The 57,028-nt window shown below is 73.2% G+C and carries 54 protein-coding genes and 1 tRNA gene (2 of these 55 running past the window's edge); 23 read left to right on the plus strand and 32 right to left on the minus strand.

Annotated features, from left to right (window positions below; all coding sequences use genetic code 11):
- Positions 1-2,391, minus strand: the 5' portion of a protein-coding gene (locus E8D37_RS08535; protein ID WP_240770288.1) for a DEAD/DEAH box helicase. Its footprint begins 579 nt before the window's first position; 2,391 of the gene's 2,970 nt are visible here — the first part of the coding sequence; its start codon is at positions 2,389-2,391; its stop codon lies beyond the left edge, outside the window.
- 190 nt (positions 2,392-2,581) lie between these two features.
- Here E8D37_RS08535 and E8D37_RS08540 point away from each other — a divergent pair, with 190 nt between their 5' ends.
- Positions 2,582-3,067 carry a glutathione peroxidase gene (locus E8D37_RS08540; RefSeq protein ID WP_136569337.1) on the plus strand — a complete coding sequence of 162 codons (486 nt, stop codon included), beginning with the start codon at positions 2,582-2,584 and terminating at the stop codon, positions 3,065-3,067.
- Between the two features lie 193 nt (positions 3,068-3,260).
- Here the strand turns inward: E8D37_RS08540 and E8D37_RS08545 are convergent, their stop codons facing one another.
- Entirely contained in the window at positions 3,261-5,321 is a 2,061-nt protein-coding gene (locus E8D37_RS08545) for a DEAD/DEAH box helicase (RefSeq protein ID WP_240770325.1), read from the minus strand.
- 269 nt (positions 5,322-5,590) lie between these two features.
- On the opposite strand from E8D37_RS08545, the gene E8D37_RS08550 reads away from it, so the two are divergent.
- Positions 5,591-6,127, plus strand: coding sequence for a hypothetical protein (locus E8D37_RS08550; protein WP_136569339.1), 537 nt, complete (start codon positions 5,591-5,593; stop codon positions 6,125-6,127).
- A 68-nt stretch (positions 6,128-6,195) separates the two neighbouring features.
- Here E8D37_RS08550 and E8D37_RS08555 read toward each other — a convergent pair whose 3' ends face one another.
- The 5 genes from E8D37_RS08555 to E8D37_RS08575 form a co-directional block, all read right to left on the minus strand.
- Entirely contained in the window at positions 6,196-7,422 is a 1,227-nt protein-coding gene (locus E8D37_RS08555; RefSeq protein ID WP_136569340.1) for an ATP-binding protein, read from the minus strand.
- On the minus strand, positions 7,419-8,114 hold the full coding sequence (locus E8D37_RS08560) for a response regulator transcription factor (protein ID WP_206055673.1): 696 nt from the start codon (positions 8,112-8,114) through the stop codon (positions 7,419-7,421). The genes E8D37_RS08555 and E8D37_RS08560 overlap by 4 nt, the downstream gene beginning before the upstream one ends.
- 392 nt (positions 8,115-8,506) lie before the next feature.
- Positions 8,507-9,328 (minus strand): 2-phosphosulfolactate phosphatase, encoded by an 822-nt coding sequence (locus E8D37_RS08565; RefSeq protein WP_136569342.1) that lies wholly within the window; start codon positions 9,326-9,328, stop codon positions 8,507-8,509.
- A gap of 13 nt (positions 9,329-9,341) precedes the next feature.
- Positions 9,342-11,294 (minus strand): M13-type metalloendopeptidase, encoded by a 1,953-nt coding sequence (locus E8D37_RS08570; protein ID WP_136569343.1) that lies wholly within the window; start codon positions 11,292-11,294, stop codon positions 9,342-9,344.
- A gap of 117 nt (positions 11,295-11,411) precedes the next feature.
- Positions 11,412-11,774 carry a hypothetical protein gene (locus tag E8D37_RS08575; RefSeq protein ID WP_136569344.1) on the minus strand — a complete coding sequence of 121 codons (363 nt, stop codon included), beginning with the start codon at positions 11,772-11,774 and terminating at the stop codon, positions 11,412-11,414.
- Positions 11,775-11,830: 56 nt separating this feature from the next.
- Between E8D37_RS08575 and E8D37_RS08580 the strand changes: the two genes are divergently transcribed.
- Positions 11,831-12,214 carry a DCC1-like thiol-disulfide oxidoreductase family protein gene (locus E8D37_RS08580; protein ID WP_136569345.1) on the plus strand — a complete coding sequence of 128 codons (384 nt, stop codon included), beginning with the start codon at positions 11,831-11,833 and terminating at the stop codon, positions 12,212-12,214.
- A 20-nt stretch (positions 12,215-12,234) separates the two neighbouring features.
- Here E8D37_RS08580 and E8D37_RS08585 read toward each other — a convergent pair whose 3' ends face one another.
- Positions 12,235-13,542, minus strand: a complete 1,308-nt coding sequence (locus E8D37_RS08585; protein ID WP_136569346.1) for a M15 family metallopeptidase — start codon at positions 13,540-13,542, stop codon at positions 12,235-12,237.
- Positions 13,543-13,728: 186 nt separating this feature from the next.
- Here E8D37_RS08585 and E8D37_RS08590 point away from each other — a divergent pair, with 186 nt between their 5' ends.
- Positions 13,729-14,592 (plus strand): GTP-binding protein LepA, encoded by an 864-nt coding sequence (locus E8D37_RS08590; protein WP_136569347.1) that lies wholly within the window; start codon positions 13,729-13,731, stop codon positions 14,590-14,592.
- Between the two features lie 225 nt (positions 14,593-14,817).
- On the opposite strand, the gene E8D37_RS08595 is transcribed toward E8D37_RS08590, so the two are convergent.
- The gene (locus tag E8D37_RS08595; protein WP_136569348.1) at positions 14,818-15,207 is read right to left on the minus strand and encodes a hypothetical protein; all 390 of its coding nucleotides are present in this window, start codon (positions 15,205-15,207) and stop codon (positions 14,818-14,820) included.
- A gap of 200 nt (positions 15,208-15,407) precedes the next feature.
- On the minus strand, positions 15,408-15,788 hold the full coding sequence (locus E8D37_RS08600; RefSeq protein ID WP_136569349.1) for a hypothetical protein: 381 nt from the start codon (positions 15,786-15,788) through the stop codon (positions 15,408-15,410).
- Between the two features lie 194 nt (positions 15,789-15,982).
- Between E8D37_RS08600 and ppgK the strand changes: the two genes are divergently transcribed.
- Positions 15,983-16,726 carry a polyphosphate--glucose phosphotransferase gene (gene ppgK / locus E8D37_RS08605; protein WP_136569350.1) on the plus strand — a complete coding sequence of 248 codons (744 nt, stop codon included), beginning with the start codon at positions 15,983-15,985 and terminating at the stop codon, positions 16,724-16,726.
- 52 nt (positions 16,727-16,778) lie between these two features.
- On the opposite strand, the gene E8D37_RS08610 is transcribed toward ppgK, so the two are convergent.
- The 5 genes from E8D37_RS08610 to E8D37_RS08630 all read right to left on the minus strand — a co-directional run bounded on the left by E8D37_RS08610 (position 16,779) and on the right by E8D37_RS08630 (position 21,193).
- Complete coding sequence (locus E8D37_RS08610) at positions 16,779-18,128, minus strand: NAD-dependent malic enzyme (RefSeq protein ID WP_136569613.1); 1,350 nt, start codon at positions 18,126-18,128, stop codon at positions 16,779-16,781.
- A 189-nt stretch (positions 18,129-18,317) separates the two neighbouring features.
- A complete protein-coding gene (locus E8D37_RS08615; protein WP_168929686.1) occupies positions 18,318-18,809 on the minus strand; it encodes an SRPBCC family protein in 492 nt (163 codons plus the stop codon).
- Positions 18,806-19,318, minus strand: a complete 513-nt coding sequence (locus E8D37_RS08620; protein ID WP_136569352.1) for a glutathione peroxidase — start codon at positions 19,316-19,318, stop codon at positions 18,806-18,808. The genes E8D37_RS08615 and E8D37_RS08620 overlap by 4 nt, the downstream gene beginning before the upstream one ends.
- 85 nt (positions 19,319-19,403) lie before the next feature.
- A complete protein-coding gene (locus tag E8D37_RS08625) occupies positions 19,404-20,111 on the minus strand; it encodes a hypothetical protein (protein ID WP_136569353.1) in 708 nt (235 codons plus the stop codon).
- A gap of 35 nt (positions 20,112-20,146) precedes the next feature.
- Positions 20,147-21,193 carry an SDR family NAD(P)-dependent oxidoreductase gene (locus E8D37_RS08630; protein ID WP_136569354.1) on the minus strand — a complete coding sequence of 349 codons (1,047 nt, stop codon included), beginning with the start codon at positions 21,191-21,193 and terminating at the stop codon, positions 20,147-20,149.
- A 998-nt stretch (positions 21,194-22,191) separates the two neighbouring features.
- Here E8D37_RS08630 and E8D37_RS08635 point away from each other — a divergent pair.
- The 3 genes from E8D37_RS08635 to E8D37_RS08645 all read left to right on the plus strand — a co-directional run bounded on the left by E8D37_RS08635 (position 22,192) and on the right by E8D37_RS08645 (position 24,359).
- Entirely contained in the window at positions 22,192-23,067 is an 876-nt protein-coding gene (locus E8D37_RS08635) for an LLM class flavin-dependent oxidoreductase (protein WP_136569355.1), read from the plus strand.
- A 165-nt stretch (positions 23,068-23,232) separates the two neighbouring features.
- The gene (locus E8D37_RS08640; RefSeq protein ID WP_136569356.1) at positions 23,233-23,664 is read left to right on the plus strand and encodes a universal stress protein; all 432 of its coding nucleotides are present in this window, start codon (positions 23,233-23,235) and stop codon (positions 23,662-23,664) included.
- A 140-nt stretch (positions 23,665-23,804) separates the two neighbouring features.
- A complete protein-coding gene (locus E8D37_RS08645) occupies positions 23,805-24,359 on the plus strand; it encodes a hypothetical protein (RefSeq protein ID WP_206055654.1) in 555 nt (184 codons plus the stop codon).
- 6 nt (positions 24,360-24,365) lie between these two features.
- Here E8D37_RS08645 and E8D37_RS08650 read toward each other — a convergent pair whose 3' ends face one another.
- Complete coding sequence (locus E8D37_RS08650) at positions 24,366-25,250, minus strand: aldo/keto reductase (protein ID WP_136569357.1); 885 nt, start codon at positions 25,248-25,250, stop codon at positions 24,366-24,368.
- 502 nt (positions 25,251-25,752) lie between these two features.
- Here E8D37_RS08650 and E8D37_RS08655 point away from each other — a divergent pair.
- Positions 25,753-26,064 (plus strand): hypothetical protein, encoded by a 312-nt coding sequence (locus tag E8D37_RS08655; RefSeq protein WP_136569358.1) that lies wholly within the window; start codon positions 25,753-25,755, stop codon positions 26,062-26,064.
- Positions 26,065-26,210: 146 nt separating this feature from the next.
- Here the strand turns inward: E8D37_RS08655 and adhP are convergent, their stop codons facing one another.
- The 8 genes from adhP to E8D37_RS08695 all read right to left on the minus strand — a co-directional run bounded on the left by adhP (position 26,211) and on the right by E8D37_RS08695 (position 34,883).
- Positions 26,211-27,227, minus strand: coding sequence for an alcohol dehydrogenase AdhP (gene adhP, locus E8D37_RS08660; RefSeq protein ID WP_136569359.1), 1,017 nt, complete (start codon positions 27,225-27,227; stop codon positions 26,211-26,213).
- A gap of 230 nt (positions 27,228-27,457) precedes the next feature.
- Positions 27,458-28,699: a multidrug effflux MFS transporter gene (locus E8D37_RS08665; protein WP_136569360.1), complete on the minus strand. Its 1,242-nt coding sequence runs from the start codon at positions 28,697-28,699 to the stop codon at positions 27,458-27,460.
- Positions 28,696-29,961, minus strand: coding sequence for a hypothetical protein (locus E8D37_RS08670; RefSeq protein ID WP_136569361.1), 1,266 nt, complete (start codon positions 29,959-29,961; stop codon positions 28,696-28,698). The genes E8D37_RS08665 and E8D37_RS08670 overlap by 4 nt, the downstream gene beginning before the upstream one ends.
- Positions 29,958-30,863 carry a carbohydrate ABC transporter permease gene (locus E8D37_RS08675; protein ID WP_136569362.1) on the minus strand — a complete coding sequence of 302 codons (906 nt, stop codon included), beginning with the start codon at positions 30,861-30,863 and terminating at the stop codon, positions 29,958-29,960. Before E8D37_RS08675 ends, E8D37_RS08670 begins: the two co-directional genes overlap by 4 nt.
- Complete coding sequence (locus tag E8D37_RS08680) at positions 30,860-31,810, minus strand: sugar ABC transporter permease (RefSeq protein ID WP_136569363.1); 951 nt, start codon at positions 31,808-31,810, stop codon at positions 30,860-30,862. Before E8D37_RS08680 ends, E8D37_RS08675 begins: the two co-directional genes overlap by 4 nt.
- 40 nt (positions 31,811-31,850) lie before the next feature.
- The gene (locus E8D37_RS08685; RefSeq protein WP_136569364.1) at positions 31,851-33,164 is read right to left on the minus strand and encodes an ABC transporter substrate-binding protein; all 1,314 of its coding nucleotides are present in this window, start codon (positions 33,162-33,164) and stop codon (positions 31,851-31,853) included.
- Between the two features lie 312 nt (positions 33,165-33,476).
- Positions 33,477-33,977: a hypothetical protein gene (locus tag E8D37_RS08690; RefSeq protein WP_136569365.1), complete on the minus strand. Its 501-nt coding sequence runs from the start codon at positions 33,975-33,977 to the stop codon at positions 33,477-33,479.
- Positions 33,978-34,010: 33 nt separating this feature from the next.
- On the minus strand, positions 34,011-34,883 hold the full coding sequence (locus tag E8D37_RS08695) for a hypothetical protein (protein WP_168929687.1): 873 nt from the start codon (positions 34,881-34,883) through the stop codon (positions 34,011-34,013).
- Positions 34,884-35,070: 187 nt separating this feature from the next.
- Here E8D37_RS08695 and E8D37_RS19815 point away from each other — a divergent pair, with 187 nt between their 5' ends.
- Together E8D37_RS19815 and E8D37_RS08705 are read left to right on the plus strand one after the other, a co-directional pair.
- A complete protein-coding gene (locus E8D37_RS19815; protein WP_168929688.1) occupies positions 35,071-35,649 on the plus strand; it encodes a MarR family transcriptional regulator in 579 nt (192 codons plus the stop codon).
- Positions 35,646-36,278, plus strand: coding sequence for a hypothetical protein (locus E8D37_RS08705; RefSeq protein WP_136569368.1), 633 nt, complete (start codon positions 35,646-35,648; stop codon positions 36,276-36,278). Before E8D37_RS19815 ends, E8D37_RS08705 begins: the two co-directional genes overlap by 4 nt.
- A 19-nt stretch (positions 36,279-36,297) precedes the next feature.
- On the opposite strand, the gene E8D37_RS08710 is transcribed toward E8D37_RS08705, so the two are convergent.
- Positions 36,298-37,083, minus strand: a complete 786-nt coding sequence (locus E8D37_RS08710) for a GntR family transcriptional regulator (RefSeq protein WP_168929689.1) — start codon at positions 37,081-37,083, stop codon at positions 36,298-36,300.
- Between the two features lie 123 nt (positions 37,084-37,206).
- Between E8D37_RS08710 and E8D37_RS08715 the strand changes: the two genes are divergently transcribed.
- From E8D37_RS08715 to E8D37_RS08740, 6 genes are all read left to right on the plus strand, one after another.
- Positions 37,207-37,983, plus strand: coding sequence for an SDR family NAD(P)-dependent oxidoreductase (locus E8D37_RS08715; protein ID WP_136569370.1), 777 nt, complete (start codon positions 37,207-37,209; stop codon positions 37,981-37,983).
- Positions 37,983-39,440 (plus strand): amidase, encoded by a 1,458-nt coding sequence (locus E8D37_RS08720; protein ID WP_136569371.1) that lies wholly within the window; start codon positions 37,983-37,985, stop codon positions 39,438-39,440. Before E8D37_RS08715 ends, E8D37_RS08720 begins: the two co-directional genes overlap by 1 nt.
- The gene (locus E8D37_RS08725; protein WP_136569372.1) at positions 39,440-40,339 is read left to right on the plus strand and encodes a phosphotransferase; all 900 of its coding nucleotides are present in this window, start codon (positions 39,440-39,442) and stop codon (positions 40,337-40,339) included. The genes E8D37_RS08720 and E8D37_RS08725 overlap by 1 nt, the downstream gene beginning before the upstream one ends.
- Entirely contained in the window at positions 40,336-41,298 is a 963-nt protein-coding gene (locus E8D37_RS08730) for a choline kinase family protein (RefSeq protein ID WP_136569373.1), read from the plus strand. The genes E8D37_RS08725 and E8D37_RS08730 overlap by 4 nt, the downstream gene beginning before the upstream one ends.
- Before the next feature lie 133 nt (positions 41,299-41,431).
- Positions 41,432-42,091 (plus strand): HAD family phosphatase, encoded by a 660-nt coding sequence (locus E8D37_RS08735; protein WP_136569374.1) that lies wholly within the window; start codon positions 41,432-41,434, stop codon positions 42,089-42,091.
- A 90-nt stretch (positions 42,092-42,181) separates the two neighbouring features.
- A complete protein-coding gene (locus E8D37_RS08740; RefSeq protein ID WP_136569375.1) occupies positions 42,182-43,222 on the plus strand; it encodes an NAD(P)-dependent alcohol dehydrogenase in 1,041 nt (346 codons plus the stop codon).
- Between the two features lie 115 nt (positions 43,223-43,337).
- Here the strand turns inward: E8D37_RS08740 and E8D37_RS08745 are convergent, their stop codons facing one another.
- From E8D37_RS08745 to E8D37_RS08770, 6 genes are all read right to left on the minus strand, one after another.
- Positions 43,338-44,762: an amidase family protein gene (locus tag E8D37_RS08745; RefSeq protein WP_136569376.1), complete on the minus strand. Its 1,425-nt coding sequence runs from the start codon at positions 44,760-44,762 to the stop codon at positions 43,338-43,340.
- A gap of 170 nt (positions 44,763-44,932) precedes the next feature.
- The gene (locus E8D37_RS08750; protein ID WP_136569377.1) at positions 44,933-46,450 is read right to left on the minus strand and encodes a sodium:solute symporter family protein; all 1,518 of its coding nucleotides are present in this window, start codon (positions 46,448-46,450) and stop codon (positions 44,933-44,935) included.
- Positions 46,447-46,701: a hypothetical protein gene (locus E8D37_RS08755; protein ID WP_136569378.1), complete on the minus strand. Its 255-nt coding sequence runs from the start codon at positions 46,699-46,701 to the stop codon at positions 46,447-46,449. The genes E8D37_RS08750 and E8D37_RS08755 overlap by 4 nt, the downstream gene beginning before the upstream one ends.
- 169 nt (positions 46,702-46,870) lie before the next feature.
- Positions 46,871-47,653, minus strand: coding sequence for a carbon-nitrogen hydrolase family protein (locus E8D37_RS08760; RefSeq protein ID WP_168929690.1), 783 nt, complete (start codon positions 47,651-47,653; stop codon positions 46,871-46,873).
- Between the two features lie 11 nt (positions 47,654-47,664).
- Positions 47,665-49,026, minus strand: a complete 1,362-nt coding sequence (locus E8D37_RS08765) for an APC family permease (RefSeq protein WP_240770289.1) — start codon at positions 49,024-49,026, stop codon at positions 47,665-47,667.
- Entirely contained in the window at positions 49,023-49,958 is a 936-nt protein-coding gene (locus tag E8D37_RS08770) for a carbon-nitrogen hydrolase family protein (protein WP_240770290.1), read from the minus strand. The genes E8D37_RS08765 and E8D37_RS08770 overlap by 4 nt, the downstream gene beginning before the upstream one ends.
- Before the next feature lie 193 nt (positions 49,959-50,151).
- Here E8D37_RS08770 and E8D37_RS08775 point away from each other — a divergent pair, with 193 nt between their 5' ends.
- On the plus strand, positions 50,152-50,898 hold the full coding sequence (locus E8D37_RS08775) for an FCD domain-containing protein (RefSeq protein ID WP_240770291.1): 747 nt from the start codon (positions 50,152-50,154) through the stop codon (positions 50,896-50,898).
- Between the two features lie 166 nt (positions 50,899-51,064).
- On the opposite strand, the gene E8D37_RS08780 is transcribed toward E8D37_RS08775, so the two are convergent.
- Positions 51,065-51,148 (minus strand) — tRNA-Leu (locus E8D37_RS08780).
- A gap of 615 nt (positions 51,149-51,763) precedes the next feature.
- On the opposite strand from E8D37_RS08780, the gene E8D37_RS08785 reads away from it, so the two are divergent.
- The 5 genes in view from E8D37_RS08785 to E8D37_RS08805 are tightly spaced (at most 8 nt apart) and all read left to right on the plus strand, a layout consistent with a single transcriptional unit that may run on beyond the window.
- Positions 51,764-52,489: a DUF3662 and FHA domain-containing protein gene (locus tag E8D37_RS08785; RefSeq protein WP_136569380.1), complete on the plus strand. Its 726-nt coding sequence runs from the start codon at positions 51,764-51,766 to the stop codon at positions 52,487-52,489.
- Entirely contained in the window at positions 52,482-52,958 is a 477-nt protein-coding gene (locus E8D37_RS08790; RefSeq protein WP_136569381.1) for an FHA domain-containing protein, read from the plus strand. Before E8D37_RS08785 ends, E8D37_RS08790 begins: the two co-directional genes overlap by 8 nt.
- Positions 52,955-54,427 carry a protein phosphatase 2C domain-containing protein gene (locus E8D37_RS08795; protein WP_240770292.1) on the plus strand — a complete coding sequence of 491 codons (1,473 nt, stop codon included), beginning with the start codon at positions 52,955-52,957 and terminating at the stop codon, positions 54,425-54,427. The genes E8D37_RS08790 and E8D37_RS08795 overlap by 4 nt, the downstream gene beginning before the upstream one ends.
- 8 nt (positions 54,428-54,435) lie before the next feature.
- Positions 54,436-55,833, plus strand: a complete 1,398-nt coding sequence (locus tag E8D37_RS08800; protein ID WP_240770293.1) for an FtsW/RodA/SpoVE family cell cycle protein — start codon at positions 54,436-54,438, stop codon at positions 55,831-55,833.
- Positions 55,830-57,028, plus strand: partial view of a penicillin-binding protein 2 gene (locus tag E8D37_RS08805; RefSeq protein WP_136569383.1) — the 5' portion only. It continues 301 nt past the right edge of the window; the window shows 1,199 of its 1,500 coding nt (coding positions 1-1,199); it begins with the start codon at positions 55,830-55,832; its stop codon lies beyond the right edge, outside the window. Before E8D37_RS08800 ends, E8D37_RS08805 begins: the two co-directional genes overlap by 4 nt.

Consider the following 57,028-nt stretch of genomic DNA (forward strand, 5'->3'; position numbering starts at 1 on the left):
GATCTGCTTGCACCCGGTGAGGAGCGCCAGGACCAGGCCGCGGCGGGTCTCCTCGTCGGCCCGCTCGATGCGGTCCATCGTCTCGCGCACGAAGGTCTCGTAGAGCACGGCCTGCTCGCGGGTGAGCGTGAGCGGGTGGTCCGTCTCGGTCTTGGGCGGCAGCTCCGGGGCGATGCCCGGGTCCGACTTGCGGCGCCGCAGCAGGAACGGCCGCACGAGCTCGGCGAACTGGACGGCCTTGGCTGGCTCCTCGCCGGACTCGATCGGCGCCGCCCACACCCGACGGAAGGCCAGCCTGCTGCCCAGGAGGCCGGGCACGAGCCAGTCGAGGATCGACCACAGCTCGGTGAGGTCGTTCTCCACCGGGGTGCCCGTGAGCGCGACCCGGGCGGAGGCGGGCAGGGCCCGCAGCGCGCGGGCGGTCGCGGACCGCGAGTTCTTCACGTGCTGCGCCTCGTCGGCGACCACGAGCCCCCAGGGCACGTCCGCCAGCAGCCGCGCGGGCTCGGCGGCGTCCTTGCCGCCCGCGGCGACCAGGTCGGCGCGCATGGTGCCGTACGTGGTGAGGACGAAGCCGGGGTCGGTGCCCGCGTCTGTCTGGTCGGCGTCCAGCAGCGTGCCCTGGTCGGCACCGCCCGCCCCGAGGCCGACGAGGGAGCGCTGCGAGCCGTGGAACCGGCGCACCGGGACGCCCGGCGCGAACCGCCGGATCTCGGACTCCCAGTTGCCGAGCAGGCTCGTGGGGCAGACGACGAGGGTGGGGCCGGCGTGGCAGGAACGGGCCTGCGCCGTGCGGTGCAGGTGGAGCGCGATGAGGGTGACGGTCTTGCCCAGACCCATGTCGTCGGCGAGGCAGGCGCCCAGCCCGAGGCCGGTGAGGTGCGCGAGCCAGGAGAGGCCCTGGCGCTGGTAGCCGCGCAGGGTCGCGTCCAGGCCCGCGGGCTCGGCGAGCTCCTCCCCCGCCCCGGCGGCGGCGAGCCGCTCGCGGACCCGCAGCAGGCTCGCGCCGAGCACCACCGTGGGCGCGGCACCCCACTCGTCCTGCCCTGCGCGTCCGGGCGGGCCCGGGTCGGGCTCGGGCTCCAGCGCGGCCCCGTCGGTGAGGGCCGCGGCGATCGCCTCGGCCGGGCGCACGGTGCGCACGAGCCGCTTGCGGGCCTTGCGGGCGACGGAGGGGTCGACGACGGTCCAGGCGCCGCGCAGCCGCACGACCGGCGAGGCCGCCTTGGCCAGGGCGTCCATCTCCTCCTCGGTGAGCGGGTCCTCCCCGAGGGCGACCTGCCAGGAGAAGGCGAAGACGGTGTCGGGGCTGAGCAGGCCCGTCTGGAGCTGGCCCTCGCGGCCGGCCGCCGGTGCGCGGCGCTCGTCGAGCACCAGGGAGGTGGTGAGGTCGCGGCCCAGGGCCCGAGGCCACAGGACGTCGACGCCCCGGGCGGCCAGCGCGGACACCCCGTGCTCCAGCAGGTCCGCCAGCTCGTCGGGCTCGAGGACGAGCTGGGTCGGCACCCGCTCGTCCAGCAGGCGCTCCAGCACCGGCCAGGCCGCCGCGGCGCCGCGCAGGGCGGCGGTGGCGTGCACGCGGGCGCGGTCCCCGAAGCCGTGCTCGTCGGGGTCGTCGAGCCAGAGCGCGGAGGCGTCCGCGAGGTGCAGCGGGTCCTGCTCGTCGGCGACCTGCGGCACGAGCCGCACCGACCCCGCGCCCAGGTCCTCCTCGTCGGCCTCGACCCGCAGCGACAGCGTCACCAGCGTCGGCAGCGATCCCGCGTGCCGGTGGCGGGCCAGGCGGTCTGCCAGGCGACGCTGGAAGTCCGGGGACGGCCCCGGCACGGCGCGCCCCAGCGGGAGCGGGTCGTCCTGGTCGTCGTGGTCGTGAGTGCCGGGGTCCCGGCCGGTCGGCGGCCGACCCGGCAGCCCGCGGCTCGTGCCGGGGCGCGCGCCCGACCGCGTGCCTGCGCGCCCGCCGGTGCTCGCCGGGCCGGGTGCCGCCTTGGGCATGGCGTCCACCACGGCGTCCAGGACCTCGCGGACGACCTCGAGCGCCTTGGCCTCGTCCAGCGCGTCGTGGGCCTGGGCGGCGGCGAGCATGCGCGCCCTGTCCTCGTCGGCCGGGTCGAGGGTGCCGACCTGCCACGCCGGCGGCTCGCCCTCGCGGCTCGGTGCGGGCTCGAAGGCGCCCGCGGCCACGAGCCGCATGCCGAGCAGCGCCGCGCCGGACAGCAGCCGCGTCGAGGGGTGGAGGTCGCTGCGTCCGTGCGCTTTGGTCAGCACCGGCAGCGCCGCCCGCATCGGGAGCACCACCGTGCGCCGCTCGTCGACGAACTCCACGACCGACTCCCGCGGCGGCCGGGCCGCGCGGAACGTCGCGGTGCCGGTGACGGGGACGAAGCTCACGGGCCGACCGTAGCCGCGCCCGCCGACAACCTCGTCGCCCCCCGCTGCTGGTGCGGCTGCTGCGCCCGGCGGCGGCGATAGTCCCTGACGAACGGACCCCATTTCGGGACGATTCGGGGTCCGTTGGTCAGGGACTGTCCCCACTTCGGGGGCGTGGGAGCGGGTGGGGCCGCGGCGCTACGTTGAGCGCATGACGCTCCTCGACACCCCGATCGCCCGCCTCGACGGCACCCCGGGCACCCTTGCCGACCTCACCGGACGCAAGCCGGCCCTCCTCGTCAACGTCGCCTCGAAGTGCGGCCTGACCCCGCAGTACGCCGGCCTCGAGGCCCTCGCCGAGGAGCTGGGCGGCCAGTTCACCGTCGTCGGCCTCCCCTGCAACCAGTTCGGCGGCCAGGAGCCCGGCACGTCCGAGGAGATCGCCGAGTTCTGCTCGGCCACCTACGGCGTCACCTTCCCGATGAGCGAGAAGATCGAGGTGAACGGGGACGACCGACACCCGCTCTACACCGCGCTGGTCACGACGCCCGACGAGCACGGCAACGCCGGCGACATCTCGTGGAACTTCGAGAAGTTCGTCATCGACGCGGACGGCGGTGTGGTCGCCCGGTTCTCCCCGCGCGTGGAGCCCACCGACGACCGGCTGCGGTCGGTCATCGCGCAGCAGCTCGGCTGAGCTGCTCCGGTCGCAGCCCGGCCGCCCGGGACGTCATACGTCTGAGGGACTGTGCGTCCCGCCCGTATGACGTCCCCGAGCCGCCGGGTGCGACGTCATACGTCTGAGGGACAGTGCGTCCCGCCCGTATGACGTCCCCGAGCCGCGCGACGAAGCGGCCGGCAAGCAGCAGGCCGCGACGAGGGGGCGGGACTCAGCCGGAGACCCCGAGGACCAGCGGGTGCACGGACGCGGCGCCGGCGCGGAGGATCGCGCGGGCGGCGAGGGTGGTGCACCAGCCGGTGTCGAGCAGGTCGTCCACGAGGAGGACCCGGGCGCCGGCGAGCGCGCCCGGCTCCCGCTCGACCAGGTCGAACCGGCGCCCGACGGCCGCCACCCGCTGGGCCGAGTTGGCCCGGCCGGCGGCCGGCGGGACGTCGGGGTCGACGACCGCCCAGCGGCCCAGCACCGGGAACCCGGACTGGCGGGAGAGCCCGTCGGCGAGGTCGGCGACGAGGGTCGGGCGCGTGACGGAGTCGGTCGCGACGATCGCGTCGACGTCGGGCCGCCAGTCGCGCAGCACCTCCAGCACGGCCCGCACCAGGGGCACGGGGACGGGGCCGTCCTCCGCGCCCTCGCGGAACAGCGCCCGCAGCGCCTGGCCGTGGCCGAGGTCGGTGAGGCGGGCGACGGCCCGCCCCTCCTGGGCCTGCTCGGCCACCTTGCCCTTGAGGGACAGCCCGATCCGGTCCAGGCCCGTCGGCCACATCTTGCGCGGCGGCAGCGGCACCCCGGGGCGGTCGAGCCGCTCCCGGGCGGAGGCCACCGCGTCCTCCGACACCGCCGTCGAGGGGGCGAAGCCGCCGCAGTTGTCGCAGCGTCCGCAGTCGACGGCCTCGGGGTCGTCGAGCTGCTCGCGCAGGTAGCGCATCCGGCACACGTCGGTGCGCAGGTACTCCAGCATCGCGGCCTGCTCGCGCTCGCGGGCCTCGCGGACCCGGTCGTAGCGCGCCTGGTCGTAGACCCACGGCTGCCCCGTGGACTCCCAGCCGCCGCGCACCCGGCGCACCGCGCCGTCCACGTCGAGGACCTTGAGCATCGTCTCCAGCCGGGTGCGGTTGAGCTCGACGCGGGTCTCCAGGGCCGCCGTGCTCATCGGCCGCCCCTCCTCGGCCAGGACCGCGAGCGTCTCACGCACCAGCTCCTCGCGGGGGAACGCCAGGGAGGCGAAGTACGCCCAGATGTCGCGGTCCTCCACCGCCGGCAGCAGGACGACGGTCGCCGACTCGCTCCGCGCGTCCAGCCCGCGCCCCGCGCGACCCACCTGCTGGTAGTACGCCACCGGTGAGCTGGGCGCCCCAAGGTTCACGACGAAGCCGAGGCTGGCGTCGAAGCCCATCCCCAGGGCGCTGGTGGCGACGAGCGCCTTGACCCGGCCGGCCGCCAGGTCGGCCTCGAGCGCCTGCCGCTCGGTGGCCTCGGTCTGCCCCGAGTACGCGGCGACCTCATGGCCCCGCGAGCGCAGGTAGTCGGCGACCTCCTGGGTCGCGGCGACCGTGAGGCAGTAGACGATGCCCGAGCCGGGCTGCTCCGCCAGGTGGTCGGCCAGCCAGGCGAGCCGCTGGTCGGGCGTCTTGAGGTGGACCACGCCGAGTCGCAGCGACTCGCGGTCCAGCGAGCCGCGCAGCACCAGCACCTGGCCCGAGCGCACCGAGCCGAGCTGCTGCTCGACGTCCGCGGTGACCCGCTCGTTGGCGGTGGCGGTGGTGGCGAGGACGGGGATGCCGTCGGGCAGGTCCTCCAGGAGGGTCGCGATGCGCCGGTAGTCGGGGCGGAAGTCGTGGCCCCAGTCGGAGATGCAGTGGGCCTCGTCGACGACGAGCAGGCCGCAGGTGGCGGCCAGGCGCGGCAGCACCTCGTCGCGGAAGCCGGGGTTGTTGAGCCGCTCGGGGCTCACCAGCAGCACGTCGACCTCGCCGGCGCGGATCTGCTCGTGGATCGGCTCCCAGTCGCCCGCGTTGGTCGAGTTGATCGTCACCGCGCGGATGCCGGCGCGGGTGGCGGCCTCGATCTGGTTGCGCATGAGCGCGAGCAGCGGGCTGACGATCACGGTCGGGCCGGCCCCCGCCTCACGGCGCAGGAGCGTGGCGACGAAGTAGACGGCCGACTTGCCCCAGCCGGTGCGCTGGACGACGAGGGCCCGGCGGTGGTCCACCGCCAGCGCCTCGATGGCCGTCCACTGGTCCTCCCGGAGCCTCGCCTCGTCCTTGCCCACCAGGGCGCGGAGGTGCTCCTCGGCGCGCGCCCGGGCGGCGGCGCGGGCGGCGGGGTCGACGGCGGGATCGGCGACGCGTGGGGCGGAGGAGGAGTCGGCAGGCACGTCCCGATGTCTACCAGCGCGTGCCGACGCCCTGGCAGACCCGGGCGCCCGGGCTGGGGACCAGCACGCGGGAGGAGCGCCCTGTGGACGGTTCCCGGCTCTCACAGCCACCGCCTCGCAGGCGCTCAGGCCCACTCCAGCAGCGAGGCGCAGGATCGGCCCCCGTGACCGTCCAGCCGTTCTCCCTCCCTCATCCGCACGTCCCCCACCGGCTGGTCCACCGTGCCCGAGCCTCGCTCTCCCGCGTGCTGCGTCCTGTCCTCGACAGCGACACGACGCGACGGGTGACGAGGGCGGTGGCCTCCTCGCTGGCGTTGCCTGCGGTGCGGCTGGCGGTCGCCCCTCTTCTCCTGCTGCCGTTCGTGCCGTGGCTGGTCCGGCTCTCCGGCCCCACCGCCCTCTCCGACCTGAGCGGCGGCCTGGGCTCGGTCCCCGTCGTCCTGTGGTGGCTGGACGTGGCCCTCGCCGTCGGCGTCTCGGTCCAGGCGTTCGTCTCCGACCTGCTGGACCTGCGCGCGGACCGGACGCTGCCCACCGACCGCGCCACCCGCAGGATGGTCGTCATCGCGCTGCTCACCAGCCCGTGGGGCTACCTGGCCGCGCGCGCGGAGGCCACGCGCGAGTGGGGCCCGTTCTACGCCGCGAGCATCGTCGGGCTGGGCGGGACGCTCGTGTTCGGCGTCGCCCTCATGACCTCCTGACACCCCCGCGGACGCCCGCGGACGCCCGCGGTCACCCGCGCGCGGCCACCCGCGCGCCCGGCACGGGCTCAGACCGCGACGGCCGGCACGACACCCTCGACCCGGGTGCCGCGGCCCGGCGCGCTCTCGACCCGCAGGACGCCGCCGAGCGCCTCGACCCGCGCCTCCAGGCCCGCCAGGCCGCCCTCGGCGCCGACCGCAGCGGGGTCGAACCCCCGCCCGTCGTCCGCGACCACGAACGCCGGGCCCGCCTCGTCCCGCAGCTCGACCCGCACCTCCTGGGCCGCCGCGTGCTTGGTGGCGTTGGTCAGCGCCTCCATCACGGTGAAGTAGACGGCCGCCTCGACGGCCTCGGGGTAGCGCGGCACGCCCGCGTCCAGGACGACGCAGCTCACCGGCGCCTGCAGCGCGGCCGCCCGCAGCGCCGCCACCAGCCCGCGCTCGGTGAGCACGGCCGGGTAGATGCCGCGCGCCAGCTCGCGCAGCTCGCGGACGGCCTCCAGGTTCTGCTGGACCGCCTCGTCGAGGGCCGCCTGGACGACGTGGCAGTCGGACGTCTCGGTGAGGCGACGGATCTGCCCCAGCCGCAGGCTCAGGCCCACCAGGCGCTGCTGGGCACCGTCGTGCAGGTCCCGCTCCAGGGTCCGGCGGGCGGCGTCTGCTGCCCGGACCACGCGCTCGTTGGCCACCCGGAGCGCGGCCGCCTGCGACTCCAGGCGCCGGTAGGTGTCGAGCACGACCCACGCCACCACGGCGACGATGATCGGCGAGAAGATCACGACGGAGACGACGGGGCCGATGGAGTCGACCTCCGGCAGGGCCACGCGGCGGTGCTCCGCGACACCCGCGGCGACGCCCGAGGAGACCACGACGGTCACGGTCGTGATGAGCAGCAGCCGGCGGTCCAGCAGCGGGATCGTCACCATGAGCGGCACGAGCAGCGCGAGCACCGCCAGCGGCGAGAGGAACGGGGTGACCCACACGGCGCCGAGGGAGAACACCACCGTGGAGGCGAGCACGGAGAACCCGGCCACGCGACCCTCGGCGCGGTGCAGCCACGGCGCCGACACCAGCAGGACGCCGAGCGCCAACCCCATCACCACGAGGTCCTGCGCGATCGAGACCGACCTCGCTCCCGCCACGTAGGCGGCCGCCAGGGCGAGCGTGGAGGAGCCGACCGCGGCCGCGTTCACCCACCAGTACTGGCGGGCTCGCGCCGCCGAGGCGGCCGAGTGGAGGTCCCCCTGCAGGGGCACGTGGCCGGTCGCGGAGCCGCCGGCCCGGGAGGGGCTCACCGCCGCGGACCGGGCGTGGCGGCCCGGCTCGGCGCCCCGATCTCGCTCAGGTAGACCAGCGCCGCCGCGACCCTGCGGTGCGTCTGCGTGTCCTGCGGCAGCTCGAGCTTGGTGAGCACCGAGCTCACGTGCTTCTCCACGGCCCGGTCGGTGACCACGAGCTGCTCGGCGATCGCCTGGTTGCTCAGCCCGCCGGCGACCAGGCCCAGCACCTCCAGCTCGCGGGGGGTCAGCCGGCTCAGGGGGGAGCCGGGACGCTTGCGGCCCGCCGACACCAGCATCTCCACGACGGTCTCGTCGACCACCGAGCCGCCCGCGGCCACCGTCCGCAGGCTCTCCACCAGCTGCGCGGCGTCCCCGACCCGCTCCTTGAGCAGGTAGCCCCGCCCGTCCGACCCGTCGTCGACGAGGTCCAGCGCGTACTGGGCGTCGGCGTACTGGGTGAGCACGAGGACGCCGAGGTCCGGGTGGCTGCGGCGCAGCGTGCGGGCCGCGCGGATGCCCTCGTCGCCGTGGCCGGGCGGCATCCGGACATCGGTGAGCACCACGTCGGGCGCGTGCGCCTCGACCGCGGCCAGCAGACCGGGCAGGTCCGCCGCCACGCCGACCACCTCGACGTCCTCGAAGCCCTCGAGCAACGCCAGCAGGCCGGCCCGGATGAGGTCACCGTCCTCGGCCACGACCACCCTCAGCACCTGGTTCACGAAGGTGATGCTAACCACCCCGGGCACGGTCGGGACCTCGCCACCGACCGCCCCGACCCGGACCGCCACGGGCCGGTGACGTGACGGTGCGTCACCTGCAACGACGCCGCGTGCACCCGCGGCGTCGGGCCCCGGTCGCCAAACCTTTGCCGAAGGGTGGTGCTGGCACCACCGACCCCGTCGGAGCCCGCGACCAGAATCAGTGCCGAGCCTTGATCACACATCGCTCGCGAGCGGGCGCCGGTCTCGGCGCCCGCTCAATACATTTCTGGTGCCCCTTCCCCGCACGCGGCCGCGGGGCGCCCACGCGGGCCCGCCCGAACGGGCGCAGCCCCTGCCCGGTTCGCCGGTCCTGTCGTGCCCGGAGGCGCAGGCACCGCTCAGCCCGCGACCAGGCGCCCGTCGCGCAGCACGGGCACCACGTCGTCGGCGTCCACCTCGGCCGCGAGGTCGACGTCCGCGTCGAAGCCCCGCGCCACCAGCTCGCCGCCGGAGGCGCAGCCGCGCAGCAGCCGACCCGCGTGGCCGGCGTGGTCGGTCCGACCGCCCAGCGCCACCCAGGTGACGCGCGCCGAGAGCGCCTCGGGGGAGAACCGCGAGGTGCCGAGCTCGACCGCGAGGGCCGCCAGCACGGCGCCGGCGCCCCAGAGGTCCTCCTCCGCGGGGCGCAGCGAGCCGTCGTGCCACCGCTCGCCGGCGGCCACGACGACCACCGGCCGGCCGGCCAGCACGGGCTCGACCAGCGCGGACGCCACGGCCCGCGCCGAGCGCAGGGCGGCGACCCACACCTCGACGCCCGCCGCGGCCAGGCCGGTGACGATCGTGGAGCCGTTGGGGCTGGGCAGGACGAGCCGGGGCGGGAGGTCGCCGCGGCCGTGCGCCGTCACCACGGACGCCGGGGAGAGCGACACGGTGCCGGCCCCCGACTCGCTCCGGCCGACCGCCACGGCGGCGTCGTGGCAGCGGGCCAGCTCCGCGGCGCGCTCGTCGCGCCACGGGCACGGCACGACCTGCGTGCCGTGGGCGAGCGCGACCGAGACGGTCGTGGAGAAGCTGAGGACGTCGACGACCACGGCCAGCGGCACGGCGTCCTGCCCTGCGTCCTGCTCGGCGGCCGTGACGCAGGCGAGAGCCCCCTGCAGCCCCCAGGCCAGGCGGACCTGCGAGGAGTGCTGGCCGTGGGCGTGAGCGACGCTGCTCATCCCGGGGCTCCCGTCACCAGATCCGGACCCGGTCCTCGGGGTCGAGCCACAGGCCGTCGCCCGGCTGCGTCCCGAAGACCTCGTGGAACTCGGCGAGGTTGCGCACGATGTTGGCGCGGAACTCCGGCGGGCTGTGCGGGTCGATCGTGAGGAACTGCTGCTCCTGCTCCTTGCGGCGCTTCGTGCGCCACACGTAGGCCCAGTTCGTGAAGAGCGCGCGGCGGTCCTCGACGCTCGCCTCCCCGTCGCAGGCGATGACGTAGGCGCGGTGGGCGATGGTGAGGCCCCCCAGGTCGCCGATGTTCTCGCCGACGGTGAGCGCGCCGTTGACGTGCTCGCCGGGCAGGCTGCGGGGCTCGAAGCCGTCGTACTGGCTGATCAGCTTCTTCGACTTCAGCTCGAAGGCGGCCTTGTCGTCGCTGGTCCACCAGTCGTTGAGGTTGCCGGCGCCGTCGTACTGGGCGCCCTGGTCGTCGAAGCCGTGGCCGATCTCGTGGCCGATGACCGCGCCGATCCCGCCGTAGTTCTCGGCCGGGTGGGCGTCGGGGCTGAAGAACGGCTTCTGCAGGATGCCCGCGGGGAAGCAGATCTCGTTCGTGCCCGGGTTGTAGTAGGCGTTGACGGTCTGCGGGAGCATGAACCACTCGTCGCGGTCGACCGGGGCGCCGATCTTCGCCAGCTGGCGGTCGGTCTCGAAGGCGGAGGAGGCCGCCACGTTGGCCAGCAGGTCGGTGGTGATCGTGAGCGCGGAGTAGTCGCGGAACGTGTCCGGGTAGCCGATCTTCGGCCGGAAGGTGTCCAGCTTGGCGTAGGCCCGCTGCTTGGTCTCCTCCGTCATCCAGTCCAGCTCCGAGATGGACTGGCGGTAGGCGGCCAGCAGGTTGGCCACCAGGTCGTCCATGAGGGCCTTGGACGTCGGCGGGAAGTGCCGGGCCACGTACTCCCTGCCCACGGCCTCGCCGAGCGCCCGCTCGACCATCGCGACGCCGCGCTTCCAGCGGGCCCGCAGCTCCGGGGTGCCGTTGAGCGTGCGGCCGTAGAAGTCGAAGTTCGTCTCCACCAGGTCGTCGGTGAGGTAGGGCGCGCCGTTGCGGATGACGTGGCTGGTCAACCAGGCCTGCCAGTCGGCGAGCGGGACCTCCTCGAGCACCGTGGAGAGGTGGGAGAAGAAGGACGGCTGGCGCACGCAGACCTCGCCCATGACCTCCTCGGCGCTGCGGTGCGAGCCCGACAGGTTGGTCACGTAGACCTCCCAGTCGAACGCCGGGCACAGCTCCACGACCTCGGCGAGCGTCCTCAGGTTGTACGTCTTCTGGACGTCGCGGGTCTCCGCGCGCTCCCAGTGCCCGGCCGCGAGGCGGGTGTCCAGCGCGAGGATCGTGGCGGCCTTGCCCGCCGGGTCCTCGACGCCGCCCTGGGTCAGCAGCCGGGTCAGGTAGGCCACGTAGGCCTCGCGCACCTCGGCGAACTTCTCGTCGCGGTAGTAGGACTCGTCCGGCAGCCCCAGCCCGCCCTGCCCGAGGTGGAACAGGTAGCGGTCGGAGTTGCGGTCGTCGGTGTCGATGTAGGAGCCGAAGAGGCCGTGGCCGCCCAGGCGCTCGAACTCGCCGAGGAACGCGGCGAGGTCGCGGACGTCGCGCAGGCCGGCGACCGCCGCGAGCTGCGGCTGGAGGGGCTGCAGGCCGCGCGCCTCGATGGCGTCGGTGTCCATGAAGGAGGCGAACAGGTCGCCGATCTTGCGGGCCTCGTCGCTCATGGTCGCGGAGTCGCCGGCCGCCAGGTCGGTGATGATCTCGCGGACCTGCGCCTCGGCCGCGTCGGCGAGCTGGACGAAGGGGCCCCAGCTCGAACGGTCGGAGGGGATGTCCACCTCGGCCAGCCAGCGGCCGTTGACGTGGCCGAACAGGTCGTCGACCGGGCGGACGGAGGGGTCCATGCCCTCGCGGGCGTCGTCCAGGATGCTCACGAGCCCGACCCTAGCCCCCACCCGGTCCCGCCGGGCAGGGTCAGCGCCCCGCGCGGGTGGGCCGGGGGTGGGCCGGGCCGGTGGGCCGGGCCGGTGGGCCGGGCCGGTGGCGCAGCCTCAGCCGGCGGCCTCGTCGAGCGCGGCGCGCACCGACATGACGACGGTCTCGGGGTCGACGCCGTCGCGGGCGGCGAGCTCGGCGACGAGGCGACGGATCACCAGCAGGGTGCCGCCCATGAGCGGGGAGATGTCGAGCTCGAGCTCGTCGGTGTCCTCGTCGAGCAGCAGCTCGATCGCCTCGATCTCGAGGAGGTGGCCGAACACGAGCTCCATCTGGTCGCTCTCGGCCTCGCCGGTGAGGCCCTCGGAGGCCACCACGCCGTCCAGGATGATGTGGCCGGCCCGCCGGATGCGCTCCTCGTCGCTCATCTCGGGGGCGCCGTGCTCGTGGTCGTGGCCGTGGTCGTGGTCGTGGCTCATGCCGCCCATCCTGCCGGACCTGCCGGAGCCGTCCACGCCCCTGCCACGATGGTGGCGTGTCCGCACCCCTGCTCGTCTTCGACGGCGACTGCGCCTTCTGCTCGCGCTGCGCCGCCTGGCTGGCCGCCCGGGGCGCGTGCCGGGTGGAGTCCTGGCAGCGACTGGCGCTCGCCGGGGACCTGGGCGACCTGGGCCTCACCGAGGAGCAGGTGCGGACGGCGGCCTGGTGGGTGTCCGACGGGGCGCACCCGCTCGGTGGCGCCCGCGCGGTGGCGGCGGCCCTGCGGTCCTGCGCGGGCACGCCGCTGGCCGGGGCCTACCGCGCGCTCGGCGTCCTCGTCGACGCGCGGCCGGTGCGCCCGCTCGCGGCGGCGGTCTACGCGATCGTCGCCCGGTACCGGCACCGGATGCCCGGGGGCTCGCCGGCCTGCCGGCTCTGAGGCGCCCCGAGGCGGACAGGTCACCCGGGGGTGACGATCCGGTTCATCTCGAAGTGCATGGGGTCGGTGTAGGCCCAGTCCCCGCCCCAGGTGAAGCCCCACTTCTGGAAGACGGCCACCACGGTGCGGTTCATCTCCCCCACCGTCCCGCGCTGGTTGCCGGGCACGTTGAGGTCGAGCGCCAGGCCGAAGGAGTGGTTGGAGAGGGACGTCGTGCCGGCGATGAACCGGGGGTAGTAGCAGCCGGCGTACTCGCCGGGGTGGATCGCGGAGGACAGCCCCAGGTCGACGACCTCGTCGAGGGCGGCCCTCAGCTGCGGGAACAGCGCCTTGTTGCAGGTGACCCGCCCGAGGATCGGGACGGCCTCGGTGGCGATGTGCGCCGAGACCCAGGCGGGATCGGGGGCGATCCGGCCGCCGCCGAGCACGGTGTAGCTGAACTGCCCGACGGCCTCGCCGACGGTGCCGACCACGACGGCGGTCTGCGCGGCACCCACGGGCAGGTCGGGCCCGAGCACCTCGACGGCGGCTCCCGTGCCGGCCGCCCGGCCCACGGCGTCCTGCACCGACTGCGGCGAGGTGCGCGGGGCGACCGCCACCAGCAGCGCGTTGCCCCGCGTGAGCCCCAGCTCGGCGGCCCACTTCTCGTTGACCACCGCGTCGACCCCGGCCACCTGCGGGGCGTAGGCGCCGACGTGGGCGCGGGGGCTGTCCGCGGCGTTGCCGAGGGCGAGCCAGCCGTCGGCGTCCACCGGGAGCGTGGCGCGCAGCCCGGGCCGCACCGCGACCTCGCCGTCGGCCACCCGGTTCCACACCGCCTGGGTCTGGGCGCTGGCGGCGGGGGCGAACCGGCGGTACCGGGCGGGGTCGACGGCGAGCAGGTCCAGCGTCCTGTCCTCGACCAGCACCTGCGCCCGCGACACCTGCTCGACGAAGCGGACGCCGGTCAGCGACCGCACGCGCGCCACCGCGGCCGGCGTGAGCCGCCGCTGGGAGGTGACCAGGAGGTCCGCGCCGACCAGCGAGGCGGTGAGGGCGGCCGGACGCGCGACCGCCAGCGCGGGGTCCAGCCCGCTGGGCTCGGCGTCGCTGGACGGGTCGGCTGACGAGGCTGTCGACGAGGCGGCTGACGAGGGGGCTGACGAGGGGGTGCGGCCGGCCCTGCCCGTGGAGGCGCTCGAGGTCGGGTCCGACGCCGTGCCCCCTGAGCCCGAGGCGCTGGCGCTCGGCTCCGCGCCCGCGTCGGTGGTGCCCCCGGCGCAGCCGGTGGCGGCGAGGCAGAGAACCGCGACGAGCGCGGCGACGGCGGCGCGCACGCGGGTGCTCACCGACCGATCACGCCCCGCCTGCCGCACCGGCGCCTCCCGTCGTCCTGCCCCACCTCGGTGACGCGGGCCACGGCCCGCTCGCGTCATGGTAGGCGCGACGACCTGGCCGTTCAGGTGAGGGATGTGGTCAGGGTCACCTCGGCGGGGGCCTCACGATCCTGAGGAACACCTGAATACAGTGACGGGGTGTCCCGCCCCCACGCCGCCCAGGCCCGCCTCGTCGAGCACGTGCAGCGCCTCGGCGAGCAGCACCCGCCGATCCCGCTGGAGAGCGTGGACTTCTCGGTCCGCGACCCGCGGCTGCTGGACCAGCGCTTCGGCCACGTCCTCGACTTCATGGCCCGCGTGGAGCTCGAGGTGGACCGCAACGTCCTGGAGCTGCTGACCCTCCTGCCGGACCCGCCCGAGGTGGACGTCTTCTTCTACCGGGACGTCTGGCAGCCCCAGGAGATCCAGCACGGCCGCATCCTCGACGAGCTCCAGGTGCGTCTGGGCCGCAGCTACGCGGAGACGGACCTCGAGAACGTCGGCTTCAAGCTCCGCCTGCTCGGGATGCTCTCGCACGTGCCCGCGGTGCAGGACGTGAGCCGGATGCTCTACTACCTGACCGGCATGGCCACCGAGCGCTCCGCCGTGCTCGCCTACAACCTGCTCCACGACGGCCTCGTGGACATGGGCGAGCAGGCGATCGCCGAGACCGTCATCGTGCCGATCAAGCGGCAGGAGCCCGGGCACTACGCCTTCTACCAGCTCTCTGCGCGCGCCCTCTGGGAGCAGCTGGCCGCCTGGCAGAAGTGGCTGGTGCGCACGCTGCGCTCGTTCTCGTTCTCGCCGGTCGGGGTCAACAACCCCGAGCAGCTGGCGGACTTCGGGGACGTGATGACCACGCTCGGCATCGCCGACGACACCCAGTTCGTCGCTCAGGTCGCCCGGGTGGAGACCGAGCTGCTGTGGGCGCGGGAGCACGGACTCCCGGTGCCCGACTACGTCCTCAGCGCCTTCCGCGGCGCGGTGGACGCCGCGCGGGCACGCGCGGGTCTCGCGGCCTGATCCGGGGTTTTTCGGCTGGACCTGACTGCTGGGCCTGGCTGCTGGGCCTGGCTGCTGGACCTGGCTGCTGGACGCGTGCGGCGCGGCCGGCCTGGGAGGGTGGCCGGCCGCGCCGACGAGGCGCCGGCGGCAGTGGGACGTTGCCGTCGGCGTCCCGACCGGTCGCCCGTCGGGACGGGAGGGCGCCGGTGGCTGGGTGGGGCCGGCCGGTGGCCGGCCCGCGGCTCAGTGCCGCACGGAGACCGGCGACCCGCCGCGACGGCGCGCGTCGTTGGCGGCCTGGGCGAGCTGCTGGGCGAGCTTGTCGGCGCCGGCGCACTTGAACCGCAGCACGTGGCCGCCGATCCGCAGGCCGATCGGCTTGGTGCGCATCCCGTTGCCCAGCTCCACGCCGGTGATGTCGCTGGTCTTCAGCTTGAGCATGCCGGCGCCCGAGGAGGCGCGCGACGGCATGAACGTGAGGTGGAGCGGGGACATCATCAGGTTCCCCGGCACCCAGGTGGCGCCCCACTGCGTCTGGAACGCCAGGCACGCCTGGTCGGCCGGGCCCTGGCCCGCGCCGACGCTCTCGACCATGAGCTGGCCGTTCTTGGACCCCATGACTGCGTAGGACATGTCTTGAATGGTCCACGTCACAGGGGCTCCGTGCACGGCCAAGTTCCAACACACGCGTTCGCTGACAACATGTCCGGGCATCCCGGCAGGCCAGATACCCAGCTTGGTATCGCGCCTCGTCGCCCAGGGACTAGACAGGTGTCGGACGTGGGCTGGACCGGACGCGGTGCCCCTCAGCCGCGGGGCGCCCCGACCCGAGGTCAGACGCGACGGCCCAGGCTTCCGGCGCGGGCCGTGCGCGCGGCCTCGGCGATCTGGTCGGCCATCTTGTCCGCACCGGTGCACCGGAACTGGACAAGGTGCGTGGCCGTGCGCAGCGTCATCGTCTTCGACATGACACCCCCGCTGACCTCGATGCCCGTCACGTCCTCGGTCGAGAGCTTGAGCATCCCGGAGCCCGCCGACACCTTCGTCGGCAGGAACGTGAGGTGCAGCTTGGACAGCATCAGCCGCCCACCGACCCACTGAGCCCCCCACCGCTGCTGGAACGCGTCCAGCGCAGCGTCGGAACCCTTGCCACCCAGGCCGGTGCTCTGGATGAGCAGCTGCCCGTTCTTCGACCCCATGACCCCGTACGACATGTCCCGAGTCTTGACGGGTCGCCTGGGTGAGGGCAAAGAACCCGTGCAGACTCCGCCATTTGTCCCAGTCAGGACGCTGTGGCTGGTACTGACCTCATCCTGGTGCACGAGCGTCGGCTACCGGCCGGTCGCGAGGCCCGTCGGACGGGACGGGCGACTTGCCGCGCGCCCGTCGCTCCCCGGAGAGTGACCCCGTGAGCGAGACGCAGGCATTCGGCATCGACTTCGGCGGCACCGGCATCAAGGGCGCACCCGTCGACCTGGTGGAGGGCGACTTCGCCGCGGAGCGGGTCCGGGTGCGGACGCCGCAGCCGGCCACGCCCGAGGCCGTCGCGGCGGTCTTCGCGGAGCTGCTGTCGCAGTTCCCCGACAGCACCGGCCCCATCGGTGTCACGGTGCCCGGCGTCGTCCGGCACGGCGTCGTGGGCTCGGCCGCCAACATCCACGACTCCTGGGTCGGCACCGACGCCGACACCCTCTTCTCGAAGGCCACGGGCCGCACGGTGCACGCCGTCAACGACGCGGACGCCGCGGGCCTGGCCGAGGTGCGGTACGGCGCCGCCAAGGGCCGCACCGGCCTGGTGCTGGTCACCACGCTCGGCACCGGCATCGGCAGCGCGCTCGTGCTGGACGGCGTCCTCGTGCCCAACTCGGAGCTCGGGCACCTGGAGATCGACGGCTACGACGCCGAGACCCGCGCCTCGAACCGGGCCCGCGAGTCCGAGGAGCTCTCGATGGAGAAGTGGGCCAAGCGGCTGACCCGCTACTACCGGACCCTGGAGAAGCTCTTCTCCCCCGACCTGTTCGTGGTCGGCGGCGGCATCAGCAAGCGGCACGCCGAGTTCCTGCCGCTGCTCGACCTGGACACCGAGATCGTCCCGGCCACCCTGCGCAACAAGGCGGGCGTGGTCGGCGCGGCGCTGTACGCCACGACCTGAGCCACGCCCGCCCTGCGGGTGCCTGCGGTCCTGCCTGCGGTCCTGCCTGCGATCAGGGGCGCGGGCGGCCGCTGATGGCGTGCGCGACCGCCTCGGTCACGTCCGGGTGGAAGACGTTGGGGATGATGAAGCTCGCGTTGAGCTCGTCGTCCTCGACCGTGAGCGCGATGGCCTCGGCGGCCTTGAGCAGCATCTCGGTGGTGACGTCGGTGGCGCGGGCGTCCAGCAGGCCGCGGAAGACGCCCGGGAACGCCAGCACGTTGTTGATCTGGTTCGGGTAGTCCGAGCGGCCCGAGGCGACGACGGCCGCGTACTGGCCGGCCAGGGCCGGGTCGATCTCCGGGTCCGGGTTGGCCAGGGCGAAGACCACCGGGTCCTTCGCCATCGTCGGGATCCACTCCGCCTGGAGCACGTTCGGGGCCGAGACGCCGATGAAGACGTCCGCGCCCTTCAGGGCGTCCTGCAGCGTCCCGCGGACCTTGCGCGGGTTGGTGCGCGCGGCGAGCTCCGCGTGGGCACCGGAGAGGCTCTCGTCGTCGGAGGAGAGGCAGCCGACCTTGTCGACGACCACGATGTCGGGGACGCCCGCGGCGAGGAGCAGGTTGCAGATGGCGGTGCCGGCCGCGCCGCCGCCGTTGAGGGCGATGCGGACGTCGCCGACCTGCTTCTCGACCACGCGCAGCGCGTTGGTGAGGGCGGCGAGGACGACGATCGCGGTGCCGTGCTGGTCGTCGTGGAAGACCGGGATGTCGAGGGACTCGCGCAGCCGGCGCTCGATCTCGAAGCAGCGCGGCGCGGCGATGTCCTCGAGGTTGATGCCGCCGAAGCCGGGGGCGATGAGCTCGACGGCGCGGACGATCTCGTCGGTGTCCTGGGTGTCGAGGCAGATCGGCCAGGCGTCGATGTTGGCGAACCGCTTGAAGAGCGCGGCCTTGCCCTCCATCACCGGCAGCGCGGCGCCGGGGCCGATGTTGCCCAGGCCGAGCACGGCCGAGCCGTCGGTGACGACGGCGACCGAGTTGCCCTTCACCGTGAGGCGCGGGATGTCCTCGGGGTTGTCGGCCAGCGCGCGGGAGACGCGGCCGACGCCCGGGGTGTAGGCCATGGAGAGGTCGTCACGGTTGCGCAGCGGGACCTTCGAGGAGACCTCGATCTTGCCGCCGATGTGGAGCAGGAAGGTCCGGTCGGAGACGCGGTAGACCTCGACGCCCTCGACCTTCTCGGCGACGCCCGGCAGGGAGGCGGCGTGCTCGGCGTCGCCGGCGGAGCAGGTGACGTCGACCGTCAGCTTCTCGTGCGTGGACTCCGTGACGTCGATGGCCGTGACGATGCCGCCGGCCTGGCCGATGGCGGTGGCCACGGCACCGACCACGCCCGGGTTGGCCGGGGTGTGGAGGCGCATGGTGATGGAGTACGAGGACGCGGTGGCAGCGGAGGTCGGCACCGGGTCAAGATCCTCCCCGTCCGGCCCTACCGGCAAGTCGGAAGTCCTGTTTCGGGACGCGAGTTGCCGATTGCACCTATTCGCGAGAGCGATGGATGGCGTCCGAGGGATCGCGGACGGGCGGCAGAACCGACCGCAGCGGTCCGTTCAGGCGTCCTGGCGCTGAGGCACCTCGCGGGCGTCCAGCCGCCGCAGGAGGTTCGCGGAGAAGCGGGTGCCCATCTGGCCGATCACCTGCTTCATGGCCGTGCGCACGACCGGGCCGGAGAGCCGCGGCAGCGGCAGGTCCAGCGAGATCTCCAGGCTGGTCGACAGGCGCGTCCCCTCGGGGACCTCCTCGAGCACGTACCACCCCTCGACGGCGGAGCGCTCCGTCACGCCCTCGGGCGGGTCGTGGCGGAAGTCGATGCGGCTCGGCTCCTCGTAGGTCATCGCCTCCGTGAAGGCGGGGGAGACGGCCAGCCCCGCGACCTCCAGGCCGGCGAGCTGCCAGCGCCAGTGGTCGCCGTCCGCGGTGATCCGCGAGACGAAGGGGGTGAGCTCGGCGATCGCGTCGGGGTCCCGCAGGACCGCGAACACGGCCTCGCGGTCGGCGGTGATGACGGCGGTGGCCTCGGTGGAGGCGGAGAAGCGGGTCACGCGTCCGCCCCCGGCGCCGGGGCCGCCAGCGCCTCCTCGATGTCGGCGCGCAGCTTGTCGGGCGTGGCCGTCGGCGGGTACCGACGCACGACCCGCCCGTCCCGGCCGACGAGGAACTTGGTGAAGTTCCACTTGATGCGGCTGCCCAGGACGCCGCCCTTCTCGGTCTTGAGCCAGTCGAAGACCGGGTGCGTGCCCGGACCGTTCACCTCCACCTTGGAGAAGAGCGGGAAGGAGACCCCGAAGTTCCGCTCGCAGAAGGTCGCGATCTCCTCCTCGCCGCCCGGCTCCTGGTGACCGAACTGGTCGCACGGGAAGCCGAGGACCGTGAACCCCCGCGGGGCGAGCTCGTCGAAGAGCGCCTGCAGGCCCTGGTACTGGGGCGTGAAGCCGCACTGCGAGGCGGTGTTCACCACCAGCACGACCTGGCCGGCGTAGGCGGAGAGGTCCACGTCCGCGCCGTCGATGCCGCGGGCGGAGAAGGCGCTGAGGGTCGTGGGGGTCGTCATGTCGGCCAGTGTGCCCAGGCTCGAGACCGGGGAACCACACCCCGCCCCGTGTCAGCCGACTGTCACGTATGAGCCGACTGTCGCGTCAGCCGATCATCGTGCCGACGGCCTGGACGCTCGCGCCGACCACGACGTCGTCCGGGACGCCGGCCGGCACGGTCAGCCGGACGTGGCGCTCCTCCACCAGCAGCCGCACGTGCTCACCGTCGACCGACTCCACCGAGCCCGTGACCCGGTAGCGCTGCCCGCCCAGGCGTTCGAGGCCCGGCTCGAGACCCTTCTCCTGGCCCTTCTCCTGGCCGGGCTCGGCGGCCTCGACCCGCAGCGACCCGTCGTCGGCCACCATCCTCAGCTCGGGGCGGCGGCGGCGCCGCAGGGCGAACGACATCCCGATCGCGCCGAGCACCACGACGTCCAGCACCAGAGCGACCCGCAGCGGCAGGGGCTGCCCGACCACGACGAAGCTCGAGGGGTCGTCGGCGTCCCAGCAGACCCGGGCGCTGCCGTCGCGGGCCGCCGCCAGGGCGTCGCCGTCCAGGCTCACGGAGTAGGTGCGGGTGGTGAGGTCGACGGCCTCGTCGCTGCCGGCGTCCTCGACCACGGCGGCCGCCACCACCCGCGGCAGCAGGACGCTCGCGGCGCCCTCGTCGTCCACCGCGGCCTCGACGTCCTGGCAGGTGCCGGTGCTCTCCAGGCGGTGCTGGGTCCACCAGGCCGAGGCGAGCGGCGCCTGGAGCACCACGAGCAGGGCCACGAGGCCGAGGACGCGCAGCGGGAGGCTCAGGCGGGGCATGGCGGTCAGTATCCCGGGCGGGTTCCCCGGCGGGCTCAGCGCAGGTCGGGGCCACCCGTCAGGTCGGCGACGAGGGCGAGGAAGCGGTCGCGGGCAGCGTCCTCGTCGGAGGACCCGCGCAGGCGGTGGACGGGCAGGTAGTGGACGGGGCGGGGCGCCCGGTCGTGGAAGAAGGTGCCGCGGGCCGTCGAGGGCCGGGTCGCGACGAACCAGACGGCGGTGTCGGCGCCCTCCGCCCCGGTGCGCAGGAGCGGGCCGACCACGCGGTCGAACCCGGGCAGCGCGTCGGTGAGGCCCGGCGTGGCGGCCCAGCCCGGGTGCAGCGAGGCGGCCAGGACGCCGGTGCCGCGCGTCCGGCGGGCCCAGGCGTCCGCGAGCACCACCTGCATCCGCTTGGTGCGGGCGTAGGCGCGGACGCCGTCGTACGGCTCGTCCTCGGGGCGCCGGTTCTCCAGGTCGTCGAGGGAGTCGGCGTGCAGGCCGGCGGTGTACATGCCGCCCGAGCTCATCCACAGGACGCTGCCGCTGTCTGCCGTGAGGAGCGGGAGCAGCGCCTGCGTCATGACGTGCGGGCCGAGGACGTGGACGGCGAGGCCCAGCTCGTGCCCCTGCGGGCTCTCCTGGCGCTCCTTCGTCATCACCCCGGCGTTGTGGACGAGCCCGTGGAGGCCGTCGACCCGGCCGAGCAGGTCGGCCGACCACTGGGCCACGGCCTCGGTGTCCCCCACGTCGCAGACCTCCTCGACGACCTCGGCGTTCGGGTGCGCGACCCGGAGCTCGCGGGCCCGGTCGGCCACCTTGGCGGGCGAGCGACCGAGGAGGTGCACGATGGCCCCGAGCTCGAGGAAGGACTCGGCCATCGCCCCGCCGATCCCGCCCGTGGCGCCGGTGACGACCACCCGGCGGCCCTGCAGCGAGCCGGGAGCGGGGTCGCGGCGGGCGGGGTCACTCGCCCACAGGGGTCGCCGCAGCAGGGGCCCCAGGCGGGAGTAGCCGAGCACGACGGAGCGGTCCAGGGCGGTGTCGGCCGCGGCGCCGAGGAGGCGGGCGGCGTGCTGGGGCAGGGGTCGGCGCGCGCTCATGAGCCGAACCTAGGCAGTCGGCGGCCGGCGTCCGCCCACCCCTGCGGTCGGCGTGCCTCGCGCGGCACCGGCTGCGGCCCGGGTCGAAGGTCCCGGGCTGCCCTCTGGGCGGGGTGGTGAGGGCGGTGACCGGGAGGGGAACCGGAACGTTCCGTGACGACCACGTGAACAGGTCCTCACGGCCTTTGACCTGCGGGTTACCTGCCGGACACCTGCCCGGGACGTTGGTCCCGAGAAGTGCACAGAGACCGTGAAGACCCTCCACGAACCGTCATCCGTCGCGCATCGTGGAGGTCGACACAGCCCGTCGCCGACGCTCGACCCCCTGTCCATCGTCGACGCCCGCTCGTCCGTGCGGCACTCCCCCGGGAGATCCCCATGTCCGTTCGACCCTGTGCCGGGGCGCGCCCACCCCACCCGTGCCGCCCCGGCTTCCGGCCCTCGTCGTGACCACGATCCTGCTGACCGCCCTCCGGGCCGTCCGGACTCGTCGTCACGGCTCCCCTCTCCCGCCGTGACCCCGGGCGGTGCGTGAGCAACCGAGTGGTGCGCCCGGGCGGTTGCTCAGCCACCGCGGCCCCCGGACGTCATCCAACCCGGCGCGCTCAGGGGCCAGCCCGTATGACGTCCCACCCACCGGCGGTGCGCCAGCAACCCCGCCACCGAGCCAGCCGGTTGCTCACACACCGCCCACCGGCGCCGGCTCTACCAGCGGTGTCGCAGCAACCGAACCACCCGCCCGAACCGTTGCTCAGCCACCGCCCACCGGCCGCCCCGGGACGTCATCCAACCCGGCCCGCCCAGGGGCCACTCCGTATGACGTCCCACCCACCGGCGGTGCGCCAGCAACCCCGCCACCGAGCCAGCCAGTTGCTCACACACCGCCCACCGGCGCCCCGCCCCACCGGCGGTGTCGCAGCAACCGAGCCACCCCACCGAACCGTTGCTCACACACCGCCGATCACCGCCCCGGTGCGCGATCGACCTACGGTGGCCGGGTGCGCTTCGGAGTCACCCTGCTGACCGACCTCCCGTGGGCGGAGTCCCGGCCCCGCTGGATCGCCGCGGAGGAGCTGGGCCTCGACCACGCCTGGACCTACGACCACCTCACCTGGGGCACGCTGCCGGACGCACCGTGGCGCGACGCGCTCACCACGCTGGCGGCCGCGGCGGCCCTCACCAGCCGCATCGGCCTGGGCACGGCCGTGACGGCGCCGAACTTCCGGCACCCGCTGCCGCTGTTCCGCGAGGTGCAGGCGCTGGACGAGATCTCCGAGGGGCGGTTCCTGCTCGGGCTGGGCGTCGGGGGCGACCTCGACGCGGGGAAGCTCGGCACCCCGCCGATGCCGGCCAAGGAGCGGGTCGACCGCTTCCAGGAGTTCACCGACCTCCTGCTGCGCCTGCGCACCGAGGACCACGTGGACGCGGCGGGCCGCTGGTTCAGCACCGTCGACGCGCGGACCGCCCCCACGGCGTCCACGCCCTTCGTCGTCTCCGGCAACGGCCCGCGCTCCCTGCGCTACGCCGCCCGCGTCGGCGACGGGTGGATGACGACGGGACGCCCCGCCGACGGCCTCGACGCCTGGTTCTCCCAGCTCGCGACGATGGTGGCCACCCTCGAGGAGGGGCTGGTCCGCGCCGGACGCGACCCGCTGACCTTCCCTCGCTACCTGCTCATGGACGCCCCCAAGGCGTTCGGCCACGGCGTCTTCGCGCTGGAGAGCCCGGGGCTGTTCGAGGAGATGACCGGCCGCGCGGCGGCCCTCGGGTTCACCGACCTCGTCACCCACTGGCCGCGCCAGACCGAGCCGTACCGCGGCTCGGAGCAGGTCCTGGAGCAGGTCTGCTCCGACGTCCTCCCGCGCTGGCGGTGACCTTCCCGGTCGCCGTGGCGGGGCCCTGACCGGGCCCTCCCGGAGCCTTCCGCAGGGCGGGCCGTCCCCCACGGGACGCCTCGACGTGGCACCATCCGCCCTGGAACGTTTCAGCCGGCACCGCCGGCGTACCAGTCCGGCACGGTCCGGGAGCAGGAGGCAGGCATGTTCAACGTCATCGTCGTCGGGGTGGACGGCAGCGAGACCGCCGAGGCCGCGGCCCGCCGCGCCGCGGAGCTGGCCCTCGCCACCGACTCGACCCTCGAGATCGTCTCGGCCTACGACGGCTACGAGGTCCGCAAGGTCGACGCGCCCGAGGAGTTCCACGTGACCAGCGAGGACGACGCCCAGACCGTGGCCGGTCGGCTCGCCGCCCGCTTCACCGCCGAGATGCCCGGCCTCAAGGTGACCTCGTCGCCGGTCGACGGCAAGCCCGGCGAGGCGCTGGCCCAGCGCGCGACCGAGCTCGACGCCGGCCTCATCGTCATCGGCAACAAGCGCGTCCAGGGCATGGCCCGCGTGTTCGGCAACGTGGCCGCCGCCGTGGCCGCGAAGGCCCCGTGCGACGTCTACGTCGTGCACACGCACGGCAACTGAGCCCAGGCACCCGCGGGGCTCACGTCCCACCGGCTCCGGAGAGGGGCGGCGCGCTCGCGCCGCCCCTCTTCGCGTGCTCGGGTAGCCTCGCCCTGACCCCCTAGGGGGATAAGAACCTCCTGGACGACGGAGCGCCGACCGTGACCCTCGACGAGAGCCCGCCCACGACCCCGCGGTCGAGCCCACCGGATACCCCGCCGGCGTGGACCGCCCTGCGCGCCTGGCCGCGGCGCCGGTGGGTCGTCGCGCTGCTGTCGGCCGTCGCGGCCGTCCTGGTCGTCGGCGTCCCGACGGACCTCGTGCCCAACGCTGTCTTCGGCCGCGAGGTCCCGCCCACCGCCTGGGCCTGGCCCGCCCTCCTCGCCTCGGCCGTTCTCGGCGGACTGCTGGCCGCGACCTACGTGCGCCCGCCCGAGGTGCCGACCCCCCAGAACCCAGAGAACCCGAGCAACGCGGACGACCTGGGCCCCGGCGCCCGCCGCGGCTGGCTCGGCGCGACGCTGACCTACTTCGCGGTGGGCTGCCCGGTCTGCAACAAGATCGTGCTGCTCGCGCTCGGGTCGGCCGGCGCGCTCACGTGGTTCGAGCCGGTCCAGCCGTTCCTCCAGGTGATCGCCCTGGGACTGCTCGGCTGGGCGCTGCTCACCCGGCTGCGGGGCGAGGTCTCGTGCCCGCTCCCGGCCGGCCGCGGCTGAGGCGGCTCAGCAGAACTGGCCCTCGATCCGCGCGAGCTCGTCGTCGGTGAGGACGAGCGAGGCCGCCTGCGCGGAGTCGGAGATCGAGGCCGGGCGCGACGCACCGGGGATCGGGACGACGTGGACGCCGAGCGAGAGCTCCCACGCCAGGACGACCTGCTGCGGGCTGACACCCCGCGCGGACCCGATCTCGTGGAAGACCGGGTAGGTCAGCCCGACGTCCCTGCTCCCCGCGCCGGTGCCGCCGAGGGGGCTCCACGGGAGGAAGGCCACCCCGTGACGTCCGCAGTGCTCGAGCTCGTCGCGGGAGGAGCGGAAGCTCGGGGAGAACTGGTTCTGGACGCTGGCCAGTCCGCCCTCGCCGAGCACCTCGAGGGCGACGTCGATCTCCTCGACGTTGGCGTTGGAGATGCCGACCGCGCGGATCTTGCCCTCCTCCTGGAGCGCCTTGAAGGTGCCGACGACCTCCGGGTAGAGGCGCCACCGGTCGGGGCGGTGCCACTGGTAGAGGTCGAGGACGTCGACGCGGAGGTTGCGCAGGGAGGACTCCACGGCCCGCCGCAGGTACTCCGGCGAGCCGTCACGGCCCCACACCTCGCCCTCGGAGCGGGTGATCCCGCCCTTGGTGGCGACCGTGACGTGGGAGGTGTCGCCGTAGGAGGCCAGGGCCTCGGCCACGAGCTGCTCGTTGTGGCCCATGGCGTCCCAGGACGGGGCGTAGCAGTCGGCGGTGTCGATGAAGGTGACGCCGGCGTCGAGGGCGGCGTGGACGGTGGCGACGGCCTGCTCGCGGTCGGGCCGGACGTTGGCGCCCATCGAGAGCGGCATCGCGCCGAGGCCGACGGCGGAGACGGTGAACGGGCCCAGCGTGCGGGTGGGGAGCGTGGTCATTCCTCCACCCTGCCAAACCGGGCGGTGTCGCGCTTCCCCCGAGGCTGCTCGACGAGCCTCACCTCACCGCAGCCGACTGCCGGCTCGCGCCGTGCCTGCTGCCCCGCCGGCCGCGCCCGCGGGGCGGCGTTGGCCCGCGGGGCGGCGTTCGGTCCTCGTCGACACGAGGACCCAACGTCCCCACCAGCCCCGCAGCATCGCCCTGACCTGCACCGATGCACCCACCCACCGGCCGGCGTGCCGGTTCGGTCCTCGTGGACACCAGGACCGAACGCACCCGCCCGCAGCCCGACTTCGGTCCTCGTCGACACGAGGACCCAACGCCCCCACCAACCCCGCAGCATCCCCCTGACCTGCACCGATGCACCCACCCACCGGCCGGCGTGCCGGTTCGGTCCTCGTGGACACCAGGACCGAACGCACCCACCAGCGCGCGGCCACGAACCTGCACCAGCTCGCGCAACCCACTCCCAGCCACACCCCGTCAGGGCAGGATGAGCACGTGAACGAAGACCTCAACCCGCTGCTGCCGCACTCGCTGGAGCTCGTGCTGCTCGTCCTCGTCCTCGTACCGCTCCTGCTCTGGGTCGCCACGCTGGTCGACGTGCTCGGCCGGCCCCGGCAGCAGTGGGTGGACGCCGGGCAGAACCGGGTCGTGGCCCTCCTGGTCGTCGTCCTCCTGGGGCTCATCGGCGTCGCGCTCTACTGGTTCCTCGTCCGCCCGTCCCTGGTGCGGGCCCAGCGCGAGGCCACCCAGCGCGACGCCACCCGGCCCGACGCCACCCAGCCCGACGCCGGGCTCTCGCGAGGCTGACCCCGCGCCCACCCCACGTCCACCCCGCGCCCACCCCACGCCCGCGCCGAGGCCCGCCGGACGCCCACACGCCCGCCCACACGCACGAACGCCCGGGCACAGGGCCCGGGCGCTCGTGACGGAGGTGTCAGCAGGGTGAGGCGGAATCAGAACTCGAACACGATCCGCGCCGTGGTCGCGCCGGACAGCACCTCGTCGATCGCGGCGTTGACGTCGTCCAGCTTGCGCCCCTCCGCGACGACCTCGGTGCGGCCGGCGGCGTGGAGGCGGAAGACCTCGGCCAGGTCCTCGCGGGTGCCGACGATCGACCCGATGACGGAGATGCCCTTGAGGACGGTGTCGAAGATCGGCACCTCCATGGCGCCCTCGTTCTCCGGGGGCAGACCGACGCAGACGAGGCGGCCGCCGCGGCGCAGCGAGGCGAAGGCCTGCTCGAACACCTTCGGGTGCACGGCGAGCACGATGGCGACGTCGACGCCACCGAGGGCCGCGATCTCCTCGACGGGGTCGGAGGTGCGGGCGTTGACGGTCCAGGTGGCGCCCAGGCGGCGGGCGAGCTCGAGCTTCGGCTCCTCCACGTCGACGGCCACGACGTCGCCGCCGAAGACCTGGGCGTACTGGAGCGCGAGGTGGCCGAGGCCGCCGATGCCGAAGATCGCGACCCTCTCGGTCGGGCGCACGTCCGCGACCTTGACGGCCTTGTAGGTGGTGACGCCGGCGCAGGTCAGCGGGGCCGCGTCGAAGGGCGTCACGCCCTCGGGGACGGGGACGACGTAGTCGGCGTCGGCGACCGCCAGCTCGGCGAACCCGCCGTCGATGGAGTAGCCGGTGTTCTGCTGGGACTCGCAGAGGGTCTCCCAGCCCTTCACGCAGTAGTCGCAGCGTCCGCAGGCGTGGCCGAGCCACGGCAGCGCGACCCGGTCGCCGACCTGCCGCGAGGTGACCCCGGCGCCGACCTTCTCGACGATGCCGACGCCCTCGTGGCCCGGGATGAACGGCGGGGCGGGCTTGACCGGCCAGTCGCCGTGGGCGGCGTGGATGTCGGTGTGGCAGAGGCCGCTGGCCTCGATCCGGACGAGCACCTGGCCCGCGGCGGGCTCGGGGACGGGACGCTCCTGCAGCTCCAGCGGAGCGGTGAAGTCGGTGACGACGGCAGCCTTCATGGGTCTCTCCTAGCGCGATCTGTCTGCCGGGCGGGGCGCTCGCGGGTGGGCGGCACCAGCCGCACCGGCTGGCCGGGCGGCCCCGGGTCGGGCCTCCCTCCACCCCCCACGCTGCCCCTCGAGCGGTCCGTCTCCCAGGGACCTCCGACCCTGCATCCAAGGTCGAACAGAGCGCGTTACCGCAGGTCAGAGACTTTTGGACGTCCAATCGAGAGGTCGTGTCACCCGCGTCACGCCGGGGCGGCCACCCAGGTGCGCCGCACCACGAGGTGCACGGCCGCCTGCCCGCAGGAGGTGGCGACGAGGACGACGAGCCCGAGGCTGAGCGCCGAGACGCCGAGCGCGCCGACCAGCGGCGAGACCAGGCCGGCCACCCCGAAGTTCACCGCCCCCAGGAGCGAGCCCGCGGTGCCGGCCCGCTCGCCGTGCGGGCTCAGCGCGAGCACCTGCACGGCAGGGTTCGCCCCGCCGACGGGCGCCACCACGAGCGCCACGAGGACGAGGACGACCCAGGTCGGTGCGCCGAGCCGTCCGGCCAGCACGAGCCCGGCGCCGGCCCCACCCATGAGCGCCAGCCACAGCGAGAGCACCGCCCACGGCGGCAGCACGCGCATGAGCCGGGCGGAGACCTGCGCGCACGCGGTGAGGCCGAGGGCGTTGCACGCGAAGAGGGCGCCGTACGTCTGGGTGCCGAGGCCGAGGTCCACCTGGTAGAGGAACGAGGAGGAGGACAGGTAGGCGAACATCGCGGTGAAGACGGACGCCCCGGCCGCGAGCGTCCCGAGGAAGGCCCGGTCGCCGAGCAGGACCCGGTACCGCGCGCGGGCTCCCGCCAGGCCCGGCGCCCGGCGCTCCGCGGGCAGCGTCTCGGGCAGCCACAGGGCGGCAGCCACCGTCATGACCAGGCCGAACGCGGCGATGACCGCGAAGATGCCGCGCCAGTCGACCACGCGCAGCAGCAGCGCCCCGACGCTGGGGGCGACGATCGGCGCCAGGCTCGTCACCAGCGCCATCCGGGCCAGGAAGCGGCCCAGGGCGTCCCCGGCGAAGAGGTCCCGGGTCATCGCCATCGTCACCACGCCGCCGCCCGCGGCGCCCAGGCCCTGGACGAACCGGCCGACCATCACCCACTCCACCGAGGGGGCCGCGATCACCCACAGGCTTGCAGCCACGTGGACGCCGGTCGCCACCAGCAGCGGGCGCCGCCGCCCCAGCGAGTCGCTGAGCGGCCCGACGACCAGCTGCCCCACCGCGAACCCGAGGGTGGTGGCGGCGAGCGTGAGCTGCACAGCGGCCTCGGTGGTGCCGAGGTCGGCCATGACGGTGGGGAAGGCCGGCAGGTAGAGGTCCATCGTCGCCGGGCCGAGGGCCACGAGCAGGCCCATCACCGCCACGAGCAGGGCCCGGCGCCGCGCGGGCAGCGCCTCGCCGGGGGAGACGGCGGGCGCCGTCGGCGTGGGGAGGGAGGTCACCCGAGACGACCGCCCAGACCCACGCGGAGCAGGTCGGTGAGCCCGTCGACGATCTCGCGCTGGGCGTGCCCCTGGACGATCGGGCAGCCCTCGGCCGCCTGGGTGCGGCGGTCGTAGGACTCGTCGGTGGGCAGGTAGCCGATGCGCGCGTTGGCGTTGGTGACGACGAGGGTGGTCGCGACGGGCGAGGCCTCCTGCACCGCCCGGCCCACCGGCACCGTCACCTCGCCGCCCACGCCGGCCAGGGCCACCGGCCCGACGACGAGGCTGGACAGCGTCAGGTCGACCGTCTCGACGTCCGCCTGCTCCATCCCGGGCGGTACGGGCAGCCGGCGGCAGGGGCACGCCACCACCCGCACGCCCGCGGAGACGGGGGCCGCGGCCGTGTACCGGTGCGTCACCTTCACCAGTCGCACGGCCGCGGACCCCAGCATGAACCCCTGCGCCTGGACGGCGTCCCCGGCGAAGCGGGCGTCGGCGGCAGGGTCGTCGGTCGGCTCGTCGAGCTGCACCCGGGGGCGCTGGTCGCCGAGCGAGCCGGAGGTCCACAGGGCCACGGCTCCGTCGAGCTCGGCCTCCACGTGGGTGGAGGCCACGCCCGCGAGGTCGGCGCTGAGCGCCCGGACCCCGAGCAGCACCGTGGAGTGCACGGCGTAGTTGAGGACGACGGCGATCACCGCGCCCGGGGTCGGCGCTCCGGCCGGCGGCACCTCCCGGAACGTCACCACGCCGAGCCGCTTGTCGGAGTCGCCGTGCGGCGCGTACCCGAGCGTCCAGCGCCCGTCCACGTACGCCTCGCGGCACACGTTGACGTCGACGTCCTGGCGGGCGAAGCCGACCTGCGCCGGTCGGGCGGACGCGGCGGCCTGCTGCACGGCGGCCACCACGGCGTCCTCGACCTCGCGGGTGTAGGCGAGGGACTCCGGCGTGGGTATGCGGGCCTTGCCGCCGGGCGGCACGAGCCCGATGCGGGGGGCGTTGTGCGCGTGCGAGGGCGCCAGGACGACGTGGTCGGCGCTGATCCCGCACTCCTGCTCGACCCGCGCCCGCAGGGCGGTGGTGTCGCCGACCTCGACGAGGTCGAGGCTCACGAGGGCCGCGGTGGTCGCCCCGTCGGAGACGACCAGGGCCCGGGCGTGCAGCCGGTCGCGGACCTCGGTGAAGTCCGGCCCGAACGGGTTGAGCCCGGCGAGCTCGGTGGGCGTGATGTCGACGCGGGCGGCGCCGGCGGTGAGCCGGGGGGCGGGTGGGTGCGCGGTCATCCGGTCACCCCACCGTCGGTGAGGCCGGACATGATCCGCTTCTGGAGCACCACGTAGGCGATGAGCAGCGGGGCGCTGGTGAGGATGACGTGCATGAAGACGAGGTTCCAGTTGATCGAGTACTGGCCGGCGCTGGAGAACTGGTACAGCGTCAGCGGGAGGGTGGCGTTGTCGGAGCCCTGGATCATGTAGAGGGCGAAGAGGAAGTCGTTCCAGACGTTGATGACGGTCATGACGGCCGCCGTGAACAGCACCGGCTGGAGCAGCGGCAGGATCACGTGGCGGAACGTCTGCCAGCGCCCGGCCCCGTCCATCTGCGCGGCGTCCTCGTAGTCCGAGGGCAGCGTGCGCAGGTAGCCGGTGGTGAGGAAGACGATGATCCCGAGGCGGGTGCCGACGAGGGCCAGCGCGTAGCCGGCCACGGTGCCCGTGAGCCCGGTGCGGGTGAGGATGACGACGGTCGGGACGATCGCCGGCGGCAGGATGATCGACAGCGCGAAGACGTAGTACCAGACGCGCAGCCAGCGCCACGGCGTCCGCGCGAAGGTCCACGCCGCCATGGAGCCCAGCAGCAGCACGAGGACCACCACGGGCACGGTCACGAGCAGGCTGTTGCGCAGGCCGGTGAGGTAGTGGCCCTGGTCGAGGACGACCGAGAGGTTGTCGGCGAACGACCAGTGCGAGGGCAGCGAGACCGACGGGATGGCCGCCTCCTGCGTGGTCTTGCCGGCGTTGACGACGAGCATCCACAGGGGCAGGCCGACCCACGGCACCGCCACGAGGGTGAGGACGACGTACTTCAGCACGGCCGCGGGGCGCAGCCGGGCCCGCGGCGGCCGGCCGTGCTCCTCGAGCGGCACCAGGCGCAGGGGGCTCGTGGCGGGGGCAGAGGTGGTGCTCATCCGTGGACCTCCCGGCGGCGCAGGAACCAGATCATGGGGACGGCGGTGACGATCACGAGGATCGCGATCATGAAGCTGAGGGCGCTGGAGGTGCCGAAGAGGCCCATCCCGTACTGGTTGAACACCGCGACGTTGAGCACCGAGGTGGCCGTCCCCGGCCCGCCCTTGGTGGTGGCGAAGATGACGTCGAGGGCGCTGAACGAGCCGACCAGGGTGAGCACGAGGTTGAACGTGAACGCCGGCGCGAGCAGCGGCATCTCGATGCCGACGAACCGGCGCCAGGGGCCGGCCCCGTCGAGGAGGGCCGCCTCCCGCACCGTGCGGGGGATCGTGTTGAGCCCCGCGATGTAGACGAGCGTGACCAGCCCGCTCCACTTCCAGCCGTCGATGATGCCGACGGTGAGCAGGGCCGAGACCGGGTGTCCCAGCCAGGAGTAGGCCACCTCGTGGCCCGCGAGGAGCCCGAGGAACTGGTTGACGGGGCCGTGGTCGGAGAGGATCGCGGCCCAGATGAAGCCGGCCGCCAGGGGTGACATGAGGACCGGCAGGAAGAACACGGACCGGTAGATCGAGTTGACCCGGTTCGTCTCCTGGAGCGCCTTGGCCAGCGCGAGGCCGATGACGTTCTGCGTCAGCATCGTGGTCACGGCGAAGGCGATGGTCACCCAGGTGGCGTGGCCGAGGATGCCCAGCGCCATGAGCGAGCGGAAGTTCGCCAGGCCGTTGAACGAGATCGTGCTGCTGAAGCCGGTCCACTGCATGAAGCTGAGGACGGCGTTGGCGACGAAGGGCGTGAGGAAGAAGAACGTCACCAGCGCCATCGCCGGGAGTGCGAACCAGAGGCGGAACAGGTGGCGCTCGCGGTGCCGGGGGGCCGGGTCCACCTGGGTGGACCCGGCCGGCTCGACGGCCTGGGCGGTGCTGCGTGGTGCGGTCACGGACGGCATGCGGTGCTCCCCTCGTCGAGCCTTCCCGGACTGGTAGGGCTCAGCCCTGGGCCGCGATGGCCTGGTCGACGTAGGTCTGCCAGTCGTCGGCGGCGTCCTGCGGGCTGGTCTGGCCGGCGATCACCTGGAGCGCGATCTTGCCGAAGTTGCCGAAGCCGGGCACCGACTGGTTGAACGCCGGGGTGGACTTCGGGTCGAGCAGCATGGTCTCCATCTCGGAGTACATGCCGGTGAGGTCGGGGCTGGTGGCGGTGCTGAGCGCGGGGACGAGCTTCGCGTCGTCCACGTACTGCTGGTAGCCGTCGGTGGTCACCCAGTTGACGAAGTCGACCGCGGCGGCCTCCTTCTCGGAGTCGCCGGTCTTGGGCACGTAGTAGGTGCCGTAGGAGCCGGGCGAGTAGGCGGCGATGCCGTCCTCCGCCGAGATCGGGCCGAAGCCGACCTTCGCGTCGACCGACTTCTCCGAGCTGCCGAGGCCGTAGAAGGAGGCGATGAAGTCGGAGGGGAGCACGGTGAACGCGGCGTCCCCGTCGTAGACGGCCTGGACGGCCTCGTCGGCGGTGGCGGTGGCGGCGCTGCTGTTGAGGCAGCCGTCGTTGCGCAGCGTGTCGATGGTGTCGAAGCTGGCGACGATCGGGCCGTCGGGGTCGTTGACCTTGGTGTCGCCGCTGGCCACGGACTGGCCCCACTGGTCGTCGGCGTTGTAGTCGGCCATGTAGGCGAAGCCGGCGAACATGTTGGCCGGGAACTCCGAGCCACCGCCGATGAAGACCTCGTCGGCGCCCGTGCCGGTGATGGCCGAGCAGATCTGGTCGAGGTCGGCGTAGCTGGTGGGCACGTCCACGCCGGCGGCCTTGAGGACGTCCTTGTTGTAGAAGAGCCCGAAGGTGCTCACCGGGCCCAGGACGGCGCCGTAGGTGGTGCCGTCGAGCTTGCCGGAGATGGTGTCGCCGGCGGCGTCCACGAAGCTCATCGAGCTGAGGTCGTAGAGGTTCTCCGCCCCGTTGAGGGAGGCGATGTCCTGTGCCGTGGACATGTACTCGAGGATGTCCGGCCGGTCACCGGTCGCCCACTTGGTCTGCACCGCGGTGGGGTAGGTGTCGGCCGGGAGGTCGACGAGCTCGATGGTGTTGCCGGACTCCTTCTCGTAGGCCTTGTACAGGTCGAGCAGGGCCTGGGAGTCGCCGGCGTTGTGCCACATCGTGAGCGTGACGCCGGTGGGCGCGGACGGCAGGTCCGAGATGGACGCGGTCGCGGACGACGAGTCGCTGGAGCACGCGGCGGCGGCCAGCAGGGTGGTCGCGGCGACCACGCTCACGGCGGCCAGGCGGCGGCGGGACGGCTGGTGGGACATCGCTCTTCCTCGAACTTCTCGTGCGAGACGACCCGGCGGGTCGTCGGTGAGGGTGGGTGTGAAGTGGCGCGCGTCACAGTTCGTCACGAATAGTTCGCCCCTCCGAACTACAAGTCAAGGGTTCTCGCGAACTTCGTACACGATTTGTGTGACCGGCGCCACGGCGCGTTCTCAGGGCACGCTGGCTACACCGTCGTCGCAGGTCAGACGCGGTGTGGTCGGGGGAGGGACGCCTCGGGGAGGGCGCCGTGCAGGGTCAGCGGACCCTCCGGGGAGGGCCGACGAGGGCGGCCGGGGCCGCCGGGGCGGGGCTCAGGCGCCCCGCAGGGCCAGCGCCACCGTCGCCATCCAGACGACGTTGAGCGCGGCGTTGAGGTGGAAGAACCAGCGATCGGGACGCCGGCCCGCGGCCGCGGCCACGAGGCGCACCCCGAAGGCCAGCGACAGCGCGGTGCCGGCGAGCCCGGTCAGGGGCCCGTTCGTCCAGCCGGCCGCCAGGAGCCAGACGGCCGAGACGACGTGGGTGCCGTCGCGCAGCGGACCGTGGTCGAGCTGTGAGCCGGCGACGGCCGCGGCGTCCAGGATGATGTCGGCGAACATCCAGGCGTACCCGGCGGCCACCGCCCACGGCGGGGCCGGCAGGGCGGCGACCGCGGGGAGCAGCAGCAGGTGGTAGCCGATGCCGCAGGCCATGGCGGGCGGGCCGGTCAGGGTGACGGCCCGCCACGCCCCGTCCCGCCGCAGCGGGACGGGCACGTGGAACGCGGCGAAGAGGACGAGGGCGGCGAGGGTCGTCGCGACGACGGTGCTCACGGCGGCTCCTTCGGGGTGGGGCGGGACCGGTGGTCAGTCCGCGTCGTCGGGCTTGTCCTTGTACTCGGCGTGCAGCTGGGGCAGGAACTTGCTCAGCTGGAGCGCCTCGGTGGTGGAGTGGGTGATGACCTTCTTGAGGTAGCCCTCGTTGAGCATCCAGTCCGGGGTGGACTCGTCCTTGACGATCTTGCCGTCCTCGACGCCGTAACCGATCCACTCCCGCGTGACCTTCTCGAGCACGCCCCAGGGGTTGATGCGCGAGAGCGTCATGAAGAGGTGGGTGCCGGGCAGGGTGACCGACGGGTCCTCGACGGGGTGGAAGGACTCGGTGCAGCAGTCCACGAAGCAGCCGGCCTCCTTGAGCTGCTTCTCCATCTCGGTGGTGAGGCCGAAGTCCTTGGGGTCGAGCGGGTGGCGCACCGACCAGAGCATCTCCTCGCCCTCGCCGAGGTCGAGGGACTCGACGGTGTAGATGCCGTCCGTCTTGTCGACGCCGTTGATGAAGCCGTGGTCCCAGTGGTCGGCCTGGTTCCAGATCTTGTAGCGGATGTTGCCGACGCCCTCGGGGGTCGAGCGCGAGCGGATGTTGATCCAGCGGAAGTACCAGCCGAGCATCTCCGGCGTGCAGCCCGGGTAGGTGGTGTAGACGGCCAGGTAGCCCGTGCCGTCCTCGCGCATCGTGTAGCCGTACTCGGTGTCGGCGTAGCCGACCGGCTTGAGCAGGTCCGTGAAGTTCCAGGGCAGCGTGGCCCGGGACTCGTCCATCGGGCCGTTCTCGATGAGCTGGCGCTGGAGCGGGGCGACCCGGTGCAGCGGCAGGTTCCAGTACTTGGCCAGGGGGAGGGCGGCCTCCTCCTCGGTCAGCGGCTTGCGCTGGTGCACCAGCATCTCGTCGGGGTACTCCACGGGGTCCTCCTGGGTGAACGGCTCAACACATTTGATTCGGGGTTACGAACTACTTGGTTCAGAGTACCGAACTATTTCCATGTGTCCAGCGCCACTTCGCGATTCCTCGCGGGCCGGGCCGATCACGGGTGGGGCACCCGTCGTGCCGACCCTGGCGGTAGGGTCACAGCCGTTGGAAAGGGCGGAGATGGCAGAGGTCGATCCCACCCGGACCGCCGCAGCCGCTCGCCTCACCGAGACGCTGGGTGGGATCTGGGGCTACGCGACGGCGACGTCGCGCGCCGTCGGTGGCCTGCCCACCCTCCCGCCGTCGCAGGCCCGTGCCCTCGGGCTCGTCATCGCCAGCGAGGACGGCATGACGCCGTCCGCGCTCGCCGAGGCGCTCGACCTCTCGCGGCCCATGGTCAGCGAGCTCGTGCACAAGCTGCAGAAGACCGGGCTCGTCGACCGCCGGCGGGCCGAGGGCGACGGACGCTCCGTCGTCGTGTTCGCCACCGAGCACGGCCGCTACGTCAGCCGCTCCTTCCGTCTCGGCATCGTCGACTCCTTCCGCGAGGCCTTCGACCGGATGGACGCCGCCGACGTCGCCGTGGTCCTGGAGTCGCTGCCCGTGCTCGCCGACCTGCACGACCACCTGCGCACCATCGCCGACCGGGCGGAGCACCCGGACCGTCCTGACGAGGCCGACGCCGACGCCGTCCACGCCCACGGACCGGCGGACGCCGAGGGGAAGCAGGGCGCCGCGGCCGGGGTGATCGGCGCATGACCGGCCTGGAGTCCGCCGAGGACTTCCACGCCCGGGTGCTGGCCGCCGCGGGCGAGGACGGCCGGCTCGCGTTCCGGGCCGATGACGCGATGGCCGCCTGGGACATCTACCCCTACGAGCTCGACGGCCTGCGGATGAAGCCGCTCGCGCCCCTCGCCGACGCCGAGCCCCCGCGCCGCGGCGAGACCGCCGAGGAGTGCTGGTGCCCCGCGGGGGTGCCGCCCGAGAAGGAGCTCGCCTGGAGCAACGAGCGCTGGGTGCTGCAGGCCCTCCCCGGCACGCTGCCGGCCGAGCTCATGCTGCAGCCGCGCACGCACCACGACCTCGGTGACCTCCCGGCCGACCTCGCCGCCGAGATGGGCGTCCTCACCGTCGCGATCGCCGCGGCCGTGGAGTCGCTGCCCGCGGTCGCCCGCTGCCAGCTCGCCCGCTACGGCGACGGCGGCGCCCACCTGCACCTGTTCTTCCTCGGCCGGCCCTCCCGGATGCTCCAGCTGCGCGGCTCGCCGCTCCTGGACTGGGCCGACCAGCTGCCGCCGCTGCCGGACGACGTCCGGCGCGCCCACGCCGCGCACGTCGGCACCCTCGTGCAGGACGCCGTCGGCGGGTTCGGCCCCAGCGGGCTCTGAGCCGCGGCCCGGCCGGTCGTCACACGGCCGTGGCCCGGACCCGGCCCCGATCGTCGTCCGTGCGGACGGTGAGGCGGGTGCGGTCGGCCCGGAAGAGGTCGACCGAGTACTCCACCGGCGCGCCGTCCGCGTCCCACGAGTGCCGGTTGAGCCGGATCAACGCGTCCCCCTCCCTCACGCCCAGGGCGTCGGCGATGGCCGCCGGCGCCGTCACCGCCTCGATCGTCTCCTCGCACCGGCTGATCTCCGTGCCGTACTCCTCGGCCAGCATCAGGTACATGGACTGGTCGAGCCGGTGGCCGAGGAAGTTCGGGAAGCGTTGGGCACTCACGTAGAAGTGCTCGAGCGAGAGGGTGTCGCCGTCGGCGAACCGCAGGCGCACCAGGGACACCACCAGCGCGCCCTCGGGCAGGCCCAGCGCGGTGCCGACGATCGGCGAGGCGACCCGCAGGTCCGCGGAGAGCACCTGGCTGCCGGAGTTGAAGCCCTGCTCGCTGAGCATCTTGGGCAGGCCGGCGGCGTGGTTGAGGTCGCGCACGAACTTGCGGGCGTCGCCCTTGGGGACGACCCGCTCCGGCACGATCTCGCGGGGGTAGACACCGGTGAGGAACGCGCCGCCCGCGCGTCCGCGCTCCCGGCGTACGACGCCCTCGTCGTCGAGGTCGGCCAGGACCGACCTGATCGCGTTGCGCGAGACCCCGAACCGTTCCGCGAGCACCCGCTCGGGCGGGAGCTTGCCGACCTCCCGGGCGAGGAGGTCGGTGCAGAGGCGGCCGAGCGCGGCGGCCAGTTCGGGCGAGGTCACGACCACATTGGTTCAGAGGCCTCCGGCCCAAAGCAACCAAAAGCAGTACCAATCCAGCCATTTAACGCGACTGTTACCCCTCGTCCGACCAACCAGAAATGGTCGCTGCGCAGGGTCGACCTCGTGATCGACCTTGCTGGAAAGACCGCCGTGGTGACGGGCGGCTCACGGGGGATCGGCCGTGCCGCCGCCCTGACGCTGGCCGCGGCCGGCGCCCGGGTGGTCGTGGCCGATCGTTCCGACCACCGGGCCCCCGCCGAGACGTCCACCTCGGGCGAGATCGTTCGTCGTGGTGGCTCGGCCTCGTCCGTCCCCCTCGACGTGACGGACCCCGACGCCGTCTCCTCCACGTTCGCCGCGATCGAGGCCGAGCACGGCATCGACGTCCTGGTGAACAACGCGGGGGTCCTGGTGAGCGGCAGCCTCACGGACACCAGCGACGAGGACTGGCACCGCCAGATGCGGGTGAACGTGGACGGCACCTTCTACTGCATGCGTGCCGCGGTCTCCGCCATGCTGGCCGCCGGTCGCCCCGGCAAGGTCGTCAACGTGGCCTCGATCAGCGGCCTCCGCGCCAACCCGGGGTTCTCCGCCTACTGCACCTCGAAGTTCGCCATGATCGGGATGACCCGCCAGGCGGGCATCGACTACGCCGCCCACGGCATCAACGTCAACGCGGTCGCGCCGGGGTTCGTCGAGACCGACATGACCGCCATCTACGACGCCCCCGTGCGGCGGGCCCTGGAGGGCCAGACGCCGAACGGGCGCTGGGCGAGTCCGCAGCAGATCGCGGACACGATCCTCTACCTGTCCTCCTCGCTCTCCGACCACGTCGTCGGCGAGGTCGTGGCGGTGGACGGCGGCTGGCTGGTCGCGACGCCGGTCCAGGTGGGTGCCTGATGGACACCACCGTGCTCGGCCTGACCTCGAGCGACCTCCGCGCCGCCTACGCCTCCGGCGACCTCTCGCCGGTGGACGCGCTGGAGGCGACCTACGCCCGCATCGACGCGGTGGACCCGCAGCTGGGGGCCATCGCCTTCCGCAACGACGAGCAGGCCAGGGAGCAGGCCGAGGCCTCCGCCGGGCGCTGGCGCGAGGGACGCCCCCTCGGGCCGCTGGACGGGCTCCCGATCTCCATCAAGGACTCGGTCCACGCCGTCGGCACCCCGTGGACCCACGGCGTGCGCGCGAACCGCGACCTGCCGCACGCCACCGTCGACACGCCCCCCGCGGCCCGGCTCAAGGAGGCCGGGGCCGTCGTGTTCGCGAAGACGACGATGCCCGACATGGGGATGATGGCCTCCGGCGTCAGCTCCCTCTACGGGATCGTGCGCAACCCCTGGAACCTGTCGATGAACACGGGCGGGTCCAGCGCCGGCGCCGGCGCGAGCCTGGCCGCGGGCATCGGCTCCGCCTCCATCGGCAGCGACATCGCCGGCTCGGTGCGCCTCCCGTCCGCCCACTGCGGGCTGGTCTCGCTCAAGCCCACGCAGGGACGCATCCCGCACCTCGCACCCAGCACGGTCCGCTCCGCCGGGCCCATGGCGCGCACGGTGGCGGAGGTCGCCGAGCTCACCGCGGTCATCTCCCGGCCCGACGCCCGCGACCTGCTGAGTCTGCCCGGCGGCCCGATCGAGGTGGAGCCGTCCGACTGGGCCGGGCTGGACGTGCGCGGGCTGCGCGTCGGCGTCCTGCTCGACATGGGCTACGGCTTCGGCGTCGTGGCTCCGGTGGCGGACGCCGTGCGGGAGGCCGCCGCCCTGCTCTCGGACGCCGGCGCCCGGGTGGAGAAGGTGCCCGCGCTGTTCGACCACGACCCGTACGCGCCTCTCGACCGGCTCTTCCAGGTCCGCGCCCTCGCCGAGTGGCAGGGCCTGCCGGAGGACCGCCGGGACGAGGTGCTCCCCGAGATCCGGGACTGGGCCGACGGCGCGCGCGGCCTCACCGCGGCCGATCACGAGCGCGACCTCGTCGCGGTCCAGCACAGCGCTGCGCACGTGGCCGCGTCCCTGGCGCCCTACGACGTGGTGCTGAGCCCGATCATCCCCGGCCTCGGCCACCGGGCCGAGCAGGTCGGCCTGGAGCGCGCGCGTCCGCTCGCCCACTGCTCCTTCACGTGCTGGTACAACCAGACCGGCCAGCCCGCCGCCACCGTCCCCTTCGGCACCCACGCCGGTCTCCCCCTCGGGGTGCAGGTGGTCGGGCAGCGCTTCGACGACGGCCGCGTCCTCCAGGTCACCGGCTGGCTCGAGGCCCGCCGGACGCCGGGCTTCGCCTGGCCCGACCAGCCGCGAGACCTCCCGCCCGTCGCCGACGCGCTCCTGGCCGACGGCTACCGCGCCGAGGAGTGGTCCTGATGACCTTCGTGCTCGACCCGTCCCTGGCCCCGGCCGACCCGACCATGGCGAGCCCCAGCTGGTGGGGCGCCGACTCGACCCGAGAGCGCGGCACCCTCGACGGCCGGCCCGCGTTCGCGAAGGTCCACACGCTCGCGGCCGCCGCGGTGCTCGACCTCGGCTCCGCCTTCGCCGCCACGAGCGAGGCCGGGCGCCGGGGCGTCGGTCCGACCGTCCTGTCGGCCGACCTCGCGACCCGCACCCAGGTCTTCGAGGACCTGACCGACTCCCACGCCACCGGGACCCTGCTGGACCTGGAGGACCGGGGACGCAGGGCCGACCTCGCCGCCGCGCGACGCTCCACCTGGGACTGGCGTCCCGAGGGCGTCCGCACGGCCACGGTGTTCGACGACGTCCGCGCCCTCCTGGCCCGACTGGCCGGCACCGACGCGGCGCTGCCGCCCGAGCTCGGCTGGATGCTCCGGGTGCTCGACGACGCGGAGTCCCGGATCAGCGGCCTCGGGACCGGGACCGCCTTCATCCACGGCGACTCCACCTCGTCCAACCTGATGATCCCGAGGACCGGCCCCGGGGTCGTGCTCGTCGACTGGGACTGGGCGACCTTCGCCGACCCCCTCCAGGACGTCGGCTCGCTCCTGCTCGAGCTCTCCTTCACCCCGGAGGAGGCCCGCTCGGTCTTCGCCCTGGTGTGGGGCGAGCACGACGACGCCGCGTTCGCCCGGGCCCAGCTCTACCGGGCCGCCGAGGCGGTGCGGGGCGGCCTGGTCGGCACGGTCATGGACCACCTCGACCCCGGGACGGCCGAGTACTCGAAGTTCGCGGACTGGATGTTCCTGCGCGCACGGATCGCCCTGGGCGAGCCGGGGTTCGACGACTACCTCTCTGGAGCGACCCGATGACCAGCACGAGCTCCGCGGCCGGCGTCCTGCTCGGCCACGCCCGGACGCCCGAGGAGCGCACCGCGGAGGCGTGCCTCCTGCGCGTCGACGAGTGGCGCGGCCGGGAGGTCCGCTACGCGCCCGTGACCGGCGGGCTGATGAACCTCAACTGGCGCGTCGAGGTGGCGGGGGACGAGACGCCCTACTTCCTCAAGGTGCCGGGCGCCGGCACCGAGACCATGATCGACCGGGGCAACGCCCACGTGGCGGCCGAGCGGGCCGCGGCGCTGGGGATCAGCCCGCGCATCGTGCACTTCGACCCGGTCGAGGGCGTCGAGATCATCGAGTTCCTCGAGGGCTACCGCGCCTGCACGAACGGCGACCTCAAGCGGTGGGAGATCGCCGAGGACGTCCTGCGCCTGCACGACGCCTTCTACTCGATCGAGGCGCTGCCGGTCACCAAGACGATCTTCGACATGGTGGACGAGCACCTCGTCCAGGCGGCCGAGCTCGGCGCGCCCCTGCCCGCGTGGGCGACCCCGCTGCTGCGGGAGTACGAGGCGGCCAAGGGTGCGTACCTGGCCTCGGGCCTCGACCTCGTCCCGTGCCACAACGACCCCATGCCGGGCAACTTCCTCATCCACCCCGACCGGCCGATGCGGCTGGTCGACTTCGAGTTCGCCTCCAACAACGAGCGCTCCTACGACCTCGCCGTCACGTTCACCGAGTTCTTCTACGACGAGCCCACCGTGCTCGCCTGCGTCGAGGCGACCTACGGCCGAGCCAGCTGGGACGTCGTGGCCAGGGCCCAGGTCTCCTCCGCGCTCGCGGACGTGAAGTGGGGGCTGTGGGGGTGCGTCAACCACCACCTCAACACCGCCTGGGACTTCGACTACCACAAGTACGGCGTCTGGAAGCTCGCCCGCGCGCGGGCGAAGGTCGCCGACCCCCGCTGGGCCTCCTGGCTCCACGCGCTCTGACCGGTCCCCCCGGTCCGTCCTGGCCCCTCCTGCCCCTCCCGTCCCCGAACGGCGCCACTCGTGCGGCGCCGCCCTCGACCGCGCCCACCCACCACGAGGTGTCCCCCTCACCTCCCGCTCCTGAAGGCTCCCCGTGACCCCTGCTGGCATCCTCTTCGACCTCGACGGCACGCTCATCGACACCGAGGGCTTCTACGTGGAAGCCGGTGAGGAGCTCGTGCGGGCCGCCGGCCTCGCCTGGTCCGACACCGAGCGGTTCGCCGCGGTCGGCACGGCCGTGGACGACTTCGCCCGCATGGTCGTCGCGACCGGCGTCGACATGGAGGTCGACGCCATCGTCGACTACGTGGTCGGACGCGTGAACGAGCGGGTCGCGGGCGCCACCCCGTACCGCGAGGGCGCCCTGGAGCTCCTGGCGTCCGTCCGGGCCAGCGGCATCCCGATGGGGCTGGTGACCATGTCGCACGGGCCGACCGTCGACGCCGTCCTCGCCGACCCCGCCATGCCCGCGTTCGACGTCGTCGTCACCGGCGACCAGGTGGAGCGAGGCAAGCCCGAGCCGGAGGCCTACCTGCTGGCCACCGAGAGGCTGGGGCTCGCACCGCAGGACTGCATCGTCCTCGAGGACAGCCACATCGGCCTCGCCTCCGCCCGCGCCGCCGGCGTCCGGACGGTCGCCGTCCCGGTGTACGTGCCGGTCGAGCCGGAGCTCGCGGACGTCCACTGGACCGGCCTCGTCGGCCGGACCGTCGAGGACGTGAAGGCCGCCTTCTCCGCGCTCAGCCACTCCTGAGCGACACCGCCGACGACAGGTCCGGGGAGTTCACACGCCCATGCACCCGCCGACACGCGGCGCGACCACCGACCCCCTAGCGTCGGGGTCATGCTGACCGTCCCCGCCTACGGCGCGTCCGACCCCTCGCAGCCCCTGCACCCGCTCACCGTGGAGCGCCGCGACCTCGGCCCCCACGACGTCCTCATCGAGATCGGCTTCTCCGGCATCTGCCACTCCGACATCCACACCGTCCGCGGTGAGTGGGGCGCCCGCGACTGGCCCATCACGCCCGGCCACGAGATCGCCGGCACCGTCTCGGCCGTGGGCGCCGAGGTCTCCCGGTTCTCCGTGGGCGACCGGGTCGGCGTCGGCTGCATGGTCGGCTCGTGCGGCACCTGCGTGGCGTGCACCGCCGGCCAGGAGCAGTACTGCAAGGACGTCGTGTTCACCTACGGCTCCACCGACGCCGACGGCACCACCACCCAGGGCGGCTACTCCACGCACGTCGTGGTCACCGAGTCGTTCGTGCTCGCCATCCCGGACTCCCTGCCGCTGGACGCCGCCGCACCGCTGCTCTGCGCCGGCATCACGTCCTACTCGCCGCTGCGCCACTGGAAGGTCGGCGCGGGCAGCCGGGTGGCCGTCGTCGGCTTCGGCGGCCTGGGCCACATGGGCGTCAAGCTCGCCTCCGCGATGGGCGCGGACGTCACGGTCCTCTCCCAGAGCCTCGCGAAGAAGGACGACAGCCTGGCGTTCGGCGCGCAGGCCCACCACGCCACGGCGGACCCCGCGACATTCGCGGCGCTGGACAGCTCCTTCGACCTGATCCTCAACACCGTGAGCGCGCCGCTCGACATGGACGCCTACCTCGGCCTCCTCGCCCTGGACGGGACGCTGGTCAGCGTGGGTCTCCCCCCGCGACCGATCTCCGTCTCCGCGTTCTCGCTGGTGGGGGCGCGTCGGTCGTGGGCCGGCTCCAACATCGGCGGGATCGCCGAGACCCAGGAGATGCTCGACTTCTGCGGCGAGCACGGCGTCCGCCCCGAGATCGAGCTGGTGGGCGCCGCCGACATCAACACCGCCTACGAGCGGGTGCTCGCCTCGGACGTCCGGTACCGGTTCGTCATCGACGCGGCCACCTTCGTCTGAGGCCCCCTTTCGTCCGAGGCCCGCACGCAGGACGACGCCGGCCCGCCCTCGTCGGGGAGGAGGGCGGGCCGGCGTCGGGCTTGCTCGGGGACCCGACGGATCAGGCCCCGAGGGATCACGCCCCGAGGGGCGGCCTCGCGGCGTGCCACGGGCGGGCCCGCTCGAAGTTCGCCGCGGCCCGCAGCACCTCGGCGTCGGCACGGTGGCGGCCGGCGAGCTGGATGCCGACCGGGCGACCGTCCGAGGTGAAGCCCGCGGGGAGCGTGATCGCGGGGTTGTTGAACATGTCGTAGGGGTACGTGAGCAGCCAGCCCAGGAGCTGCCGCTGGAGGGATGCTCCCTCCAGCCAGTCGGGGGCGAACTGCGTGAGCGGGAAGGCCGCGTCGGTCAGCGTCGGCGAGACCAGCAGGTCGTACTCGGACATGAAGGACGTGAACAGGTCGTAGTTGAGGCCGCGCTTGGCCTCGGCCACGCCGAACTGGGCGACGGTCTGCTTCTCCGCCTGGGCGAAGATCTCCAGCAGGTTGTCGTCGAGCTGCCCCTTCCAGGCCGGCCAGTCGGCCAGGTCGTACTCGGTGGCGTAGAGCGGCACCCAGCACGCCTCCCACATGGCCTTCTCCAGGTCGTCCCACTCCGGGACGGCCTCGACCACGGTGGCGCCGAGGTCGGCGAACGCGCCCAGCGCCTCGCGGACGATCGCGTCGACCTCGGGGTCGACGTGCCCGAGCCCGAGGTCGGAGGAGTAGGCGACCTTCCAGCCCTTGATGTCGAGGCCCAGCTGCTCGGTGAAGTAGCCGGGCGCCGGGGTGGGCAGCGAGAACATGTCGCGCGGGTCGAAGCCCGCCACCTGCTCCAGCATGAGGGCCGCGTCACCGACGGTGCGCGTGAGCGGACCGTGGAAGACGTTGGTGGTCGACCGGCTGGGCAGCAGGGTGTGCGGGATCGTGCCGAGCGACGGCTTGTAGCCGACCACCCCGCACATGGCGGCGGGAATGCGCACGGAGCCCGCGCCGTCCGCTCCCTCGGCCAGCGGCCCGAGGCCGGAGGCGACCGCGGCAGCGGCGCCACCGCTGGACCCGCCGGCAGTCATGCCGTGCGCCCACGGGTTGTGGGTGGGCCCGTGCAGGTGGCTGTCGGTGCCGCCGTAGTAGCCGCCCTCGGGCGCGTTGGTCAGACCGAGGAAGAGGCCGTCGGCCGCCTTCATGCGCGCGACGACCACGGCGTCCTTCTCGGCCACCTGGTCCTTGAACGGGGTCATGGCCCCGGTGGCGGGCAGGCCCTCGACGTCCGTGAGGCACTTGATCGAGTAGGGCACGCCGTGCAGCGGGGCCAGCGGGGCACCCGAGGCCTGCTTGTCGTCCAGCGCCTTGGCGTCGTTGAGGATCTGCTGCGGGTCGAGGTGCACGAAGGCGTGGATGGTGGGGTCGACCTTCTCGATGCGGTCGATCATGGCGGTCGCCACCTCGGTGGCGGACAGCTCGCCGGCGGCGAGCCTCGGCGCCAGCTCGGTGGCGCTCATCCAGGCGATCTCGTCGGACATCTGGGTTCCCTTCTCTCGGACGACCCGTCCGTCCGGCGCCCCGGGCGCACTGCGGCTCCGGGTGCCGTGGGCGGGCGGGGACGGGGTGGTTGAGCCGTGCCACCCGCGGGTGGAACAGCTCCGGCCGGGCCCGGACGACGGCACTCGTCCGAACCCGGCCGGGGAGGACCTCAGACGACGAGGTCGGTGGTGAGGACGGGCTTCTTCTTGCCGGCGGCGACGTCGAAGAACTCGTCCACGCGGGCCTTCTCCTCGTCGGTGCGACCGGTGATGGCCGAGACGACGAAGAAGAGGACCAGGTTGACCGCCAGGCCGACGATGCCGCCGGTCAGGCTGCCGAGGGCGTGGATGTCGTCGGGGAAGATCCAGGTCAGCACGGCGGCCGTGGCGAAGCCGCCGACCATGCCGGAGATCGCCCCGTACTTGTTGCCGCCGCGCCAGAAGATGCCGAGGAACAGCGGGACGGCGAGCTGGACGATGCCCTGGTAGCTCATCTGTGCCAGCAGCTGCATCCGGCTCATGTCGCGGGTGGCGTAGGCGAGCACCGCGGCCAGGATCATGAAGACGGCCATGCTGGCCTTCGAGATCCGGGTGAGCTGGGCGTCGCTGAGCTTGCGCTCCTTGCCCTGCACCAGGTCGTTGGCGATCTGGAGGCCGGAGACCTGGACCGAGGCGTCGATGTGGCCCATGGAGGCCGCGAAGACGATGACGATGGCGAGGCCCAGGAAGAAGGTGCCGCCCCAGTCGTTCATCACCGTGAACCAGCCGACCTGCGGGTTGTCGGCGGCGAGGCCGGTGCTGGCCACGGCGAGGCCGATGAACATGAGCAGGGTGTAGAAGAGGCCGGAGAGGAACGCCGTCTGGACGGTGCCCTTCTTGACCGCGCGGACGCCGGAGGCGGTGTAGATCCGCTGGAAGCTGGTGGGCCAGCACAGCGAGCCGATGACGCCGGTGAAGATGAGCGCGAAGATGTAGAGCGGGCCGTAGGTGCCCCCGTCGCCCGGCATCTTCAGGTAGTCGCCGGCCACGTTGCTGACGTCGGTGATGGAGATGGGGCTGCCGCCGACGCCGAGCATCATGAGGACGGCGATGAGCGCGGTGCCGCCGTAGGCCACGATGCTCTGGAAGACGTCGGTCAGGATCAGGCCGCGCATGCCCATCTTCACCGTCCAGAACTGGCGGATGACGATGGCGGCGAGCCCGATGAACAGGGACGTCTTGATGCCCCAGTGACCGTCACCGGCGTAGTCGAACAGCGTGCCCAGCGCCTGCATGCCCAGGATCACCCACGGGAACAGGGAGACGACGCCGATGAAGCTGGCGATCTTCTTGGCCCAGTCGGAGTCGAACCGGAGACCGATGAGGTCGGGCTGGGTGCGCAGGTCGTAGACCGAGCCCCAGCGCCAGGCCCGGGTCGCCATGAAGTACATCGTGGCCACGCCCACGATCGAGTAGGCCAGGCCGTAGAGGCCGAAGACGCCCGAGCCGGCCGCGAGGCCGAAGAAGGCGGTCCAGGTGGAGCCCGGCCACCAGGAGTTGATGTACGAGGCGGCGATGTAGATCGGCCCGTAGCTCCGGTTGCCGACCGCGTACTCCTCGAAGTTCGGGTGGTCGGTCTTCTGGGTGACGTAGAGGATGCCCACGACCACCGCGTAGAAGACCAGCAGCATGCCCATCATCAGGATCATGCGGAGACCTCCTCGTCGAACTCACCACGGATGCGCTCGGCGTTGTAGAGACCGACGAGGGCGGCGCACACGAGCAGCCACACGAAGATCCAGTAGCCGATGGCCCACGGGATGCCGAGGACCTTGACGTCGGAGCCGGAGGCCCACAGGTACAGGGGCGGGAACAGTGCCATCAGCGCGGCGACTGCGTAGATGCCCCCGAAGATGACGTTGATCGTCTTCTTCGAGAGGCCGAGCACAAGGTCTTTCATCGGAGGCCTTCCAGGGGAGCGCGGAGAGTCAGCGACGCTCACTCTGGGCGGCAACCATTTCTGGTCCGACGATGCAGCGGTAAAGGGTGGGTTTCGGCTCAGGCCCTTTCGGAAATGGACCCGTTTTGTCAACCTTTTGGTCGTGCCTCAGGTCACGCAGCGAGGGCCCTCAGCGGCCCAGCCGGGCGACCTCGACGTTCCGGTCCCGCTCGCGGGCGGCGTCGACCGCCCCGGCGGGCAGGTCGACCACCACCTGGCCGGGGGCGGGGCCGAGCTCGGCGAGGACGGTGCCGTCGGGCGCGCACGCCAGGCTCGTGCCCGTCGAGACGGGGGCCGCCTGGCAGACGCCGACCACGTGGCACACGTTCTCGATGGCGCGGGCGGCCAGGAGCGTCCGCCACTGGGCGACCTTGGTGGGCCCGGGCACCCACGCGGACGGCGCGACGACCAGGCGGGCGCCCGCCCGCACCAGCCCTCGCGCGACCTCCGGGAAGCGCAGGTCGTAGCAGACCAGGAAGCCGACCGGCGTCCCCTCGAGGTCCACGACGTGCGGGGTCAGGTCCTCGGCCGGGCGGATGGAGCGCGACTCGGCGTAGCCGTAGGCGTCGAAGAGCTGCGCCTTGCGCCAGCGGCCGAGCAGCGAGCCGTCGCGACCGAGGAGCGCGACGGTGTTCCACGGCCGCCGCTCGTCGGAGCGCTCGACCACCCCGAGGGCGACGTTGACGCCGTGCTCGGCCGCGAGCGCCCCGACGGCCCGCACGAAGGGGCCGTCGAGGGGCTCGGCGACGTCGGCGAAGGTCTCGTCGACGACCGGCTTGTCGTACATGGCGAACTCAGGCAGGACCAGGAGGTCCGCCCCGTCCTCGGCCGCGCGCGCGACCCGCTCCGCCACCGACGCGAGGTTCGCCCCCACGTCGGCGAGGGAGCCGAGCTGGCCCAGGGCCACGCGCACGGCCGGCCGCCTCAGACCGCGCTCGTGACGACCGGGTCGGCCGTCTCGTCCACCGCGAGCTCCGGCGGCTGACGGCGGAACCCGCGCGTGAGGACGCCGAGCAGCACGACCCCGACCGCGAGCCAGATCAGGCCGAGGCGCACCGCGTGGGCGTCGAGCTGGAGCAGCAGGTAGACGGTGACGACCGCGCCGAGGACCGGCGAGACGACGTGGCTCCACGGGTTGAGCCGCACCCCGGCCCGCCGCTGGGAGACGTAGTGGAACAGCACCGAGACGTTGACCATCGTGAAGGCGACGAACGCGCCGAAGTTGATGAAGGACGTCGAGGTGGCCACGTCGAGGAAGAGCGCCAGCAGGCCGACGACACCGGTGACCACGAGGGCCGCGACGGGGGTGGAGAACCGGCCGCTCAGGGTGCCGAACACGCGGCGGGGCAGCACCCCGTCGCGTCCCATCGCGAACATGAGCCGCGAGGCGGAGGCCTGGGCCGCGAGGCCCGAGGTGAACTGGGCGATCACCAGGGCGGCGAGGAAGAGGGCGCCGAAGAGGCTGCCGCCGATGGTGATCGCGATGTCGTAGGCGGCGGACGAGGAGTCGACGAACGTGCCGCCCGGGTGGACGAGCTGGGTCACGTAGGAGACGACCACGAAGATGCCGCCGCCGATGAGGGCCACGAGGAGGATCGCGCGGGGCACCGTGCGCTGCGGGTCGACGGTCTCCTCGGTGAACGTGGTGACGGCGTCGAAGCCGAGGAAGCAGTAGGCGGCCACCGCGGCGCCGGCCGTGACGCCGGAGAACGTGGCGCCCGACCCGCCGAACGGCGCGAGGCTGAACAGGGCGGAGCCGCCGCCGTGGCCCAGCACGTGGGCCAGGCAGAGGACGACGAACAGCACGATGACCAGCAGCTGGAAGGCCATGAGCACGAAGTTGGCGCGGTCGGCGACCTTGAGGCCGATCACGTTGAGCGCCGTCGTCACGACGATGTACGCGACCACCCACACGCCCACCGGCACGCCCGGGAACTGGGCGTTGAGGTAGGCGGCGCCGATGAGCCAGATGACCATCGGGAGGAACAGGTAGTCCAGGAGCACCGCCCAGCCGACGAGGAAGCCCACGCGGCCGTCGATGGTCCGGCGGACGTAGGTGTAGGCGGAGCCGGCCACCGGGTGGGCGGCGGCCATCCGGCCGTAGCTGATGGCCGTGAAGACCATCGCCACGAGGGCGACGAGGTAGGCGCTGGCGCTGGCGCCCGCGGTGATCTCGGCGACGACGCCGAAGATCCCCAGGACGATCAGCGGGGTCATGTAGGCCAGGCCCAGCAGGACCAGGGACCGCAGCCCCAGGGTGCGGACCAGGTGGGTGGACGTGCTCACTGCTGGATCTCCTCGAGGTGGGTGGGGCGGGACCGGGTGCCGTCGACCGTGGCGGAGGCGGCGGGTTCCCAGGTGGCCGGGTCGATGCGCCCGGAGTAGAGGGGGAGCGCGAGGGGCGCGTCGTCGGGCAGGAACTGCGACCAGACGCGGTTGGTGCCCGCCGTCCCGACCTCGTGCACGCGGGTCACGTGGTCGAGGTCGAGGTCCACGACGAGGACGCCGGGCTCGGCGTCCGTGGTCTCGGCGAGCACCTCGCCCTCGGGGTCGACGACGAGGCTGAGGCCGCGGCCCAGGGGCCCGGCGCAGTTGACGCTCACGGTGAAGACCTGGTTGACGATCGAGGTGGAGCGGGCCAGGACGAGCTCCTGCGCGCGGTCGGGCGTCGTCGTCTGGACGACGTTGAGCACCACCTCGGCGCCCGCCCAGGCCAGGTGGCGGGCGACCTCCGGGAACCAGGAGTCGTAGCAGATGGAGAGGCCCACCCGGCCGACCCCGGGCAGGTCGGCGACGACGAACCGGTCGCCGGGCGTGAACGGCTCGTAGGGCCGCCAGGGGAAGATCTTGCGGTAGGACGCCACGAGCTCGCCGTCCGGCGAGAGCAGGACCGCGGTGTTGAAGAGCTCGCCGTCCTCGCCCCGCTCGCAGAGGCTGCCGGGCAGCAGCCACACGCCCAGGCGGCGGGCTACCTCGCGCAGGCCGGTGACCAGCGGGCCGTCGAGCGGCTCGGAGGCGTCGCGGAACGCGGCCGTCCGGGCCTCGCCCTCCAGCCCGCCGACGCCGCACAGGTGCATCTCGGGGAAGACGAGGAGCTGGTGCTCGACGTCGGCGTCCACGAGCGGGCGGGCCTGGGCCTCGAGCGCGTCGAGGGCCTCGGCCGGCGAGCCGATCGGGAGCGGGGCCGCCTGGACGGCGGTGACACGGAGCTGGCGCAACGTGGGTGACCTCTGTTCGGACCGAGCCGCGCCGTCCCGGGCCCTGGGCCACGGAGCGGTCGGCGGGTGGTGCGGGACTGCCGGTACCACCGCACGTCGTCGGGCGGGTGATCGGAAAATAGATCTAAATGAACAGATATGTCTAGTGTCAGAATGCCCCCGACCGTTCCGCCCTCCCGGAAGGTGCCCCTCCGTGACCCCCCAGCCCGCCGAACCGCACCCCGTGCTCGCCGGCTCGGCGGTCTCGCACGTCCGCCGGCTCAGCGCCGTCGACACCGTGCGGGCGCGCATCACGCTCGCCATGGAGCTCGGCCTCCTCGAGCCCGGGGAGCGACTGCCCTCGGAGGGGTCGCTGGCCTCCACGCTGGGCGTCAGCGACATCACCGCCCGCCGGGCGATCGAGTCGCTGGCCGCCGAGGGGGCGGTCGAGCGGCGGCGAGGACGCAACGGCGGGACGTTCGTGGCGCAGACCCGACCCCCGGCCGGCGCCGCGGCCGAGGCGGTGGCTGCGTACCGCGCCGACCGCGACGAGGTGCACCGCCTGATCGACGTCCGCGTGCTCCTGGAGACGGCCGTGACCCACCACGCCGCCCTCCGGGCGACACCCGAGCAGCTGGCCGAACTCGACGAGCACGTGCACGCCGGCGCGACCGCCACCACCTGGGCCGACTACCACGAGGCGGACGAGCGGTTCCACCGCGGCGTCGCCCTCGCCAGCGGCCTGACCTGGGCGATGCCGCACTACGACGCCGTCCTCGGCGAGCTCTACACCTACTTCCTGCCCTACCCGATCTCCTACCTGCACGGCGTCAACGACGACCACGCCCGGATCGTCGCCGCGCTGCGCGAGCGGGACGTCGTCGGTTCCGTCGCCGCCATGACCGCGCACGTCTCCGAGCTGCACCGGACGATGTTCGTCGGCCTCGGCGACGGGGACTGAGCTCGTCGGCTGAGTGCCGGGCCGGGCTGGGCGTCGGTGCTGGGCGTCGGTGCTGGGCGTCGGGCTGGGCGTCGGTGCTGGCCCCGGGGCGACCTCGGCTGCGGGGCGGCGCGCGCTGCGAGAAAGAGAAAGGCCCCGGTCGAAACGACCGGGGCCTTCTTCACTGTGCGCGAGGGGGGAGTTGAACCCCCACGCCCTTTCGGGCACACGGACCTGAACCGTGCGCGTCTGCCTATTCCGCCACTCGCGCGTGAAGCGAGATGGACCATATCCCAGCCGCGTCCCGGCGCCCAAACCGGCGGCGAGCGACCCTCCTCGCCGACCGCCCCGGCCGCCGGACGTCATACAGACCGGCCCCACGACGCCACCGTTCGTATGACGTCTCACCACCGGCGGCGCCGCACCAACCGCACCGGGCCGCAGAACGGTTGCCCACACACCGCCCACCGCCCCCGCCGCCGAACGTCATACAGACCGGCCCGAAACCCGACCGCCTCGTATGACGTCCCGCGCCCCCACCGCGGGACGTCATACAGACCGGCCCCACGACGCCACCGTTCGTATGACGTCCCACCACCAGCGGCGCCCCACCAACCCAGCCAGCCCCCACACCGGTTGCTCAGACACCGCCCACTCCCCGCCCCGGCGCACCACAGACACCCCGGAAACGCAGCCCGACACCCGGGTGAGCAGCAGGGTCGACACGACGGGCATGGTCAGCACCACGTGCGGGGGTGCGACGTGGATGACGGCCGTTCCCAGGCTGCTTCGTTACCATCGCACCGACCCGGGGACCGCCCCGACTGCCAGCCTGCCCACGAAACGGCGGACGGCAGCCAGCACGAGGAGCCGAGGAGGAGACGCGGTGAGCGGACTGCAGCGCTTCGAGCGTCGCCTCGAGGAGATGATCTCCGGCGCGTTCGCGCGGGCGTTCAGGTCGGCGGTCCAGCCGGTCGAGATCGCGGCCGCGCTCCAGCGCGAGTGCGACAACAACGCCCAGATCCTCTCCCGCCAGCGCCGGCTCGTGCCGAACGCGTTCGTGGTCGAGCTGGCGGCGAGCGACCTGGAGCGCCTCGCGCCCTACGACTCGGCGATGGCGGAGGACCTGATCGCCCAGGTCACCGAGCACGCCGAGCTCAACTCCTACTCCTTCCCCGGGCCGATCACGATCGACTTCGAGCTCGGCGAGGACCTCACGACGGGTCGCTTCCGCGTCCTCTCGCGCGCGGCCGCGAAGGTGACGAGCCAGGCGACGCCGACGATGGTGGGACGCGCCCGGGCGCTGCTCGAGGTCAACGGCACCCAGCACCCCCTGACCCCTCCGGGGCTCGTCGTGGGCCGCGGGGCCGACGCCGACGTCCGGATCAACGACCCCGGTGTCTCGCGGCGACACGTGGAGTTCCGCGTGGACGCGAGCGGGCCGGGCGGTCACGGGCTGCACATCGACGTCGTCGACCTGGGCTCGACGAACGGGATGAGCGTGAACGGTCAGAAGATGGGCCGCGCCGTCGCGGACGACGGCACCGAGGTGCGCGTCGGGAGCACCACGCTGCGCGTGCGCGTGGTCCACGAGGAGGACGCCGGTGTCTGAGCTGACCCTGCTGCTGATCCGCATCGGCTACCTGGCCGTGCTGTGGATCTTCGTGCTGTCGGCGGTGTCCGTCGTGCGCTCCGACATGTTCGGCGCGCGCGTGCCCGAGCCCGACAAGGGCTCCACCAAGGGCCGGGAGCGCAAGAAGAAGGCCAAGCCGCCGACGCAGCGCCGCGGCTCGCCCACGCACGTCGTCGTGACGTCGGGCAGCAACTCCGGCGCCCGCGCCGAGCTCGCCGACGCACCGCTGCTCATCGGCCGCGGGACGGACGCCGCCATCCGCCTGGACGACGACTACGTCTCCACCCGGCACGCGCGGATCGCCTCGAGCGAGGACCAGTGGTTCGTCGAGGACCTCGGCTCCACCAACGGCACCTACATCGGCACCGTCCGCATCACGCAGCCCACCACCATCACCCTCGGGACCCAGGTCAGGATCGGCAAGACCATCCTGGAGCTGCGCAAGTGAGCGACGCCCCCGCCGGCTCCACCCCCGACGCCGACGAGGCCGGGGGCGCTGTCGACCTGCGCCTGCACTGGTCGGCGATCTCCGACGTCGGCCGGGTCCGCAAGGACAACCAGGACTCCGGCTACGCCGGGCCGCACCTGCTCACCGTCTGCGACGGCGTGGGTGGCGCCGCCCGGGGCGACATCGCCTCCTCGACCGCGGTCAGCCAGCTGCGCCGCCTCGACTACGACACCCCGCAGGACGTCGACGGCCAGCAGCTCCTGGCCCGCACCGCCGCCGGGCTGCACCAGGCCCACGCCCGCATCGGCCGCGTGGTCGACGAGGAGCCGGAGATCACCGGCACGTCCACCACCGCGACCGTGCTGCACGTCGCGGGCAACCTGGCCGCGGTCGGGCACATCGGCGACAGCCGCGCCTACCTCTACCGGGGCGGTCGGCTCTCGCAGATCACCCAGGACCACACGTTCGTCCAGACCCTCATCGACGAGGGCCGGATCACCGAGGCCGAGGCGCGGGTGCACCCGCACCGCAACGTCATCCTCAAGGCCCTCGACGGCATCCACGAGGCCGAGCCGGACCTCTTCCTCATCGAGCTCGAGCCCGGCGACCGCCTCCTGGTCTGCTCCGACGGCGCCTGCGGCACCCTCGACGACGCGCGGATGGCCGACATCCTCGGCTCCGGCACCCCCGACTACGCCGCGGTCGAGCTGGTCCGCGCGAGTCTGGAGGAGGGCAGCAGCGACAACGTCACGTGCGTCGTCGCCGACGTCCTCACCCCCGAGCAGGCGGCGCAGCGCCCCGAGCTCGAGGACCTCATGCCGATGCTGGTCGGCGCGGCCACCGAGCTGCGTCGCCGCTCCACCCGCGGTGGCCTCACCGGCGGCCTGAGCAGCGGCCTGTTCCGCGGCCACCGCTCCGGCGACACCGGTGAGATCGAGCCGATCGTGGCCGAGCTGCCGGACCTGCCGGACGACGTCCACGCGATCCGCACCGACCCCATCGACCCCGAGGCCGCCCGCTACGCGCCCCGCGCCCCGCGCCGCCTCGGCTGGCTGCGTCGCATCCTCGCCCTGCTCATCGTGTGCGGCGTCGTCTGGGTGGCGGTCTCCGCCCTCTACGCGTGGAGCCAGGAGCAGTACTACGTGGGGCAGGACGACGGGGTGGTGGTCATCTACAAGGGCATCAACGCCTCGCTGCCCGGCGTGACCCTGTCGCAGCCGTACGAGTCGACCAATGTCGAGGTCGACCGGCTCAGCGACTTCAACGCCGACCGCGTCCGCAGCGGCCTGTCGGCCGACGACCTCGCCGACGCCCGGACGATCGTGGAGAACCTCGCCGGCACGATGACGCCGGCCGAGCCCAGCGCGGACGAGGCGACCGACGCGTCCGCCGACCCCTCCGCCAGTGCCTCCGCCAGCGCCACGGCCTCCACCTCGGCGTCCGCCACCTCCTCGGGAGCCGCCGGATGAGCGCCACCGTGAGCACCAGCACGCCTGCCGGCGCGGCCCCGTACGGGTTCGTGCACCGGCAGCGACGCGGTGCCGAGCTCTTCCTCCTCCTGCTCGCCCTCGTCGTTGGCCTGGGCGCCTACGCGGCGGTGGGCATCGGGGTCGAGGGCGAGGTGCCCGCGGACATGCTCGGGTACGGCGGCTGGCTGGTCGGCCTCGTGGTCGTCGCGCACGTCGTCGTCCGCTTCGTCGCCCCCTACGCCGACCCGGTGCTGCTCCCGCTGGTCGCGGCCCTCAACGGCCTGGGCCTCGCGGTCATCCACCGCATCGACCTGGCGAAGGACACCGGCTTCGCCGGCAAGCAGCTCATCTGGATGACGGTCGGGGTGGTGCTGTTCTGCGCCACCCTCGTCCTCCTGCGCGACCACCGCATCCTGGCCCGGTTCACCTACACCAGCGCGCTGGCCGCCATCGTCCTGCTCCTGCTGCCGATGCTCCCCGTCATCGGCAACGAGGTGAACGGCGCCCGCATCTGGATCCAGGTCGGCCCGTTCAGCTTCCAGCCGGGCGAGGTCGCCAAGGTCCTCCTGGTCATCGCGTTCGCCGGCTACCTGGTCCTGCACAAGGACACGCTGGCGCTGGCCGGACGCCGGGTGCTCTTCCTCGACCTCCCGCGCGGCCGCGACCTCGGCCCGATCCTGGTCATGTGGGGCATCAGCATGATGATCCTCGTCGGCCAGCGTGACCTCGGCTCGAGCCTGCTGTTCTTCGGCCTGTTCCTGTTCATGCTGTTCATCGCCACGGAGCGGGCCGGCTGGCTGGTCGTCGGCGGTGCCCTGTTCTCGGTCGGCGCGGTCGCCGCGTACTTCGTCGAGTCGCACGTCCGCGTGCGCGTGGACGTCTGGCTCAACCCGTTCGCCTACTACGGCGAGGGCACGAACGACACCGCCTACCAGCCGGTGGAGGCGCTGTTCGGCATGGCGTGGGGCGGCCTCCTGGGCCGCGGCCTGGGCGAGGGCGACCCGTCGCGGGTGCCGTTCTCGTACTCCGACTTCATCATGTCCTCGATCGGCGAGGAGCTCGGGCTGACCGGCATGATCGCCGTCCTGCTCGTCTACGGCCTGATCGTGGAGCGCGCCCTGCGCATCGCGCTGATCAGCCGGGACGGCTTCGGCAAGCTCCTGGCCGCCGGCCTCGGCGCCGTGTTCGCGCTCCAGGTCTTCGTGGTCGTCGGCGGCGTCACCGGGCTGATCCCGCTCACCGGCCTCACGACCCCCTTCCTGTCCTACGGCGGGTCCTCGCTCGTGGCGAACTGGGTCATCGTGGCCCTGCTGCTGCGGGTCAGCGACCTGGCCCGCCGTCCCCTGCCCGACCTCTCGACCGACGAGGAGAGCGACGACGCCACCCAGGTGGTGCGCCTGCGATGAACAAGCCGATCCGCACCATCTCCGTCTTCTGCCTCGTGCTCTTCCTCGGGCTGATGCTCAACGTCACGTACCTGCAGTACTGGCGGGCTGACAGCCTCGACGCGAACGCCAACAACCGGCGCGCCGTGGACGCCGAGTTCTCCGAGCAGCGGGGCGCCATCCTCGTGGGCGACGAGCCGGTGGCCGAGTCCGTGAAGTCGGGCGACCAGTACGTCTACCAGCGCACCTACCGTCAGTCGCGGCTCTACGCCCCGCTCACGGGTTGGTACAACTACTACAACGCCCAGTCCGGCACCTGCTCCTCGTGCCAGCAGTTCATCGAGCAGACGCAGGACGACGTGCTCTCCGGCAGCGACGACCGGCTGTTCGTGACCCGCCTGGTCGACCTGCTCTCCAACCAGGAGGCGGTCGGCGGGAACGTCCAGCTCACCATCAACGCGAAGGCGCAGAAGGCCGCCTACCGCGGCCTGAAGAAGGTCGTGGGGTCGGACGGCGAGGGCGCGGTGGTCGCGCTCGAGCCCAGCACCGGCAAGATCCTGGCGATGGTGTCGCTGCCGAGCTTCGACGCCAACGACCTCGCGGACCACGACCTCACCAAGGTCCAGGAGGCGGCCGACAAGCTGGCCAAGGGCGGCGACAGCTCCCCGCTCATCAACCGTGCCGTGCAGGAGACCCTGCCCCCCGGCTCGACGTTCAAGCTGGTCACGGCCGCCGCGGCCATCGAGAACGGCCTCTACACCGAGGACGACCAGGTGCCCGGTGGGTCGAGCTACCAGCTGCCGCAGACCTCCGGCGACTCCGGGCTCATCGACAACGAGGGCCGCGACTGCGGCACCGACACGATCCCGTTCGCGCAGGCCCTCGAGAACTCCTGCAACACGACGTTCGCCCGGATGGCCGTGGAGCTCGGCGCCGACAAGCTGAAGGCCCAGGCCGAGGCGTTCGGGTTCAACCAGCAGTACTTCACCGACCTCTCGCCGCAGGCGACGTCGGTCTTCCCGGACGACGCCAACGAGCCCCAGACGGGCCAGTCGGGCATCGGCCAGTACGACGTCCGCGCCACCCCGCTGCAGATGGCGATGGTCGCGGCCGGCATCGCCAACGGGGGCACGGTGATGACGCCCTACCTCGTCGACGAGGTGCAGTCGCCGGACTTCGAGAGCATCGAGACCACCGAGCCCCAGACGCTCTCCCA

Source organism: Nocardioides sp. GY 10127 (genome assembly GCF_004919085.1).
Lineage (GTDB): Bacteria > Actinomycetota > Actinomycetes > Propionibacteriales > Nocardioidaceae > Nocardioides.

Excerpts from the sequence above, each read along its gene's own strand:
- E8D37_RS08540 (WP_136569337.1), top strand. The coding sequence starts at position 2,582 with ATGACGCTCCTCGACACCCCGATCGCCCGCCTCGACGGCACCCCGGGC.
- E8D37_RS08565 (WP_136569342.1), bottom strand. The coding sequence starts at position 9,328 with ATGAGCAGCGTCGCTCACGCCCACGGCCAGCACTCCTCGCAGGTCCGC.
- E8D37_RS08575 (WP_136569344.1), bottom strand. The coding sequence starts at position 11,774 with ATGAGCCACGACCACGACCACGGCCACGACCACGAGCACGGCGCCCCC.
- E8D37_RS08595 (WP_136569348.1), bottom strand. The coding sequence starts at position 15,207 with ATGTCCTACGCAGTCATGGGGTCCAAGAACGGCCAGCTCATGGTCGAG.
- E8D37_RS08600 (WP_136569349.1), bottom strand. The coding sequence starts at position 15,788 with ATGTCGTACGGGGTCATGGGGTCGAAGAACGGGCAGCTGCTCATCCAG.
- E8D37_RS08610 (WP_136569613.1), bottom strand. The coding sequence starts at position 18,128 with ATGCGCCTCCACACCCCGGCCAACCCGGGCGTGGTCGGTGCCGTGGCC.
- E8D37_RS08620 (WP_136569352.1), bottom strand. The coding sequence starts at position 19,318 with ATGACGACCCCCACGACCCTCAGCGCCTTCTCCGCCCGCGGCATCGAC.
- E8D37_RS08625 (WP_136569353.1), bottom strand. The coding sequence starts at position 20,111 with ATGCCCCGCCTGAGCCTCCCGCTGCGCGTCCTCGGCCTCGTGGCCCTG.
- E8D37_RS08630 (WP_136569354.1), bottom strand. The coding sequence starts at position 21,193 with ATGAGCGCGCGCCGACCCCTGCCCCAGCACGCCGCCCGCCTCCTCGGC.
- E8D37_RS08640 (WP_136569356.1), top strand. The coding sequence starts at position 23,233 with ATGTTCAACGTCATCGTCGTCGGGGTGGACGGCAGCGAGACCGCCGAG.
- E8D37_RS08650 (WP_136569357.1), bottom strand. The coding sequence starts at position 25,250 with ATGACCACGCTCCCCACCCGCACGCTGGGCCCGTTCACCGTCTCCGCC.
- adhP (WP_136569359.1), bottom strand. The coding sequence starts at position 27,227 with ATGAAGGCTGCCGTCGTCACCGACTTCACCGCTCCGCTGGAGCTGCAG.
- E8D37_RS08670 (WP_136569361.1), bottom strand. The coding sequence starts at position 29,961 with ATGACCGCGCACCCACCCGCCCCCCGGCTCACCGCCGGCGCCGCCCGC.
- E8D37_RS08675 (WP_136569362.1), bottom strand. The coding sequence starts at position 30,863 with ATGAGCACCACCTCTGCCCCCGCCACGAGCCCCCTGCGCCTGGTGCCG.
- E8D37_RS08680 (WP_136569363.1), bottom strand. The coding sequence starts at position 31,810 with ATGCCGTCCGTGACCGCACCACGCAGCACCGCCCAGGCCGTCGAGCCG.
- E8D37_RS08685 (WP_136569364.1), bottom strand. The coding sequence starts at position 33,164 with ATGTCCCACCAGCCGTCCCGCCGCCGCCTGGCCGCCGTGAGCGTGGTC.
- E8D37_RS19815 (WP_168929688.1), top strand. The coding sequence starts at position 35,071 with ATGGCAGAGGTCGATCCCACCCGGACCGCCGCAGCCGCTCGCCTCACC.
- E8D37_RS08705 (WP_136569368.1), top strand. The coding sequence starts at position 35,646 with ATGACCGGCCTGGAGTCCGCCGAGGACTTCCACGCCCGGGTGCTGGCC.
- E8D37_RS08720 (WP_136569371.1), top strand. The coding sequence starts at position 37,983 with ATGGACACCACCGTGCTCGGCCTGACCTCGAGCGACCTCCGCGCCGCC.
- E8D37_RS08725 (WP_136569372.1), top strand. The coding sequence starts at position 39,440 with ATGACCTTCGTGCTCGACCCGTCCCTGGCCCCGGCCGACCCGACCATG.
- E8D37_RS08730 (WP_136569373.1), top strand. The coding sequence starts at position 40,336 with ATGACCAGCACGAGCTCCGCGGCCGGCGTCCTGCTCGGCCACGCCCGG.
- E8D37_RS08740 (WP_136569375.1), top strand. The coding sequence starts at position 42,182 with ATGCTGACCGTCCCCGCCTACGGCGCGTCCGACCCCTCGCAGCCCCTG.
- E8D37_RS08745 (WP_136569376.1), bottom strand. The coding sequence starts at position 44,762 with ATGTCCGACGAGATCGCCTGGATGAGCGCCACCGAGCTGGCGCCGAGG.
- E8D37_RS08750 (WP_136569377.1), bottom strand. The coding sequence starts at position 46,450 with ATGATCCTGATGATGGGCATGCTGCTGGTCTTCTACGCGGTGGTCGTG.
- E8D37_RS08755 (WP_136569378.1), bottom strand. The coding sequence starts at position 46,701 with ATGAAAGACCTTGTGCTCGGCCTCTCGAAGAAGACGATCAACGTCATC.